The following is a 56,252-nucleotide window of genomic DNA, read 5'->3' as shown; positions in this document are numbered from 1 at the left end:
CACTCGTTCGTCGCGCTCGCCTGGTCGACCTGGAGACCGTGAGGGAATCGGTGCGGGACGTGGTGGGGGAGAGCGGTCCGGAGTTCTGGTGGCCGCAGGACCGCGGCTGGCTGGTCGCCACCGACTACGACCTGGTGTCGACCTACGTCGGCTGCTCGGCGGAGACCGCTGAGGTACTCCTCGGCGACGACGAACTCGAAACCCTGCCGGTCACCTTGCGAACCCGCGTCGACGTCTGACGGCGACTCCTGCGCCTTGCCTGCCCGGTCCGGACGGGAAGCAGTCCGGTCCGGACCGTTGACGGGGTGTCATGTCTCCCACAAGCATGTCCTGCGACCGCTTTTGGGAGCGCTCCCATAAAAGTGAGCGCCGCCTCCCCCGAGGAGTCCGCACGTGACAAGACGTCTGACGCAACGCCTGACACGACGCAGAACCGCCCTCGTCTCCCTGACGGCCCTGCTGGCGGCGGCCGTCACCGCGCTGCCCGCCGCACCGGCCGGAGCCGAGGAGACCGAGCAGGTCAAGAACGGCACCTTCGACAACGGCACCGACTCCTGGTGGACGAGCAGCAACGTCACCGCGGGCGTGGCCGACGGCCGGCTGTGCGCCGACGCCCCCGGCGGCACCACCAACCGCTGGGACGCGGCCGTCGGCCAGAACGACATCACCCTGGTCGCGGGGGAGTCGTACAAGTTCTCCTTCACCGCGACTGGCACGCCCGCCGACCATGTGGTCCGGGCGATCGTGGGCCTGTCGGTGTCCCCGTACGACACCTACCACGAGGTCAGCCCGCAGCTGAGCGTCTCCGGCAACACCTACTCCTACACCTTCACCTCACCCGTCGACACCACTCAGGGCCAGGTCGGCTTCCAGCTCGGCGGCACCCCCGACGCCTGGCGGTTCTGCGTGGACGACGTGTCCCTGCTGGGCGGTGTGGCGCCCGAGCCGCACGTGCCCGACACGGGGCCGCGGGTCCGCGTCAACCAGGTCGGCTATCTGCCGTCCGGCCCGAAGAACGCCACGTTGGTCACCGAGGCGACCTCGCGTCTGCGCTGGCAGCTGAAGAACGACGGAGGCCGGGTCGTCGCGCACGGCTGGAGCAAGCCGCGCGGCGTCGACGCCTCCTCCGGGCAGAACGTCCACTCGATCGACTTCGGCCGCCACAAGAAGCGCGGCGAGGGCTACACACTGGTCGCCGACGGGGAGACCAGCCGCCCGTTCGACATCGGCACGGCCGCCTACGAGCGGTTGCGCACCGACTCCGCGAAGTACTACTACACCCAGCGCAGCGGCACCCCGATCAGCGGCGACCTGCGCCCGGGCTACGCCCGCCCCGCCGGACACGTGGGCGTGGCACCCAACCAGGGCGACACCGAGGTGCCCTGCCAGCCCGGCGTGTGCGACTACACCCTCGACGTCTCCGGCGGCTGGTACGACGCCGGCGACCACGGCAAGTACGTCGTCAACGGCGGCATCTCGACCTGGGAGCTGCTCAGCACCTACGAGCGCTCGCTGCACGCCCGCACCGGGGAGCCGGCCGAGCTCGGCGACGGCACGCTCGACATCCCCGAGAGCGGGAACAAGGTGCCGGACATCCTCGACGAGGTGCGCTGGGAGCTGGACTTCCTGCTGAAGATGCAGGTGCCGGCCGGACAGCCACTGGCCGGCATGGCCCACCACAAGATCCACGACGAGGCGTGGACCGGGCTGCCGCTGCTGCCCAGCGACGACCCGCAGAAGCGCGAACTGCACCCGCCGACCACCGCGGCCACCCTCAACCTGGCGGCGACGGCAGCCCAGGCGGCCCGCCTCTACCGCCCCTACGACCGTGAGTTCGCCGCGAAGGCGCTCGACGCGGCCCGCCAGGCCTGGACGGCGGCCCTGGCCCACCCGGACGTGCTCGCCGACGAGAGCGACGGCATCGGCGGCGGGGCCTACCCGGACAGCAAGGTCGACGACGAGTTCTACTGGGCGGCGGCCGAGCTGTACCTGACGACGGGGGAGCGGGACTTCAAGGAGTACGTGCTGAACTCCCCGGTCCACACCGCCGACATCTTCGGCCCGCTCGGCTTCGACTGGGCCCGCACCGCGGCGGCGGCCCGGCTGGACCTCGCGACGGTGCCGAACCGGCTCCCCGGCCGGGACAAGGTACGCCGCTCCGTCGTCCAGGGCGCCGACCGCTACCTGGCCACGCTCAAGGCGCACCCGTACGGCATGCCCTACGCCCCCGAGGGCAACGTCTACGACTGGGGCTCCAGTCACCAGGTACTGAACAACGCCGTCGTCCTCGCCACCGCCTACGACATCACCGGCGGCTCGAAGTACCGTGACGGCGCCCTCCAGAGCATGGACTACATCCTGGGCCGCAACGCGCTGAACATGTCGTACGTCACCGGCTACGGCGAGGTCAACGCCCACAACCAGCACAGCCGCTGGTACGCCAAGCAACTCGACCCGGCGCTGCCCGCCCCGCCCGACGGCACCCTGTCCGGCGGACCCAACTCGAACATCCAGGACCCCTACGCACAGAGCAAACTCCAGGGCTGCGTCGCCCAGTTCTGCTTCATCGACGACATCCAGTCCTGGTCGACCAACGAGCACACCATCAACTGGAACGCCGCACTGGCCCGGATGGCCTCCTTCGTGGCGGACCAGAGCTGACCGCACCACCGCCCCGCCCGCCTCCTGCGGTACCGCTGCATGAGGGCTCTGACCTGCGGATATTTACGGGTCAGTACCCGCGCGGTACCGTGGGAGGCATGCCAGCTCTGAACGTGGAGTTCAGCGACCGCGAGCTCGAGGACCTGCGGCAGATCGCCAAGGAACGCGGTACGTCGATGAAGGCGCTCGTGCGGGAGGCCGCCGCCGCCGACATAGCCCGGCACCGGGCGCTGCAGGAGGGCGCGGAGGCATTCCGCCGGTTCTTCTCGGCCCACGCCGACGAGTTCGCGGCCGCCTTTCCCGACGACGAACCACCGTCCGTCAGGGGCGAGGGGCGGGCCGCCTGACCCATGGCGCCGGTCCTGCACATCGACGTGCCCTGGCTGCTCCAGCGCCATGAGGAAGTGCTGCCGGAGCAGCCCACCATCAACGACTTCTCCGCGCTGGTCGCCGCCGTCGCCCGGCACCGCGTCGACCCGCCCCGCCTCGGGGTGGACTCCGACCCGGCCTGGCGGGCCGCCGCCCTGCTGCACACGCTCGCCGTGCTCAAGCCCCTGCCCTCGGCCAACGCCCGCTTCGCCTGCGCGACGGCCGTCGCCTACATGTTCGCCAGTGGCGTCGGCATCGACCCGCCCTACGGCGCCCTGGTCGACCTCGCGCGTGACCTGATGTCCGGCGGGGCCGACGTCTACGGCGCGGCCGACCGGTTGCGTTCCTGGCAGATCTGAAGCCCGGCCGCTCGGGGCGCTGGAGAAAGCCGAAAGCAGGTGCCGACCGCATGAGTTGCCGCGAAATCTGACCTTCTTTCAAAGGGGGCCTCATGTTGCCCGGTCGCCTTGTTGACCATGAGTGGTTTGTGCGAGAGTGAAGCACCCGTGCGGGGGGTAAAGGCCGGGTCTCGCACGCGTCTTGATGAGCCGGGTCCGTTTTCGCCGTGGCGAATTCACGCTCCCCACACCGTGCCCAAAAGGTATACACCAATCCGGTGTTCCTTTTCGGCGATCAGAACTTCTGAGTCACCTGCGCGTGGGAAGGAAACATCTCAGTGCCCACCCCCCACCCCCCTCGACCCGCGTACCCGCCCCCCGGCGGGGACTCCGGGGAGTCCGACGAGTCCCTGGCCGCGCGGCTCAGGGACGGCCCGGAGAGCGCGGCGGCCCAGACCGCCGCGCTGCTGATGGCACGCCACTGGCAGCCCGCCCACGACTACGCGACCATCTGCCTCGCCACGTCGTCCCAGGTAACCGCCATGGTCACCGCCGCCGCCTGGCACCGGGTCCTGGACCGGCTCGCCGAGGGCGAGCCCGCCACGGCCCTGCGTCCGCGACTGCTGGTGGCCGTACGGGACACGGTCCGGCAGTGGTCCGCCGACGACGGGATATCCGGCGTTCTTCCGCACCTGCTCAAACCCGCCGGCGGACGTGGTATGCGGGCGGCGAAGTCCCTGACTCCGGAAAACCGAACGCTTGCCGCACAGGCATTCGCTTCCCTTCCCGGGCCGGCCCGTTGTTTGCTGTGGCACACGGAGGTCGAGGGTGAGCCCATAAGCGTCCCGGCCGGTCTGCTCGGCATGGATACCGACACCGCGTCGGCCACACTCGAACAAGCGCGTGAGAAATTCCGCGAGGGTTGTCTGCACGCACATCGGCAACTCGCGCCGACCCAGGACTGCCGCTTCCACAGCCGTCTCCTCGACGTCCCGATTCGCCGGGGCGGCGCCCTGCTGCCGGACGTCCGGAAACATCTGGCGGACTGCCGTCACTGCCGGCACGCCGCCGAACAACTCAGCCACTTCGGGCGCGAGTTGGGCACGCTGATCGCCGAAGCGGTGCTCGGCTGGGGTGCCCGGCGCTATCTCGACTCCCGTCCGGGGCGCGCGACGCTGGGCGCGCTCGCCAAGGGCGCCGCCCGGCACCGCGGCGGACGCCCCGGGCTGCTGGCCCGGATGCCCGTTCCCGGGCGCGGGGTGCCCGGCCGGCCGCGTTCCGGCCGGTCGGTGCTCAGGCAGTTCGGCGCCGCCTCGGCCGGGGTGCTGGCGATCGTGCTCGTGGTGAGTGTGTGGTCGTACGACGGCGGTGGCGCCGATCCGGCCGCCTCCACCAGTGCCGTCGGCAGCGACGGCAACACGTCCGGGACCAGCCGCCCGAAACCGCCCGGCGCGGCCGGGCTGCCCACGGCGGCGGACCGGGCGCGGCTGCGCAACGTCGCCGCGGACCTGTGCCTCGACGTCCGGGGCGAGCCGAGGGCCGGCGCGGGCGCCCGGCTGGCGAGGTGCTCCGAGGCGTGGACCCAGCAGTGGACCTATGAGGACGACGGGCTGCTGCGCAGCGCCGCCGACCCGGGGCTGTGTCTGGACTCGCAGGCGGACGCCGGAGTCGTCGTTCTCGGTACCTGCGCCGACGAGGGCACCGAGCGGGGCGACGACGTGCGCTACGACGTCACCGGACGGGGGGAACTGGTGCCGCGCCGGCAAAAGCAGCTCGCCCTCGCCGCCACCACGGGTGCCCCGGACGCCGACATAGTCGTCAAGGTGCATGACGGCTCCGACGGCCAGCGCTGGCGGACCGACCCGGTACCGACGGCGGAGGGTTCCCTGTCGATCGCCGGTACCGGCGCCCCGGACGCCCGGCGCGTCGAGCTGCCGGGCAGCTGAGGCGGGCCGGGCGACGTCCGGTGCGTCGGACGGCGCTCCGAAGGGGTGACGGGGCGGATCGGATGTGCGCCTGGCGCCGCCTGGGCGCGACCGGCCACGACGGTCCCGCCGTCAACGCACCGGCCGTCACGGGTCACCGGCGCCGCGACCGGAACCCGCGCCGCGATGACGGCGGCGAGCCCCGTGCCGGCGGCACGGCCGCCCGCGGGGCGAGTCGTCGGTCGCGAGGACGTCACCCCAAGGGTCCCGCAGGATCCTCGACGAGGTCGGCGGGGCCGGGCGTGACCGGGGAAGCGTGCCCGGACAGAGCCAGGGTGAGGTCGAGTTCGGCGAGCAGGCAGCGGATCACGTGCTCGACGCCCGGCTGTCCGTCGAGGCCCAGGCCGTAGACGTAGGGGCGGCCGAGGAGTACCGCTCGCGCGCCGAGCGCGAGCGCCTTGAAGACGTCGTCACCGGTGCGGACGCCGCTGTCGAACAGCACGGTGAGCCGGTCGCCGACCGCCTCCACCACGCGCGGCAGGGCATCGGCCGCCGCGACGGAGCCCGCCACCTGACGGCCGCCGTGATTGGAGACCACCACGCCGTCCATCCCCGCGTCGGCGGCGAGCCGGGCGTCGTCCGGGTGCAGGACGCCCTTGAGGACGATCGGGCCGTCCCAGTTCTCCCGGAGGAACGCCAGATCGGGCCAGGACTTGGCGGGATCGGAGAACATGCCGACGAAGTGCATCACCGCGGCGTTCGGATCCTCGTGCACCGGCTTCGCCAGGCCCGCCCGGAACGCCGGGTCGGAGAAGTAGTTGGCGGTGCCCACCCCGTGCAGGAACGGCAGATACGCCTGGTCGAGATCGCGCGGGCGCCAGGACAGCAGAGGCGTGTCCAGCGTGACGAACAGCGCGCTGTATCCGGCCGCCTTCGCCCGGTCCAGGAAGCTGCGGGCCACCTCGCGGTCCTTCGGCCAGTACAGCTGGAACCAGCGCTCGGCGTCGCCCATCGCCTCGGCGACCTGCTCCATGGGCGTGCTCGACGCCGAGGACAGGATGTACGGCACGCCCTGCGCGGCGGCGGCCCGGGCGGCGGCCGGCTCCGCTTCCGGATGCATGATCGACAGGACACCGACCGGAGCCAGCGCCAGCGGAGCGGGCAGCGGGCGGCCCAGCACCTCCACCGAGAGATCGCGTTCGTGCACGTCCCGCAGCATGCGCGGAACGATCCGGCGCCGGTCCAGAGCCGCCCGGTTGGCGCGCGCGGTGCTGCCGTCACCCGCGCTGCCCGCGACGTACCCGACGGGACCGGGGCCGAGGCGTCGCTCGGCGAGTTCCTCCAGCCGGGTCAGGTCGGTGGGCAGCCGCGGCACGGCACCCGTCATCCCGTTGAGATAGATCTCGTACTGGAAGTCCGCCCAGTGCTTCGCCATCCCCAGCTACCGCCTCTCGTCGTCGAGCTCGCGCCGTCAGCACCATACCGGTGAGTATGCGGAGGTCGGTCGTCAGGGGGAACGGGCCTGTTTCAGGGGTGTTTCAGGCCTATTGGCGAAGGTGCGGATCACGCCATTCGGCCAGTTCATGCCTCAAGAACCGATCAAGAACCGCCCCGTTCCGGACTTGGAACGTTCGAATTCCGTGACTTCGCGCCACTGATTCAATACGCAAGGTTACCGAAACCCGTGGGGTCGAGATGAGTTTCGGCGACGGACTCGGCAGACTCGCGCTCGCCGTTCCGGCACCGACCGAGCCGGTCCGGCGACACCCTCATATCGAGCGGAAGGATGCACACAATGCGGAACACCGCGCGCTGGGCAGCGACTCTGGGCCTGACGGCCACCGCCGTCTGCGGGCCACTCGCCGGGGCCTCCCTCGCCTCCCCGGCCACCGCCCCCGCGTCGCTCTACGCCCCCTCGGCCCTCGTGCTGACCGTGGGGCACGGAGAGAGCGCTGCCACCGCCGCACCGGTACGCGCGGTCACCCTGACCTGCGCCCCGGAGGCCTCCGGAACCCACCCCGCCGCCGCATCGGCCTGCGCGGAACTGCGCGGCGCGGGCGGCGACTTCGACGCCCTGGCCGCGGACGACGGCGTGCTGTGCACCCGGGAGTACGCGCCCGTGGTCGTCACCGTCGACGGGGTCTGGCAGGGCCGGCACGTCTCCTACGAGCGCACCTTCGCCAACGAGTGCGTGAAGAACGCGGGCAGCGCGAGCGTCTTCACGTTCTGAGGACCGGGACCGCCCGGCCCGTGCGGCGTGACCGGCGGCTCGCTACTGGGGAGTGCGAGCGCCTCCGTACGGATCCAGCGGTCCCGCACCGGGAGCGGCGGACGGAGTGGGGCCGTCCGCCGTTCTCCCCGGAATCAGGGACAGGACAGACAGGACAAGACAGGGCAGGACTGGACAGGACGGGAACCGTCAGCCCGCCGGCGCCGGCCCGTCACCCGTGCCGGACGACCTGGCGCGGTGGCTGGTGTCGCACCAGGGGAAGCGCCGGCTACGGCGACAGGTGCACAGCGCGACCCGGAAGCGGTCGGACGACACCGTCGTCCCGTCCTCCAGCTCCACCTCCACCGGACCTTCCACCAGCAGCGGCCCCCGGCGCTGGACCTTGACCCGGCGCGGGGCGCCGGACGGGCGGGGGGCCTCAGACGGGGAGTTCGGCACGGACGACCACCAGCTCCTCCTCGTGATCGGCCAGGGACAGCAGCCCGCGCTGCCGCAGCCAGCGCTCCCGCCCGCGCACCACGGGACCGAACGCGATCCGCTGCCGCCGGGTCACCGCGGCCTTCAGACCCGCCTCGCGCAGCAGCCCGACGGTCCGCCCGGGCTCGCTGAGCGCCGACTGCACCAGCAGCAGCACCCCGCCCGGACGCAGCAGGGCAGGCACCTCCCGGCAGATCCGGTCCAGGACCAGCCGCCCGTCGTGGCCCGCGTCCCAGGCCCGCGCCGCACCCCGCGGCCGGCGCCCGCCGCCCGGCGCCGGCACGTACGGCGGATTGGCCAGCACGAGGTCGAACGGCTCACCGCGTACGGGCGTGAAGAGGTTGCCGTGCCGGACGCGGATCCGCAGCCCGGCCCGTGCGGCGTTCACCCGGGCCGCGCACACCGCGCGCCACGACACGTCCACCGCGGTCACCCGCGCACCCCGCCGGGCCGCCGCCAGCGCCAGGGCGCCCGTGCCAGTACCCACGTCGAGTACGGCCGCGCCCGGCGGGAGCGACTCGTCGGACAGTGCCCCGGCCAGCAGGGCGGTGTCCTCCTGAGGGGCGTAGACGCCCGGTAGCACCATGAAATTCACGGAACCCACGTACCCCGGCCGTCACGAAATATGGGAGATTCCGGAAGTTTCGCGGGTCAGGTCGGGCAGCGCTGTGAGCAGGGACGACCGGCCGGCCCGCCAGTCGGCGAGCAGCCGGGCGCCGAAGCGTTCCTCGACGTGGCCGGTGGCGTCGATGCCGAAGGCGACGTCCGCCGCGAGGTGCGGCTCCTGTTCCAACAGGCCGTCGATCACCTCGTGCCGCACGATCTGCTCGTGCACCGCGTCGGCCTCGACGTGCTCGTCGTAGAAGTGCTCGGCGGCGGGCCCGGCGCCGGTACGGCGCATCGCCTCGGCGAGCCGCCGGGAACCGGGCGACGAGGTGATCTCGACCGCCGCGAAATGGCCCACCAGGGCGCCGCGCAGAGCCCGGTGCAGGCCGAACAGGGACATCATGTTCACCGTGGCCAGGCACTCGGCGGAGGCCGCGTCGAGATGGCGCCCGTACGTGGTGTCCAGGCCCAGGTCCGTCATCAGGTCGGCGAACAGGCGGGCGTGCACCCGGTCGGGCCGGCCGCCGCCGTACTCGTCGAACTCCACCGCAGCCATCGCCGCCTTCGCGCGCCCCCACAGCCGCGGCAGCACCCAGGCGTGCGGGTCGGCCTCCTTCAGGTGGTACAGGGAGCGTTGGGCCGCGTACTCGCGCAGGTGCCACAACTCGCCCTCGTCCCGCAGGAAGTGGCTGACGCCCTTCCCGTCGACCGGTTCGACGAGCAGCGCCCCGACCGCGTCCTCCACGCTGTCGTGGACCCGGGTGTCGGCACGCAGCGCGGACAGGAAGCGGTGCTCCAGCGCGGCCCGGGTACGCAGCAGGTCGGGGTCCCACTCGAGGCCGGGGGAGACACCGGCGAAACCCCGGTAGTGCAGCTCGTAGCACTGGTACAGGGCGAGCTGCAGATCGTCGCCGTACGCCGGCGCGGCGGCGACGGACTCCGTGCCGGGCAGCGGGCCCGCCTCGAGCAGATACGCGCCGACGGCCGCGGAGAGCGGGCCCCGGGCCGTCGGCAGCTGTGGTCCTTCGCGGTCGTACTCCATGGCGCCGCGAGTACCCGGACGCCGCCGTGGCACCCCCGTTCGCGCGCGGTCCCGCCTCACTCTCCCTCGGAGTCCTGCTGGGCCCCGGTGTTCGGCGAGGTGGCGTCGCCCGCCTCGCCCCGGTGCGGGCCCTCGTCGGACTCCGCGTCGCGGGGCCTGGACTCCTTGATCTCGCGCAGCACCTCCTCGATGGCGGTCTCGGGCTGCTTGTCGCTGCGGTCGCCGTCCTGGGACACGAATGCCTCCTCTTCCTCGTACCGTTCGGTGCCGTTCGGTCGTGTGTTCTCGGCCCGGGCGTGGCCCGTTCCGCGTGGTCAGCTGGACGTGGTCGCGATGCGCAGGGGCATCGGAGCGGGGACGGCCGCCTCGTCGTTGCGGCGGACGACCTCCGCCCACCAGGAGGGGCCGTCCTCGATGTGGCGCAGCAGGATGCCCTCGCGGATCGCCCAGGGGCAGAGCGTGACCGTTTCCAGTCCGGTCAGCTTCATGGCGGTGTGCCCGACCACCGCCCCGGCCAGACTCTGTGTCGCCCGCGGGGCGGAGATGCCGGGCAGTCGGGCCCGCTCGGCGGCGGTCAGGGCGGCCAGCCGGCCGATCGCCTCTCCCAGGTCCGAGCAGCGCATCTGCCGCTCCACGAAGGGGCCGTGCCGCCCCGGCAGCGCCCCGCACAGCCGTCCGAGCTGCTGGAAGGTCCGCGAGGTGGCCACCGCGGTACGCGGCCCCTCCCAGCGGATCCGCGCCGCGACGTCCCGCAGCTGATGGCGGACCTTGCGGCGCAGCGCCCGGACCTGCTCCGGCTCCGGCGCGTCCTCGCCGCCCTCGAGGAACTCGTGGGTCAGCCGTGCCGCGCCCAGCGGCAGCGAGGCCACGAAGTCGGGCAACCGGCCGCGGCCGAAGGCGATCTCCAGTGAGCCGCCGCCTATGTCGAGCAGGGCGAGCGGTCCGGCCCGCCAGCCCATCCAGCGCCGAGCGCCGAGGAACGTCAGCTCCGCCTCCACCTCGCCCGGCAGGGTGCACAGGGCGATGCCCGTACGGGCCCGGACGGTGCGCAGTACCTCGTGGCGGTTGGGCGCGGCGCGCACTACGGCGGTCGCGAAGGCCAGCGGGTCGGCCGCCCCCCAGCGGGCCGCGGTCCGGTTCGCGTCGGCGACCGCCTCCACGAGCCGCTCCACAGCCTCGTCGGGGACCGGGCCCCCCGGCTTGACCTGCTCGGACAGCCGTAGCCGCCACTTCGCGGTGTGGACCGGCAGCGGCACCCCGCCCTCCGCGTCCGACACCATGAGCCGGACCGTGTTCGACCCCACATCCACCACGCTGATACGCATGAAGGCGCAGGTACCCATTTTGGCGCCGGTCCAACGGCCACCGGGGCGGTACGGCCGGAAACCGGACGGTCCGGAGCACGGGCTTCCGTCCGTCCGGGCCCTGTCAGGCCAGCTGCCGCCGCACCAGCTCGTGCAGCCGGCCGCCGGTGTCCGCGAGCAGCGCGGCGGGCGGCCCCTGCTGGGCGACCTTGCCGTCCTCCATCACGATCACGCGGTCGGCGTCCAGCACCGTCGACAGACGGTGGGCGATGACGACCCGGGTGGCGTTGAGGGCCTTGGTGGACTCGATCACGGTGCGCTGCGTCTCGTTGTCCAGGGCGCTGGTCGCCTCGTCGAAGAAGAGGACGCGCGGTCGGCGGATCAGCGCCTGCGCGATCATCAGCCGCTGCCGCTGGCCCCCGGAGACCGCCCCGCTGCCCGAGACGATCGTGTGCAGGCCCATCGGCATCCGCTTGATGTCCTCCGCGAGCCCCGCCATCTCGGCCGCCGCCATCACCTCCTCCGGCGTGTACGGCTCGGTGCCGCAGATGACGTCCAGGATCGAGCCGGTGAACGGCTGCGCGTGCTGGAGCACCACCCCGCACTGCCGGCGCACCGCCGACTGGTCGAGGGCGGCGAGGTCCTGGCCGTCGTACAGGACGCTGCCCGACAGCGGCCGGTCGAAGCCGATCAGCAGCCGCAGCAGGGTCGACTTGCCGCAGCCGCTGGGACCGACGACCGCCACGAACTCGCCCGGCCGGATCCCGAAGGACACGTCGTCGAGGACCAGCGGCCCGTCGTCGGTGTACCGGAACGACAGCCGCCGTGCCTCGATCGCCCCGGACAGCGGCCCCGGCCGGGTGCTCCCCGTGCGCACCTCGGGCGTGGCGTCCAGGACCGGCCTGATCTCCTCGAACAGCGGCAGCGCGGCCACCGCCGACACGAACGCGCCGGTCAGCTGGGTGACCGAGGTCAGCAGCATCGTCACCGCCGCGTTGAAGGTGAGGAACTCGGCCGCCGACATCGAACCGCGTGCCGGACCGGCCAGCAGCATGAACATCAGCAGCGTGCACAGCGGCAGGTACACCGCGCCCAGCACCGCGTTCAGGTTCTTGACGCGTCCCGCCTGCTGCTGGAGCTCACGACTGCGCGCGAACTGCTCCGCCCACGCCGCGTACGCGTAGTTCTCGGCCGCCGCGACGCGCAGTTTGGGCAGTCCGCGCAGGGTCTGGAACGCCTGGTTGTTCAGTTTGTTGGTGAGCTTGACCAGCCGCCGCTGATAACGCACCTGCCACAGCCCGAGCCCCAGGAACACGGCGGCCACGACCACCAGCATGCCGATCGCCGCGAGCGCCATCGGCACGCTGTACCAGAGCAGCAGCCCCAGGTTCATCGCCCCGACGGTCACCGACTGGGCGACCGTCGGACCGACGCCCGCCAGCAGTCTGCGGATCGCGCTGATGCCCATGGCCGCGCTGGCCAGCTCACCGGTGGAGCGCTCGGTGAAGAACTTCGTCGGCAGCCGCAGCAGCCGGTCCCACACCGCGGGCTGGAGGGTCGCCTCCACCCGTCCTTCCAGCCGCAGGATGGTGAGGTTCTGCATCAGCATGAAGGCCGCCGCGACGACGCTGCTCAGCATCACCGCGAGACAGACCTGCACGATCAACCCGGTCTGCGCCTTCGGCACGAACTCGCCGAGCACCTTGCCGGTCGCGATCGGCACCAGCGCGCCGAGCCCCACCGTCACCAGTCCGGCGAGCAGCAGACCGGTCAGATCGCCGCGCGTGCCCCGCATGCAGAACCGCAGCAGCCGCAACGGACTGAGCCGGTGCTCGGGCAGCGGCCGGTAGAACATCACCGCACGCGGTTCGAACTCCTCGGCGTTCGCCTTCTCGACCGGCGTCTCGCGGCCGGTCGCGGGATGGACGGCCACGTAGCCGCCGCGCCGCCACAGCAGCGCCACCGGCGCCCCCGACAGGGCGCGGTGACCGATCAGCGGCCCGACGTCGTCCCGCCACCAGCGGTCGTCCAGCCGCACGGTGCGGGTGCGCACGCGGGAGGCGACGGCGATCCGCTCCACCGGGTCGAGCCGGTCGCTCTCCGTGCCGTTCTGCGCGGGCTCGGCGAGCGGGATTCCGGCGGCGCGGGCGACCAGCTTGCACGCCGCGTACGTCGCGTCCGCGTCGGCGGCCGTGGTGCGCTGCCCGGACCGCTTGCCGATGGAGGCCAGCAGCGTCCGGTCGGCCTGGGCGCGTACCGCCTCACCGGCCTTGATGCCGGCCGCGGTACGGGTCTCGTGGGTGCGCTCCAGCTGCTCGATCCAGCGGTCCAGCGTGGTCAGCAGCCGGTACTGCTGGTCGACCATGCTCTGCCACAGCGCGGGGTCCATCAGCAGGTCGGCGGCCGCCTCGTCGCCGTACAGCGCCCCGTACTGCACGCTGCCGGGCGGCACCTGCATCCAGAAGACGTCGTCGTCGGTGGGCGCCGCGGCCCGTTCGGTCGCCATCGGCGCCTGGAAGAGGACGGTCAGACTGCGGCCCACGCCGAGGGCGAGGGCGTACTCCAGCGGGCTCGTCGTCGGCGGTACGTACTGGGGGTTGCCGTACTCGTCGTAGGACCACGTCTGCGTGCTGGCCGGCTGGTACAGCTCGCGCAGCCCGATGCGGTGCACCACGCAGTCCCGCAGCGGACGCGCGACCAGTGTGTGCTGGGGCCCGGCGACCGGCCCGAGCAGCACCGAGCCCGCCTCCAGACGGCCCAGGTGGTGCCAGTGGCCCTGCTCCCCGGCGTCCACCGCGAACAGGTCGACCGCGCCGGACGCCACCAGCCACAGCACCTGCGGACCCTCCAGGTCCAGGCGGTTGAAGCCGGCGCAGTCGACGCGGGTACCCAGCGAGCCGAGCGCCCCGAGGACGAGGTCGCCCTGTCCTTCGTGCAGGGTCGTCATCTCACCGCTCCCTGACCAGCGCCGCGTACGCGCCACCGTGCGCGACCAGTTCCTCGTGCCGTCCGCGCTCCACGACGGTGCCGTGCTGGAGTACGACGATCTCGTCGCTGTCCCGGACGGTGCTGAGCCGGTGCGCGATCACCACGCAGGCACAGCCGCGCCGGCGCAGGTTGTCCATGACCACCAGCTCGGTCTCCGCGTCCAGGGCGCTGGTCACCTCGTCGAGGACGAGGATGCTGGGCCGGCGCACCAGGGCCCGCGCGATCTCCAGGCGCTGGCGCTGCCCGCCGGAGAAGTTCCGGCCGTCCTGCTCGACCCGGCTGTGGATGCCGCCCGGGCGGCGCATCACCACGTCGTACAGCGCGGCGTCGCGCAGGGCGTCCACCACCGCGTCGTCCGGGACCGACGGGTCCCACAGCGCCACGTTGTCGCGGACGGAGCCCTCGAAGAGGAACACGTCCTGGTCGACGAAGGAGACGGAGGACGCGAGCGCCCCGCGCGGGATGTCATCGAGCCGCTGGCCGTCGATGCGGATCACGCCGTCCCACGGGGCGTACAGCCCCGAGATCAGCCGGGACACGGTGGACTTGCCGCTGCCCGAGCCGCCGACCAGGGCCACCTGCTGCCCCGGCCCGACGGTCAGGTCGAAGCCGGTGAGCAGGGGCTTGTCGAGCGGGTTGTAGCCGAAGGAGACGTTCTGCAGCTCGACATGGCCGTGCAGCCGGCGGGTGGAGTCGATCCCGCCGGGACGGTCGTAGAGCGGGTCGGCGCGGAAGTTCTCCACGTCCTTCAGCCGGGCCACGTCGGCCGCGAAGTCCTGGATGCGGCTCGCGACACCGTTCAGCCGGGTCAGCGGGGCCGTGAAGCGGACCACCAGCGCCTGGAAGGCGACCAGCAGGCCGACCGAGATGTGTCCCTCGACCGCCCGCATGCCGCCGATCCACAGGATCAGCCCGCTGTTGAGTGTCGCGAGCGTCGGCGCGACCACGCCCAGCCAGGCGCTCGGCACCCCGAGCCGCTGCTGCTCCTCCAAGGTGGTGGCGTGCTGCCCCGCCCACTTGCGGAAGTAGCCGTCCTCACCGCCGGTCGCCTTCATCGTCTCGATCAGCTGGAGGCCGGTGTACGCGGTGTTGGTCAGCCGCGCCGTGTCCGCGCGCAGCTTCGCCGTACGGGTCGCGCGCAGCCGGATGACGACGCGCATCGCGAGGATGTTGAGCAGCGCCACACCGATGCCGACGAAGGTGAGCTGGGGGTCGTACGTGTACAGCAGCACGGCGTACAGGACGACGACGATCGCGTCGACGCCCGCCGCGGCGAGGTCGCGGGCCAGCGTCTCGGCGACGGCGTCGTTGGACTGGAGGCGCTGCACCAGGTCGGCCGGGCTGCGCTGGGAGAAGAAGGTCACCGGCAGCCGCAGCAGGTGGCGCAGGAAGCGGGCGCTGGAGAGGGTGGAGGAGATGATGCGGCCGTGCAGCAGGTTCGCCTGCTGGAGCCACGTCAGCACCACCGTGAGCAGTACGCAGGCCCCCATCGACGCGAACAGCACGCCGAGCAGCGAGGTCTGCCCCCCGATCAGGAACATGTCGATGTAGGTGCGGCTGAGTGCCGGCACCGCCGCGCCGACCGCCACCAGCAGCAGGCTCGCCAGCAGGGCGGCGGGCAGCGTGCCCGCGGTGCCGCGCAGCCGGGCCGGCATCGCGCCCAGCACGCCGGGCTTCCGGCCGCCCCGGGTGAAGTCGTCGCCGGGCTCCATGGTCAGTACGACCCCGGTGAAGGACCCGTCGAAGTCCTCCAGGGACACGAAGCGGCGGCCCTTGCCGGGGTCGTTGATGAACACCCCGCGGCGGCCGAAACGGCGCCCCACGCCGTCGTAGACGACGTAGTGGTTGAACTCCCAGAACAGGATGGCCGGCGCCGTCACCTCGGCGAGGGCGGCCAGGTCCATCTGCATGCCCTTGGCGGTGAAGCCGTAGCCGCGCGCGGCCTTGAGCAGGTTGCTGGCGCGCGAGCCGTCCCGGGAGACACCGCAGGCGATGCGCAGCTCCTCCAGCGGGACGTGCCGGCCGTAGTGGCCGAGCACCATGGCGAGCGAGGCGGCGCCGCACTCCACGGCCTCCATCTGGAGGACGGTGGGGGTACGGACGGTCTTCGCCCGGCTCCTGGGCACCCTGCGCTTCGGCGGGGCGGCGCGGCGTCTGCCCCGGGTCTCCTGTGCGGTGCTCACGGCAGCAGCCAATCGACGGGACGCTCGTCGGCCAGCCGGATGGAACCCGTGGCCATGGTCATGGAGGTCAGGTCGAACGGCGGCCCGTCCGCGGACGACCACTCGTAGCCGCTCTTCGTGGACTTCGAGGTGTCCAGGCGGACCGTCACGGCCACCGGCCTGCCCTCATTGGTGAACTGCTCGCCGAGCTGGCTGTCGCCGAGGAACGCGCCGATCGTCTGCGCCGACTGCACCGAGCGGTCGACCGACTTCACCTCCCCGTGCAGTACGCCGTACTGCTGCGCCGGCACCGACTGGACGGTCAGGTCGACGGAGGCGTGGGCGGGGATGGCGGCGGCCTTCTCGGCGGGGACGTAGACGGTGGCGTAGAGCGGGTCGTCGGCGCGCGCGACCTTCTCCACGGAGGCGACGTTCGCGCCGGTCTGGATGATCTGCCCGACGGTGGCGGCGAGCGCGCTGACCCGGCCGGCGTCGACCGTGCGGACCACGGTCTCGCCCTCGCTGGTACGCACCTTCAGCACGGGGGAGTCGGCGGCGAGCCGCTCACCCTGGCGCGCGAGGACGGCGGTGACCTGGCCGGAGACCGGGCTCTGCAGGAGGTAACTGCCCTGTCCGTGCGTGAGGATGGCCGGCGCGCCGACCGTGGAGGTCACCGAGCCGCTCACCGCCCACACGGAGGCGGCGGCCATCGCGACCACGGTCACGGACAGCACCAGCCAGCCCTGCGGGCGGGCGAAACGCACCGGAAGGTCGAGTTCCTCCGGTGACTGGAGTTTTGCGAGGGCCTGTTGGCGGAACTGCACGTCGGACGTATCCCAGGGTCTTCCGGCGAAGCCGCGGAGGGCGAACCGCGGCACAACGGCCGAAAAGTCCCGGAGCCTGGACGGCTCCGGGACTCAGCGGCACATGGGCGCGATCAGAGACCGGCGACCAGGCCCGTGACCGGGGCCGTGTTCAGGCCGGTGACACCCTCGACGGTGCCGACGGCGGTGTTGAGCAGGCCGGAGACCGGGGCGATGCCGTCCACCAGGCCGGTGACGGTGCCGACGGCGTTGACGTTCAGGCCGCCGGAGACGTTGTCGAGGTCGGCGTCGGAGATCTCGACGGTCTCAACCTGGGGGGTGGAGTTCATGATGGAACTTCCCTTCGTATAGCCATTTCACAAGGGGGGAGCGGCCCCCTCTGGGGACAGATGACGGCCGCGACCGCAGGCGCCGGGCGCCCTTTTCCGGAGCCCTCCGCGGCCCCCGCGGTGCGATGGATCAAAGCACGCTGCCGGTCCGCGCTTCCAATCAAGCACCCCGTCCCACCAGGGCACTTGCAACGCCTGGGCGTCCAACCGTGCAGGAGTGGGCACGCCTTCGCGGCGACTTCTTCACACGAGGCGCGACATCGTCCCGTGCGGCCCCTTGCCCGTACGGAGGCGAATCCGGCACACCCGCCCCAAAGGCGTGCCGAGCGCTTCGGGTTTGTGCAGATCCCCCACCGAGGATGACCGGGTTGGGCATTCGATGTGCAGATTCGCTGAAGCATGGATTCCGCTCCGTGATCGGAACAGAGCGTTACCGGACGAATGCGGAGTGTGTCAATCCGGTGCGATTGAACGGCCTGTCCGGCCCGTGCGTACCAACAGCCATCCAGGCGCCCCCCCAACAGCTGCCGGACCGGCGGCACGGACCCCGTCCCAGGAGGTCGAGAAGGTTGAGTCACAAGCGAATTCCGAAGCGCAAGGCCGCGATGGCGGCAGGCGGTGTGGTGGCGCTCGGCGCGGCCGCGATCCTGCTGCCGAACGCCAACGCCTCGCAGGACGGCGGGTCCTCGGACGACGCCGCGGCGGCGCCGAGGACCCTGAAGGCGGGGGACGCGTCGGATCTCGCCTCGCAGCTCGCCGGCCTGCTCGGCGACGCCTTCGCCGGGTCGTACTACGACGCAGGCGAGCAGCAGCTCGTCGTCAACGTCGTACCCGGCGACAACAACCAGGTCATCGTGCAGGCGAAGAAGGCGGGCGCGGACGTCCGCGAGGTCGACAACAGCATGGGCGAGCTGCGGACCGGCGCGCGGACGCTGAAGTCGGAGGCGACCATCCCGGGCACCTCGTGGGCGATCGACCCGCGCACCAACAAGCTTCTGGTGACCGCCGACAGCACCGTCACCGGCGCCGACTGGGACCGGCTGGAGTCCACCGTCGAGAACCTCGGCTCCGGCATGGCGACCATCAAGAAGTCCGCGGGCACCTTCAAGACCTTCGTGTCGGGCGGCGACGCCATCTTCGGCGGCGGCGCGCGCTGCTCCCTCGGCTTCAACGTCACCGCGGGCGACGGCTCGCCCGCCTTCCTGACGGCCGGTCACTGCGGCGTCGCGGACGACCAGTGGTCCGACGCACAGGACGGACAGCCGATCGCCACCGTCGACCAGGCGGTCTTCCCCGGCGAGGGCGACTTCGCGCTCGTCAAGTACGACGGCCCCGCCACCGAGGCGCCGAGCGAGGTCAACCTCGGGGACCAGACCGTCCAGATCAGCCAGGCATCGGAGGCGACGGTCGGGCAGCAGGTCTTCCGCATGGGCAGCACCACCGGTCTGGCCGACGGCCAGGTCCTCGGCCTGGACGCCACCGTCAACTACCCCGAGGGGACGGTCACCGGCCTCATCCAGACCGACGTGTGCGCCGAACCGGGCGACAGCGGTGGCTCCCTCTTCACCCAGGACGGCCTCGCGATAGGCCTGACCTCAGGCGGCAGCGGGGACTGCGCGGTCGGCGGCGAGACCTTCTTCCAGCCGGTCACCACGGCCCTGGAAGCCGTCGGCGCCACCCTCGGCGGCGACGCGGCGGGCGGCGCGGGCGAGGAGGCCGGCGGCGCGGGTGACCAGGCGGGCGGCGAGGAGGCCGGCGCGGGTGACCAGGCCGGCGGCGAAGAGGCCGGGGGCGGCGACGCCGTCGGCGGCGGTGACGAGGTGGGCGGCGCGGGTGCCGGTGACGCCGGTGACGGTGCCGGGGATGCCGGTGCCGGTGCCGGCAGCGGGGATGCCGGTGCCGGTGCCGGGAACGCCGGTGACGGCACGGGCACCGGCAGTGGGGACGGCTCCGGCCTGACCGGCTGATTCGTAGGCCCCGCACTCCGGCACAGGCTCGGTGACCACCGGGCTCGGTGACCACCGACCGGCTCCCCAGGGATCCGGTCGGCGGTGAGCGGTCCGGCCCTCCGGCGGGAGGACCGGACCGCCGCGCTGTCAGCCCCGCGGCCCCGCCCCCGCGCCGCACATGCCGGCCCCATGCCCACCCCCTCACCCCCACGCCCAGCCCTCCTCCCAGCTCCGCTCCAGGCTGGGGCTCCGCCCCCACGCGTCACCCGCAGCCCAGCCCCGCTCCACGCCAGGGCTCCGCCCCGCGCGCCGCCCTCGTCCCAGCTCCGCTCCAGGCCAGGGCCTCGCCCCCGCGCCCCGCCTTCCTCCCAGCCCCGCCCCCGCCCGGGTCCCCCCCCCACCCCAACCCCCCCCCCCCCCCCCCGGAAGCCGCGCTCGGGTGGTCAGAGGATGTCGCTGCCCGGATCGAGTCCGAGCAGGACCCGGCCCTGCACCTCGAGGTTGGTGTGCACCTGGGCCAGGGCGTGCAGTGAGAAGCCGAGGAGGTCGCGGTGATAGCGCTGGAAGGGCACGCTCCGCTTGATCACGGAGGCGCCGCTCATCGAGTACAGCAACTCCACGGCCTCCTTCGCCAGCTCCGCCGCGAACGCCGCGCGGCCGCGGACCTGCGCCTTCTCCTCGTCCGTGGGCGGTACGCCGGCGTCCGCGCGCTCCTGGAGCAGCGCGGTCACCCGGCCGACGAGCGCGGAGCCCGCCTCGATCCGGTTGGCGGCGGCGGCCACCTGCTGCTGTGTCAGCGGGTGCTGCCGCTGGTCCTCCCAGGAGGTGTAGGTGATGCCGCGCCCGGGGAGCCGTTCCAGGAACAGCTCGTACGCGCCGCGCGCGATGCCCGAGGCCATCGTCGCGTACAGCGTCATGATGAACGCGACTGCACCGTAGCCCCTTCCCGGCACTTGGGCGTTCCACCGCTCGCCAGTCTCGCCGGTCACGGCACCCTCGTACGAGATCAGCCGATGGGCGGGGACGAAGACCCGCTCGGCGACGGCGGTGGCACTGCCGGTGCCGCGTCCCGCCGACACGTCCCAGTCGTCGACGATGGACAGCTCCGTCAGCGGTACGAGCGCGAAGAACTCCTCCTCATCACCCTCCTCGCCGTCCGGACGCTCCAGCACCGCGGCCACGCAGTCCCAGTCGGCCGCGTGACAGCCGGAGTTGTAGTTCCAGCGGCCCGTCAGCAGATAGCCGCCGTCCACCGGAGTGAGGCGTCCGGTGGGCGCGAAACCGAGCGACACCCGTACGGCGCCCCCGTCGAACACCTCCTTCTGCGCCTGGTCCGGGAAGAGTCCGGCCATCACCGCGCCGGTGAGCCACACCGTCATGTTCCAGCCGGTGGACGGACAGGCGCGGGCCACCTCGCCCACCACCTCCGCCTGCCGGGCCAGGGGCAGGTCCAGACCTCCGAACCGCTCGGGCACCGCCATGCGGAACACCCCTGCCCGGTTCAGGAGTCTGAGGGTCTCCCGAGGTACTTGCCCCCGTTCCTCCGCCTCGGCGCCGTGCTCCCGGATCACGGGAGCGGCGGCGCGAACGGAATCCAGCAGGACGGCTGATTCCTGACGTTCAGTCACGCATTCCTCCGAAGTGGCCGTGCCCGAGGGAACTCGGGCATCCCGCCCGGAAGGTAGGCCGCCCGGAGCATCAGCAGGCCACCATGCGGTCACCGGCGAGTCATTCCACCGCACATTCGGACGCCTATTCGGTCCGCATTCAGGGCCCATTCGCTGCTCACTCGCTGGCCATTCGGAGGTCATTCAGGGGGCAGTTTCCGGTAATCGGCGAGTAATCGCCGAGTAATCGGCCAGGCATGCGTTCGGCGCGCCGAGAACGCATGGCACATCGGCGCGCCGGATCAGCGAAGGCGAATCGGGAAACGGTGGGCGGCTCAGGACGCCTCGGCCTGTGCCGACGCCCGCTGGTCATACTCGGTGCGGGCGTCCGAGATCTCGCTCTGGTGTGCCTCCGTCCAGGTCACCAAGGTGCGGATGGTGTTGTGCAGGGTCCCTCCCAGTGGCGTCAGCTCATACTCGACGCGCGGGGGAACCACCGGGTGAACAGTGCGTTTGATCAGGCCGTCCCGCTCCAGCTGACGCAGCGTGACGGTCAGCATGCGCTGACTGATGCCCTCGATCTGCCGGCGCAGTTCGCTGAAACGCAGAGTGCGGCGGTCCAGGAGCGCGATCACCAGCAGGGACCACTTGTCCGCCACACGGTCCAGGATCTGGCGTACCTCGCAGCCCTGCCGCGTGTCCCACTGCATCACCTCGTAATCGTCGTCGGTACCCGTGCAGTGAGTGGGTGACTTCAAAGTGCCTTCTTCCATAGCCATTCAGACTGCCGGATGATGCCTGTGGTTACAAGTGGGAACCGCATTTCCAAGCGGTCGCCCGGGTTCCGTTTCCTCCCCCCTTTTCTCTCCAGCAAGGAGTCATTTCCGTGTCCGCACTGCAATCCTCTCCGGACAGCGGCACTGATCGCATGAGCGGGCGCGCTTGGGGCGTGCTGTTCGTGCTGTGTGGTGCGATCTTCCTCGAGGGCGTCGACGTCGCCATGCTCAACGTGGCGCTGCCGTCGATCCGGGCCGACCTGGGCCTGTCCACCGGCACGCTCCAGTGGGTGATGAGCGCCTACGTCCTCGGTTACGGCGGCTTCATGCTGCTCGGTGGCCGCGCCGCCGACCTCTTCGGGCGCCGGCAGATGTTCCTGTTCTGGCTGACCGTGTTCCTGCTCTTCTCCGGGCTCGGCGGACTCGCGACCGAGGGCTGGATGCTGCTCGTCGCCCGGTTCGTCACCGGTGTGGCGGCGGCCTTCATGACCCCGGCCGGCCTGTCGATCATCACCACCAGCTTCGCGGAGGGCCCGCAGCGCAACAAGGCCCTGCTCGTCTACTCCGGCACCGCGGCGGGCGGCTTCTCCATCGGCCTGGTGGTCGGCGGCCTGCTGGCCTCGGCCGACTGGCGCTGGGTGTTCTTCGCCCCGGTGATCCTCTCGTTCATCGTCCTGGTCGCCGGCGCGGCCCTCATCCCCAAGTCGCCCAAGCCCGACCGCGCCGGACAGCGTATGGACGTCGGCGGTGCGATCAGCGTCACGGCGGCCATCCTGCTGCTGGTCGTCGCCGTCGAGCGCGCCAGTCACGAGCCGGTCGGCGAGACCGCGCTGATCGTCGCCGCCAGCCTGGCGCTGTTCCTGGTGTTCGTACTGATCGAGCGCAAGTCGTCCACGCCGCTGGTCCGGCTCGGCATCTTCCGCAACGGCAGCCTGGTCCGGGCAAACCTCGCGGGACTGCTCTTCGCGGCCGGGTTCTTCGGCTTCCAGTTCATCATCGTGCTGTACCTGCAGGAACTGCGCGGCTGGTCCACGCTGGAGACCAGCTTCGCCATGATCGTGATCGGCATCGACGCGATCCTGTCGCCGACCCTCACCCCGAAGCTGGTGGAGAAGTTCGGCAACGGCCGGGTCATCTTCGGCGGTCTGCTGCTCGCCACGCTCTCGTACGCCCTGATGCTGCCCGTCGGCCTCGACTGGACGTACATGATGATGTTCCCGAGCCTCATCATCCTGGGCCTCGCCTTCTCGCTCGCCTACGGCCCGCTGACCATCGTCGCCACCGACGGCATCGCGGAGGAGGAGCAGGGCGTCGCCGGCGGACTGCTGTACACCTCCTTCCAGTTCGGCGCCGCGCTCGGTCTGTCCTCCGCCACCACGGCGATCACCGCCGCTACGGACGGCACCAGCCCCCAGGAGATGCTCGACGGTCACCGCGCGGCCCTGCTCGTCCCGCTGATCGCCGCCGTCGTCGCCGTCGTGATCAGCATGTTCGGGCTGCGCGGCAAGAGCGGCGCGGCCACGGCCGAGCCGGCCGCCGAGGCCGGCCCCGTCCTGGAGTCGGCGGAGACCGCGCGCTGACCCCAGACCCGTTTCACGGGCCCCCTGCGTTCGCCCCAGGCAATCCCCCGCGCCTGGGGCGAACTCCTTTTCCCGCTCATCCCGTTTCTTCCCGCCCTTCCCGCTCATCCCGTTCTTCCCGGCCAATTCCGATGCTTACCGGCCGCTGACCGTCCGCACACCCGGCCCGCCGCCCTGAGATTCCGCGATTACCGGCCCAAGAGCCCTCCTCGGCACACTGAATTCCGTAAACCGGACAGGAGCCGAGGAGGCAGAATGACCACGAACGAAGGCGCGACCGCTGCGGTGTTCGACAAGGTGGCCGACCTGGCCGGCCGTTTCCGGGAATCCGGGGCACCGGCCGAGGAACGTCGCTGGATTCCGGAAGAGAACATCGATCTCCTCGAAAAGGCCGGTGTCTTCCGTCTCAACGTTCCGGCTCGCTTCGGCGGCCTCGAGGCCCCCGTCGCCGACCAGGTGCGCATTATCAGCGAGATCTCCCGCGCCGACACCGCCACCGGCTGGGTCGCGATGATCTACGTGTCCAGCTCCTGGGTCCCGAGCCTGTTCCCGGACGAGGCGCAGAAGGAGGTCTACGCCGACGGCTCGGCACGGGTGTCCACCGGCTTCACGCCGACCGGCACACTCACCGCCGAGGACGGCGGCTACTCCCTCAGCGGCAGCTGGAAGTGGATCTCCGGTGCCCGCGGCGCCGGCTGGGGCCTGCTCGCGGCACTGCTGAACGGGCCCGACGGCACCCCCGTGCCGCACGCGGCGCTGGTGCCGTTCTCCGAGCTGACGATCGCCGACGACTGGCACACCTCCGCCGCGGCCGGCACCGGCAGTTCCACGGTCGGCGCGACAGACGTCAAGGTTCCGGCCCACCGGGTGGTCAGCCTGCTCGACGTGCTCGCCGGCACCACCGGGGACCGCGCCGACACCGGTGCCGCCGGCCGCAACTACGCCTTCATCCCGTTCTTCATGGCGCAGGGCAGCGCGGCCTACCTGGGCATCGCGCGGGGCGCGTACGAGCTGTTCCTTGAGCGGCTGCCCGGCCGAGGCATCACCTACACGTCGTGGACCGACCAGAGCCAGTCCCCGCTGACCCAGATCCAGGTCGCCACCGCCGCCAACCGGATCGCCGCCGCCGAGGCACTGCAGGAGACCTGGCTGCGGCGGCTGCAACGGCACGCCGACGCCGGCACCCTGCCGTCCGTCGCGGAGCGGGCCGAGGCGCGCGGCCAGGCCGCGTTCGCGATCCAGCTGGCCAAGGAGGCCGTCGACGGACTCTTCGAGGCGGCCGGCGCGTCGGTGATCATGCGGGACGTTCCGTTGCAGCGCTTCCACCGGGACATGCGCGGCCTCGCCCTGCACGCGTTGTTCGCCTTCAACACCAACCAGGAGGTGCACGGCCGTTCCCTCCTCGGCCTGGAGCCGGACACGCCGTTCCTCTGAGCGGCCACGCCCGGTCGTGCCGGGCCGCACTCCCGCAGGGGCCGCCGGACCGTCCCCCGTCCGGCGGCCCCCGCGTCCGGGGAGCGTGCGCCGGCGCGGTCCCACATCCCACAGCACGGCCGGAATTCAGCACGGCCCATCCAGTACGGGAGACGAAGCCATGACGCAGACAGACATCCTGGTGCTGGGCAGCACCGGGAAGACGGGACGCAGGGTCGCCGCGAGCCTGCGCGCGCGAGGCGCGTCGGTGCGCGCCGCCGGCCGGTCCGCGCAGGTCCGGTTCGACTGGAACGACGATCGCACCTGGGAGCCCGCCCTCACCGGCGTTCGCGCCGCCTACCTCGTCGACCGGCAGGACCAGCCCGGCGCATGGGACGCCGAGGCCGAGATCGGCGCCCTGGCCAAGCTCGCGGTCGAGTGCGGCGTACGCCGCCTCGTCCTGCTCCAGGCCCGCACCACGGGCCTGGTGGGCGGCAAGGACCTCGGCGCCGGCGAGCGCGGTGTGCGCGACTCCGGTGCGGAGTGGACCGTGCTGCGGCCCAACTGGTTCTTCCAGAACTTCGACGAGGGCGTGCTGCTGGACGCCGTACGCGCGGGCGAGATCCGGCTGCCCACCGGGGACGGCCGCGAGCCGTTCGTGGACGCGGGCGACGTCGCCGAGGTGGCCGCGGCGGCACTGCTCGACGACGGGCACGCCGGGCAGGTCTACGACCTCAGCGGGGCCCGCGCGCTCACCCTGGCGGAGGCGGCCGAGGAGATCTCCGGGGCCCGCGGGCGAGCGGTCACCTACCTCCCCGTCGCACCCGACGACTACGTCGCCGAGCTGCTCTCCTACGACGTCCCCGCCGACTACGCGGGCTTCGTGGCCGACCTCGCCGGGCAGATCCGCCGGAACCTGAACGCCACTCCGACCGACACCGTGGAGCGTGTCCTGGGGCGGGCCCCGCGGGACTTCGCGGATTTCGCGCGGGAAGCCGCGGGGCGCGGTGCGTGGGACGCCTGAAAGGCCGTGAACCGGGTTCTCCCGCGGTGAGTCGGTGACTTCAAAGTGCCTTCTTCTCCCGGAGCGGAGTGTGCGGCACGCTGAGGTCGACTGGGGGCACATCGCCCGCATTCTGCTTTTCGACGAATTTTCGAGGTGCCGCACATGGGTGCTGTGAAGGTTGCTTCGTTCTCGGAAATCGAGGACGCCTTCGTGAACTACATCCAGGACATCGTGTACTGCACGATGATCACTGTCGACAAGAAGGGAAGACCGCGGGCGCGTGTTCTGCTGCCCATCTGGGAAACGGTGGACGGTAAGCCGGTCGGCTGGCTGGCCGCCTACAAGACCCCGGTCAAGGTGGCCCACCTGGCGAACAATCCACACACCACGTATTCGTACTGGAATCCCCGGCAGAACGCGGTCTTCGTCGACAGCGTCTCCCACTGGGCGGAGGACCTGGAGACCAAGACCTACGCCTGGGAGCTGTACGCCAAGGGCAGCCCGCGCGGCGTCGGCTACAACCCGGGCAACTTCTGGCGGGGCCCGGCCGACCCGAAGTACGGCCTGATCCGGATCGATCCCTGGCGCGTTCAGGTACTGCGCGGCGCGGACCTGAGCAGCCGCCTCTGGACGGACGAGTCCCACCGCTGACCGCGTCCACCACGACGGCACACCCGCCCACCTCGCCCCGGTCCGGCCGGCGGCGGGGTGGGCGTCGTCGGGAGGCACACGGGGACGGTCAGGCCGGGATCTCCCGGCCCGGGCCGCTCTCGCCGTCCTCGCCGCCGAAGGCGGTGGGCGAGGTCTGGCTGAACAAATGGGGCGGTCGCGGCCCACGGCGTCGTCGGCTCCGGCCGGGCGACTCCGCCCGGAGGACGGCCGTGGGAGGTTCGTGCGGCTCCTGGCCGTGGGCGGCCCGGTCGTCCCCGGCGGCCGGCAGTTCCTCTTCCGCTGCCCTGCGGTGGTCCACGAGCCAGCCGGCGGCGAACTCGACGGCGAACGCCTCCGTCCCGGACGTCGCACGCAACTGGGCGGAGATGCGGTCCACATCGGCGCGCTCGGCGGGCGGCAGGGGCGCCCCGGAGCGGTTCCGGGTCGCCTCCGCGACGCCGAGCAGGCGTGCTGCCCTGGCCGGCCGTCCGGCCAGGCCGTAGCCTCCGGCCAGCCCCTCCAGCGAGAGGGCGACGGCCCGCGGATCCTCGGACGCCAGCGCGGACGCCAGTCCGTCCCGGTGCAGGGCGAGGCAGTTCTCGGCGTCCCCCCGCAGCTCCGCGCAGAAACCCAGCTCGGCGAGGATCAGGGCGAGGCCGTTGCTCGCCCCCCGGCTGCGGTTCCAGTCGAGCCACGGAAGCAGATGCGCCTCCGCGGTCTCCAGGTCGCCCTGGCGCCGGGCGCCGAGGGCGAGCCCGAGCTCGGCCATCTGCTCCGCCGGCTGGTTGCCCTGCTCGGCCGCCAGCCGCAGCGACCGCCGGTGCAGCTCCTCCGCCTCGTCGTACCGCCCGGACAGCAGCGCGATCCGGCCCAGGCCCGACAACTGGCGCGACACCTCGGACCACAGCTCCAGCGGCTCGGCCATCCGCAGCCCCTCGCGGTGCAGCTGGGCGGCCTCGTCGTACGCCGCGGTGATCTCCGCGTGCACGGCCAGTGCCTGCGCCGCCTTCAGCTGGCCCCAGGCGTCACCCTGATCGGTGAACCGTGCCCGCGCCTCCAAGGCGTCGTCGTGCAGCGCCTCCAGGTTGCCCGTGGTCATCGCCAGCGCGGCCCGGCTGCTGAGGGCGGCCGCCACCCCCCAGGCGTCGCGCAGCGCACGGAACTCGGTCAGCGCCGCGTTGACCCAGCGCTCGGCCGCGGCCAGCGCGCCCACCTCCCACAGCGCGTGCCCCACGAACCAGGTGGCGCGTGCGATGCCCACCGAACGCTGCTCCCCCCGGATCCGGTCCTGCGGCGCCAGACACTGCTCCTCCGGTTCGATCTCGCCCAGCAGCAGCCCGATCCCCTCGCACCAGGTGGCCGCCTCGACGGCCGGTGCCGACTCCTCGGGAGCGACGGCCAGGGCGCAGGACAGCGCGCCCCGCGCCTCGGTGAGCCGGCCCATCAGAAGCCAGAACCAGACCAGTGAGTCGACGAGCCGCAGGGCCAGGTCGGCGGCCCCCTCGGTCACCGCCTCCTCCACGGCCCGCCGGAAGTTGGCGGACTCCGCGGACAGCCGCCGCAGCCAGATGTGCTGTTCGGGCCCGTGCAGGTGCGGCCGTGCCCGCTCGGCCAGCTCGGTGTAGTGGACGGCGTGCCGCCGTGCCACCTCCGCGGCCTCACCGGACTCCGCCAGCCGGGACTTGACGTAGGCGCACACCGATTCCAGCATCCGGTAGCGGGGGCCGGCCGGGCTGTCGGAGCGCGTGACCAGCGACCGGTCCACCAGCCGGGCGAGGATGTCCATGACCTCGTCGGCGGCCACCTCGCCCCCGCCGCACACCTCCTCCGCCGCGGCCAGCGTGCACCCGCCGGAGTGCACGGACAACCGCCGCAGCACGACCTGCTCCTGAGGGCTGAGCAGACTCCAGCTCCACTCGATGGTGGCGTGCAGGGTCTGCTGGCGGCGCGGGGCGCCGCGGTAGCCGGAGTTCAGGACCCGGAACCGGTCGTCGAGCCGGTCGAGCAACTCGTGCACGCCCAGCGCCCGCACCCGGGTCGCGGCCAGCTCCAGTGCCAGCGGGATGCCGTCCAGGCGGTGGCACATGGCGGCGACCGCGGGGGCCGTCTCGGCGTCCAGGACGAAGGACGGGTCGGCGGACCGCGCCCGTTCGACGAACAGCTGGACGGCACTGGACTCCTCCAGCTCGGCGGGGTCCGCCGACTCCGGCAGCCGCAGCGGCGGCAGGGGCAGCACCGCCTCACCCGCCAGCCGCAGCGGCTCGCGGCTCGTGGCCAGCACCTTCACGCCCGGCGCCTGCTCCAGTAATCGCCGCACCAGTTCAGCGGCGTCGTCCAGCACATGCTCGCAGTTGTCGAGTACGAGGAGCATCCGGCGGGCCGCCGCGAAATCCACGAGCTGCCGCTGCGCCCGCGACCCGTCCGCGCTCGGCACATCGCTGTGGCCCGCCGCTTCCCGGACACCGAGCGTCTCCAGCACGTGCTGGGCGAGGTGCCAGCGTTCGGTGGCCGGTCCGGGCGCGCCCAGACCTCCGCACTCCACCAGCCAGGCACCGTCCGGGAACTCACCGGACAGCCCCTGCGCCGTCGCCAGCGCCAGCCGGGTCTTGCCGACGCCTCCGGGACCGGTGATCGTCACCAGCCGGTGTGCCGTCACCCGACGCGTCCCCTGGAGCAACGCGTCGTCCCGCCCCAGCAACGCGCCCGGGGTGTCCGGCAGATTGCCGCACGACCGCCCCACGGACCGCTGGGCCGCGACCGGCCGGCTCGGCTCCAGCAGCGGCGGATCCTGCCGCAGGATGGCCTGTTGCAGCGCGTCGATGGCCTGGCCGGGCACAAGGCCGAGTTCCTCGCGCAGATGACGGCGCAGATCCGTGTAACTCTCCAGCGCCTCCGACGACCGGCCGACCTGATAGAGCGCCCGCATGTGCGCCATCCGCAGCCGTTCACGCAGCGGATGGGCCGTCGTCAGCGCGCTCAACTCGCCCACCAGCAGGCTGTGCTCACCCAGTTCGAGCCGTGCCTCGGAGTGCTCCTCGACCGCTGTCAGCCGCTCCTCCTCCAGCTGGTCGATCGCCGCCCGTACGAAGGGCTCGTCGGCGAAGTCGGTGAAGTCTGTGAAGGCCGGACCGCGCCACAGCGCCAGCGCGTCCGCGAGAACGTCCGCCCGCGCCCGTGGCTCGGCCAGTGTGCGGGAGTGTGCCACGAGGGCGCGGAAGCGCTGTACGTCGAGGGCGTCCTTCTCCGCGCGCAGCGTGTAGCCCGGCGGCCGGTGCACCACCAGGTCGCGGGAGCCCTCCTCGGCGTCCTCCAGGGCCCGCCGCAGTTGCGAGACCTTGGCCTGCAGCGACGCCATGGGATTGGCGGGCGGCGCGCCGCCCCACAACGCCTCGATGAGACGAGCGGTGGGGACCACCTGACCATGGTGGGCGAGCAGGGTCGCGAGCAGCATGCGGACCTTGACTTCGGGGACCCGAACCGGTCGTCCCGTCACGGTCCGTACCTCAAGTGGGCCGAGCACCCCGAATCGCATGAGCGGCAGCCTAACCTCAGCGAACGCTTCCGACCGGCAAGAGTCGCGTATGTCACTCCGTGGCTGCCCGGTCGCGGTCCGCGACCGCGCGGAATCGGCCATTCTCCGCGGACACCGCGTGACTGCCCGGATCCTGCCCCGGATCCGCGAATTACCGGGGCATGGGCCGGTGGGGGAGCGGCAGGCATACGGTCCGATCGGGAACGGCCGAACAGCGGCACCGCACAACGGACTTCGGCCGTACGGGGATGTCGGCCGGACCGCGTCCCATCGCCGAGCGCGACGAGGAGACAGGATGAAGAGGACCGCCGGACCGAGGGCAACACGGTCTACGGCACCGCGGACGTCTCGTGAGCACGTGCCGGAGACGGTACGGCAGGCCGTGGCGCAGCCGGTCCCGCGGGCCGGGGCCCACCGAGCCGCGGACCGTCCCCCGCGCGGCGACCCTCAAGCCGCTCCGCCCATGGCGTTCGAGGGCGCCGCGGAACTGGTGGGCCGCACCTTCGCGACCGCGCTCCAAGAGGGGCTCGGCCGGGTCTCACCGCCGTGGGCGACCGCCGCCGCACCCGGCGGGCCTGCTCGCAGTCCCAGGCCGCCGGCCCCGGGCGCCGTGCTGTTGCGCGACCACCGGGAGGAGATCCTGACCCGCCTGGCCGGGGCGCTGCCGACCGCGCTGCACGCGGCCGGGCAGGAGGACGCGGAACACCTGACTCCCGCCCTCCTCGCCTGGGCCCGCGCCCGCCTGGCCGCAGCCACGGCCACGGCGGCCGACCTGCCGCTCCCCCGCACCCGGGGCGTCCCGCTCCCGGTTCCCCGCCTGGAACTGACGGTCGCCACCCTGCTGCTGGAGTCCGCCGCGAACGTCCTCCCCGGCCTCCCGGCCCGTGACCGAGCTCTGCGGGCCCTGGGGCACGCGGTACGGGAGTAGCGCGCGGGGAACGGAGAGTCCCGTTCCGCGGGGAAGGGGAGAGTCCCGTTCCCTTCCCTCAGCACTCGATGATGTTCACCGCGAGCCCGCCCCGGGCCGTCTCCTTGTACTTCACCGACATGTCCGCGCCGGTGTCCTTCATGGTCTTGATGACCTTGTCGAGGGACACCTTGTGGGACCCGTCGCCGCGCATCGCCATCCGCGCCGCCGTGACCGCCTTGACCGCGGCCATGCCGTTGCGCTCGATGCACGGGATCTGGACCAGGCCGCCGACCGGGTCGCAGGTCAGGCCCAGGTTGTGCTCCATACCGATCTCGGCGGCGTTCTCCACCTGCTCCGGGGAGCCGCCCAGCACCTCGGCGAGCGCGCCGGCCGCCATGGAGCAGGCGGAGCCGACCTCGCCCTGGCAGCCGACCTCGGCGCCGGAGATGGAGGCGTTCTCCTTGAAGAGCATGCCGATGGCGCCCGCGGCCAGGAGGAAGCGGACGACGCCCTCCTCGTCGGCGCCGGGCACGAAGTTCATGTAGTAGTGCAGGACCGCCGGGATGATGCCCGCCGCACCGTTCGTCGGGGCCGTGACGACCCGGCCGCCGGCCGCGTTCTCCTCGTTCACGGCCATGGCGTAGAGGGTGATCCACTCCATGGACAGGGCCTGCGGGTCGCCCTCCGAGCGCAGCTTGCGCGCGGTGTTGGCGGCGCGGCGGCGGACCTTGAGGCCGCCCGGCAGGATGCCCTCGCGGGACATGCCGCGGTCGACGCACGCCCGCATCACGCGCCAGATCTCCAGCAGGCCCTCGCGGATCTCGTCCTCGTCGCGCCAGGACCGCTCGTTCTCCAGCATCAGGGCGGAGATGGACAGGCCCGTCTCCCGGGACAGGCGCAGCAGCTCGTCGCCGGTGCGGAAGGGGTACTTCAGCACCGTGTCGTCGAGCACGATGCGGTCGGCGCCCACCGCGTCCTCGTCGACGACGAAGCCGCCGCCGACCGAGTAGTACGTCTTGGAGAGCACTTCCGCGCCGGCCGCGTCGTGCGCCCACAGGGTCATGCCGTTGGCGTGGTAGGGGAGGGCCTTGCGGCGGTGCAGGACCATGTCGTCGTCGTAGGAGAAGGCGATCTCGTGCTCGCCGAGGAGGCGGAGACGGCCCGAGGACCTGATCGTCTCGACGCGTTCGTCGGCCGTCTCCACGTCCACCGTGCGGGGCGAGTCGCCCTCCAGGCCGAGCAGCACCGCCTTGGGCGTGCCGTGGCCGTGGCCGGTGGCGCCGAGCGAGCCGTACAGCTCGGCCCGGACCGAGGCGACGGAGCCCAGCAGCTCCTCGTTGCGCAGGCGGCGGGCGAACATGCGAGCCGCGCGCATCGGGCCGACCGTGTGGGAGCTCGACGGGCCGATGCCGATCGAGAACAGGTCGAAGACCGAGATGGCCACGGGGGACTCCTCAGAACGGGGGTGGTGCAGAGGTGGTGCTTCGGGGGCGGGGCGCCGGGCTCGCTTGTGGCGGGCACGGCGCCCCGAACACGCGCGGTGTCTACTTGTTGTTCAGACCCGGGTACAGCGGGTGCTTGTCGGCCAGGGTCTTCACCCGGGCCTTGAGGGCCTCCGCCTCGTAGGACGGCTTCAGCGCCTCGGCGATCACGTCCGCGACCTCGGCGAAGTCCTCGGCCGTGAAGCCGCGGGTCGCCAGGGCCGGCGTACCGATGCGCAGACCGGAGGTCACCATCGGCGGACGCGGGTCGTTCGGGACGGCGTTGCGGTTGACCGTGATGCCGACCTCGTGGAGGCGGTCCTCGGCCTGCTGCCCGTCCAGCTCGGAGTCGCGCAGGTCCACCAGGACCAGGTGGACGTCCGTGCCGCCGGTCAGGACGGACACGCCCGCCGCCTTCGCGTCGTCCCGCACCAGGCGCTCGGCCAGGATGCGGGCACCCTCCAGCGTACGGCCCTGGCGCTCCTTGAAGTCCTCGCTCGCGGCGACCTTGAAGGCGACGGCCTTGGCGGCCACCACGTGCTCCAGCGGGCCACCCTGCTGACCGGGGAAAACGGCGGAGTTGATCTTCTTGGCCAGCTCGGCCGTGGAGAGGATCACACCGCCGCGCGGGCCGCCCAGCGTCTTGTGCGTGGTGGTGGTCACCACGTGCGCGTGCGGCACCGGGTTCGGGTGCAGGCCCGCCGCGACCAGACCGGCGAAGTGCGCCATGTCGACCATGAGGTACGCGCCGACCTCGTCCGCGACCTTGCGGAACGCGGCGAAGTCCAGCTGACGCGGGTACGCGGACCAGCCGGCCACGATCAGCTTCGGCTGGGTCTCCTTGGCGAGGCGCTCCACCTCGGCCATGTCGACCTGGCCGTCTTCGCCGACGTGGTACGGGACCACGTTGTAGAGCTTGCCGGAGAAGTTGATCTTCATGCCGTGGGTCAGGTGCCCGCCGTGGGCGAGGTTCAGACCCATGATCGTGTCGCCGGGCTTGAGCAGCGCGAACATCGCGGCCGCGTTGGCCTGGGCGCCCGAGTGCGGCTGCACGTTGGCGTGCTCGGCGCCGAACAGCGCCTTGACCCGGTCGATGGCGATCTGCTCGACCACGTCGACGTGCTCGCAGCCGCCGTAGTAGCGGCGGCCGGGGTAGCCCTCGGCGTACTTGTTGGTGAGGACCGAGCCCTGGGCCTCCATGACCGCGACCGGGGCGAAGTTCTCCGAGGCGATCATCTCGAGGGTGGACTGCTGGCGGTCCAGCTCGGCGTCGACGGCGGCGGCGACGTCGGGGTCGAGCTCGTGCAGGGGTGTGTTCAGAAGCGACATGTGGTCGTGACTCCTCAGCCGGCGGTGAAGGCGGTGTACTCGTCGGCGGAGAGCAGGTCGGCCGGCTCGTCCGTGACGCGCACCTTGAACAGCCAGCCGCCCTCGAAGGGCGCGGAGTTCACCAGCGACGGGTCGTTGACGACGTCCTCGTTGACCTCGGTGATCTCGCCGGAGACGGGGGAGTACAGGTCGGAGACCGACTTGGTGGACTCCAGTTCGCCGCAGGTCTCGCCCGCGAACACCGAGTCGCCGACCTCGGGGAGCTGGACGAAGACCACGTCACCGAGCGCGTTGGCCGCGTGCTCCGTGATGCCGACCGTCGAGGCGCCGTCCTCGGCGCCCGACAGCCACTCGTGCTCCTTGCTGTAGCGCAGCTGCTGGGGGTTGCTCATGGCCTGGATTCTCCTGTACGCGGGGGAGTGCTGGTGAATGGGGGACTGCTGGGACTGCTGGTGAGCACAGATCATGTGCGCAGCGTTACGATGCTGCTACAGACCGCGCCCATCGTCTGATATGCTCTGCGCATGTCGGGGGCGACAGCCAAGTCCCCAACAACCCGAGCGAGTCCTGTACTTGCTCCGGCGGCCGGGAGGGTCGTCGCCGGACAGGCATGACCTGTCAAACTCCCCGGAGCGATCCAGGGGAGAGTCTCCCGGCTCAGCCCGGGAGAGAACTTCAATTCTGGCGCTTGTAGAACGGCAGCGCCACGACGCGGTACGGCTCGTGGCTACCCCGAATGTCCACACCGACACCCGGGGTGCCCACGGCCGCGTGCGCCGCGTCGACGTACGCCATGGCGATCGGCTTGCCCAGCGTCGGGGACGGCGCGCCGGAGGTGACCTCGCCGACCACCTCGCCGTTGGCGACGACCTGGTACCCGGCGCGCGGGACCCGGCGGCCCTCGGCGACCAGGCCGACCAGGACGCGGGGAGGCTCCGAAACGGCGCGCTCGGCGGCCTCGGTCAGCGCGGCGCGCCCGACGAAGTCACCCTCCTTCTCGAACTTCACCACCCGGCCGAGCCCGGCGTCGAAGGGCGTCAGCTCGGTCGTCAGCTCGTGCCCGTACAGCGGCATGCCCGCCTCCAGGCGGAGCGTGTCCCGGCAGGAGAGGCCGCACGGGGCCAGCCCGGCGCCCTCGCCCGCCTTGGTCAGCGCCTGCCACAGCTCCACGGCGTGCTCCGGCTTCACGAACAGCTCGAAGCCGTCCTCGCCGGTGTAGCCGGTGCGCGCGATGAGCGCCGGGACGCCGGCCACGGTGCCGGGCAGACCGGCGTAGTACTTCAGGCCGTCCAGGTCGGCGTCGGTGAGCGACGCGAGGATGCCCGGGGACTCCGGGCCCTGCACGGCGAGCAGCGCGTAGGCGTCGCGGTCGTCGCGCACCTCGGCGTCGAAGCCGGCGGCCCGCTCGGTGAGGGCGTCCAGCACGACCTGGGCGTTGGAGGCGTTGGCGACGACCATGTACTCGGTCTCGCCCAGCCGGTAGACGATCAGGTCGTCCAGGATGCCGCCGTCCTCGCGGCAGATCATGGTGTAGCGGGCGCGGCCCGGCTTCACACTGCCGATGTTGCCGACCAGCGCGAAGTTCAGCAGCTCGGCGGCGCCCGCACCGGTGACCGTGATCTCACCCATGTGCGAGAGGTCGAAGAGCCCGGCCCGGGTGCGCACCGCGACGTGCTCGTCGCGCTCGGAGCCGTAGCGCAGGGGCATGTCCCAGCCGGCGAAGTCGGTCATCGTCGCGCCCAGCGCGCGATGCGTGGCATCGAGCGCGGTACGGCGGAGTTCTGTACTGCTCATCGGTCGGTCGTCTCCCAGGACAGGACGTGGCGAGGTCGATCCTCCCCATCTGTCATCGAAACCTGAGAGGTTCGCCACGACCACCGGAGTACGGCGACCAGGACTTGCACCTTGGGTGGGGCAGCCCGTCGAGGGGCGGCCCGCTTTTCAGATGTGCCTCGCCCACGCGGTAACGGTGCCTGAGAGATTCAAGGGAGGGACTTGCTCCTTCGGCGCCCCGGCGCGGCCGGGGACTCTCCCGCGCGGATTCAAACGGCCGGTATGCAGTTGGCGCCGCCATCATTGCACGCCCGGCCGATCCATGGCAGACCGTGATCTGTAACCGGCCTGTGGCAGTAAGCGCACGAAAACGCGAGACCTGCGCATTACCTTCTCTTTACACTCGACGGGGATGGTGACTCGTGAACCGCCCCAGGGGAGGACGATCACGGTGAACAGGACCACGGTGTACGCCACGACCTCGGGTCTCGCGCTGCCCAAGCAGCCCGTCGCCCCGGCACCGGAGGCGTGCGCCGAACTGCCCGCACCCGTCGTCCGCGACCTGCGGGACCGGGACGGCCGCAGCCCGCACGCCCTGCTCTTCGGACCCCGGGACCTGGTGGTGATCACCGGCCTGCCCGGCAGCGGCAAGTCCACGCTGATGGAGCGCACCGTACGCGGACCGCGCATCGACTCCCAGGACACCCGCGACCGCTGGGACCGCCGCATGCCGCGCTTCCTGCCGTACGGGCTCTACCGCCCCTTCGTCCGCCTCGCCCACTACGCCGGACTGCGCGGGGCGCTGCGCTCCGGCGAGGGCGTCGTCGTGCACGACTGCGGCACCCAGGCCTGGGTGCGCGGCTGGCTGGCCCGCGAGGCCCGCCGCCGTGACGGCACCCTGCACCTGCTGCTCCTCGACGTCGACGCCGACGAGGCCCTGGCCGGCCAGCGCGAGCGCGGCCGGGGCGTGTCGCGGTACGCGTTCCTGCGCCACCGCACGGCCAACACCCGCCTGCTGCGCGCGGTGACCGAGGGCACCCTGCCCGCCGGCTGCACCTCGGCGATCCTCCTGGACCGGGCGGCGGCGGACACGCTGCGCCGCATCGCCTTCACGGGGTGACGCACCGTAGGGCGGCGGGGCCGAACGGGTTAGCCTTTTCAGCCACAGCAGCGGTACCAGGCAGGCGGTAGGTAGGCAGATGGACTTCCCGGCACAGGCGCACCCCCACCCGCACGGCGGGTGGCCCGGCAACGAGCTGGAGGAGGTGCTGTCCGCCTCCCTCGGCGTGCCGGGCGCCGGCGGCCGGATCGTGGAGGTGCTCGGCCGCAGCTTCGTGTGGATACCCCTGCCGAACGGCGGCGGCCCGAACAGCGGCCCCCTCGACCTGCCCTCGCTGGAGATCGAGGGCCAGGCCTACGTGCCGGTGTTCAGCTCCGAGGAGCAGCTCCGCCAGGTCGCCGGCGCGCAGATGGCGTACACCATCGCCCCCGCCGCCGAGTTCGCCCGCGGCCTGCCCCCGCAGGTCGGCATCGCCGTGAACCCGGACGGCGTGGTCGGCGTCCCGCTGCCGCCGCCGGCCGTGGCCGAGCTGTGCCGGGCCGGCCGCACCCCGCTGGACGGGCCCGCGTCCGGCGGCCGGGTCCGCCTCTTCGAGCCGGACTGGCAGGACGACCCGGTGGACTTCCTGGCCGCGGCCTCCGCCGAGTTCGCCGCCGTCGGCGTCGTCCGCACCGCCCGCCGCTGCCTGGCCGCCGTCGAGACCGCCGACCCCGTCATGTTCGTCGGCGTCGAACTCACCCACTGGGAGGACGACGCCCGTGCCCTCCCCCTGGACGCCCTGGGCCGCGCCCTGGCCAAGGCCCCCCTGAAGACCCAGGTCAACCTGGTCCTCCTGGAGGCAGCCCAGGACCCGGTCTGCGACTGGATGCGGGCGAACGTCCGCCCCTTCTACGGCCAGGACATGTGAACGCCGGGCGGAGGGGCGCCCCGAAGGGGCGCGGGGAACGGCGCGATCAGCCACAACGCACCCGCAGACGCAAGACAACCGCACCCCCCGAGCTCATAGGCGCCCCCCACCCGGCGGAGCCTTAAGCTGGTTCCACAACCGGGAACTTCTCGAAGGGGCGATACACGTGAGCGCCAGCGGCACCACGACCGGACAGGTCGAGCACATGCTGCGCCAGGTGACGCCCGGGCGCTACGACGCCTACGAGGCCCTGCTGCGCGCCCTCGCCACCCCCACCTCCGGCCAGGTCTGGATGCTGCTCTGGCACGGCCAGGCCGGCTCCCCGGACGCCCAGTACGGGAACATGGAGGTCGAAGGCTACGGCTACGCGCCCTGCGTCACCTCCGCCCAGGAGCTGTCGGCCAGCGGCTGGAACCGGTCGTACGAGGTGGTCGACGGCCTTGAGGTGGCCCGCGCCCTCTACCCCGACCACTACGGCCTCTGGCTCAACCCGCACGCCCCCGGCGGCGGCGTCGGCATCCCCTGGCTGGACCTGCGCCGCATCGCCTCCGGCCTGGACCGCCAGCCCGCCGGACCTCTGCGCCTGTCCGAACCGGCCATCGAGGTCCCGCAGTTCTACGCCCTGCTCGCGCAGAACGCCCACCGCACCCCGGCGGTCCGCGCGCTCCGCCGCGCCTGGGTGCAGCCTGCGCTGGGCGCGCCCTATCTCGCCATCGGCCTCGACGTGTACGACACCTCGCCGCCGGCCGTCGACGCGGTGCGCGGGATGATGCAGCAGTCCGTCGGCGCGGTGCCGGACGGGCTGCCGGTGTCGACGGTGGCGATGACCGACACCCACGACCCGGTCGCCATGTGGCTGCGCGCCCACGTCCGCCCCTTCTACGACCGCGAGGCCCACGTGGCCGCCCCCGCCCAGGCACCCGCGGGCGGGTACGGATACCCTCCGGCCGGGGGCCGGTACTGACCGTCGCAGGGCCCGTCCCGCCACCGGTGGGCGGACATCTTCGCGCGTAGACGAGGGCGTAAGGACCCACCCTGTCCTCGATGTCCCAACTCGTCCGCGTCCGGCCCCCGTTACCCAGTGTCCGGATAACGGAACACCTCAAACAGCATCACGGTTGCGCATCCATTCCCCGTCAAGTCTGGCTACAGATCGCCAAAGCGTTGAAGACTCCCGCAACAAGGGGTGGCTGTCCGCCCCTGTGTACGACGGACTGATCACGCCGCTACAGCGGCAAGTGCGGGCCGGCTACCGCCGGTTGAGAGGGGTCCCTGCCAGATGACGGCACCATTGCACGAGCCGACCGCGGAAGCGGCCCCGAGTGCGGCCGAGGAAGCGGCGGTTGCCGGCGCCGACGCCAAGGCGGTACAGGGGCGTTCCCTGGGCCGGATCGCCTGGGAGCGACTGAAACGGGACAAGCTGGCCCTCACGGGCGGCATCGTGGTGCTCGTTCTCATCGTGATCGCGGTGCTCGCGCCCGCGATCACCTCCCTCTACGGGCAAGATCCCAACTCGTTCAACGAGGATGCGATCGACCCGCTGTTCGGCACCCCCACGGGGTCCCTGGGCGGCATCAGCGGCGAGCACTGGCTCGGTGTCGAACCGGTCAACGGCCGCGACGTCTTCGCCCGCATCGTCCACGGCGCCCGGATCTCGCTGCTCGTCGGCTTCCTGTCCGCGCTCGTCGCCGTGGTCATCGGCACCGTCCTGGGTGTGCTGGCCGGCTTCTTCGGCGGCTGGGTCGACGCCCTCATCAGCCGGGTCATGGACGGCCTGCTGGCCTTCCCGCAGCTGCTGTTCATCATCGCGCTGGTCTCCGTCATGCCCGACAACATGCTGGGACTGAGCGGCACGGGCGTGCGTCTGCTCATGATGATCCTGGTCATCGGCTTCTTCGGCTGGCCCTACATCGGTCGCGTGGTCCGCGGCCAGACGCTCTCGATGCGTGAACGCGAGTACGTCGAGGCGGCCCGGTCCCTGGGAGCCGGACGGTTCTACATCCTGTTCAAGGAACTGCTGCCCAACCTGGTGGCGCCGATCATCGTCTACACCACGATGATGATCCCCACCAACATCCTGACCGAGGCGGCACTCAGCTTCCTGGGCGTGGGCGTCAAGCCGCCCACCTCGTCCTGGGGACAGATGCTCTCGAGCGCGATCGACTACTACAAGTCGGATCCCATGTACATGGTGATCCCGGGTGTGGCGATCTTCATCACCGTTCTTGCCTTCAACCTCTTCGGGGACGGCGTACGCGACGCGCTGGACCCGAAGGGCTCCCGCTGACCTGCCGTACCGGCAAGCGACCCGTGGCACCAGCACGGGGTCTCTCATCTAATCCGGAGGATCCGAGATCGTGACTACCCAACGCACCTCAGGGCGGCGCAAGCAGGCTTTGGCCGCTGCCGCAGTGGTCGCCGCGCTGCTGACCACCGCGGCGTGCGGCGGCGGCGGCGACGACAGCGGCAACGGCGGCTCGAAGAACGGCGCGCCCGGCTTCGACGCGGCCAACAACAAGGTCGCCCAGGCCGCCCAGGCCAAGAAGGGCGGGACGCTGAAGTTCGCCAGCACGCAGGACGCCGACTCGTGGGACACCACGCGCGGCTACTACGGCTTCATGTGGAACTTCTCCCGCTACTACAGCCGCCAGCTCGTCACGAACAAGACCGAGCCGGGCGCCGCGGGCGCCGAGGTCACGCCGGACCTCGCCACCGGGCTCGCCAAGGTCTCGGACGACGGCAAGACCTACACCTACACCCTGCGTGACGGCATCACCTGGGAGGACGGCAAGCCGATCACCTCCAAGGACGTCAAGTACGGCATCGAGCGCGTCTGGGCGCAGGACGTGCTGTCCGGCGGTCCGACGTACCTCAAGGAGGTGCTAGACCCGAAGGACGAGTACCAGGGTCCGTACAAGGACAAGTCCAAGGACAAGCTGGGCCTGAAGGCGATCGAGACGCCGGACGACAAGACCATCGTCTTCAAGCTGCCGCAGGCCAACTCCGACTTCGAGGAGATGCTCGCGCTGACCTCGGCGTCCCCGGTCCGCCAGGACAAGGACACCAAGGCCAAGTACACGCTGCGCCCGTTCTCCTCGGGCCCGTACAAGTTCGAGTCCTACAACCCGGGCAAGGACCTCACCCTGGTCCGCAACACCGAGTGGAACCAGGCGTCGGACCCGGTCCGCAAGGCGTACCCGGACAAGATCACGATCAAGTTCTTCTCCAACGCCAACGACCTGGACGCCCGCCTGATCGCCGGCGACTACGACCTCGACCTGGCCCAGACCGGTCTGTCCCCGCAGGGCCGCACCACCGCCCTGAAGGAGCACAAGGGCAACCTGGACAACCCGGTCTCGGGTTACATCCGGTACGCCTCGTTCCCGCAGAACGTGAAGCCGTTCGACAACATCCACTGCCGCAAGGCCGTGCTCTACGGGGCCGACCACGTCTCGCTGCAGACCGCGCGCGGCGGCCCGGTCGCCGGTGGCGACATCGGCACCAACATGCTGCCGCCGTCCGTCCCGGGCTCCGAGGGCCAGAAGTACGACCCGTACGGCATGGCCGGTGAGAACAAGAAGGGCAACGTCGAGAAGGCCAAGGAAGAGCTGAAGGCCTGCGGCAAGCCCAACGGGTTCAAGACCACCATCGCCGTCCGCAACAACAAGCCGGTCGAGGTGGCCACCGCCGAGTCCCTCCAGGCGTCGCTGAAGAAGGTCGGCATCGACGTCGAGATCGACCAGTACGACGGCGCCCAGTACGCCAGCACCGTCGGCAGCCCTTCGAACGTGAAGAAGAAGGGCTACGGCATCATCATCATGGGCTGGGGCCCGGACTTCCCGTCCGTGCAGGGCTACGGTCTGCCGCTGTGGCACAGCGACTACATCCTCGACAGCGCGAACAACAACTTCGCGATGATCAACGACAAGGAGATCGACGGTCTCTTCGCGGACTACCTGACCCAGCTGGACGACGCGGGCAAGGCCAAGATCGCGACGCAGATCAACCACAAGGTGATGGAGGGCGCGTACTACCTGCCCTTCGTCTTCGAGAAGTTCATCAACTGGCGTTCCAGCCGACTGGCGAACGTGTACACCACCGACGGCTACAGCGGTATGTACGACTTCGTCAACCTCGGCCTGAAGAACCCCAAGAAGTAACCGGTACACCCGCCGTACGGCACGAAAGGCAGGTGAAGGCCGGCGCGGCGTGACCGTGGGCCGCCGGAAGACCTCCGGCGGCCCGCGATCCGCAGCGGGCCGCAACCCGTGCTCGCTTATCTCATCAGGCGGCTGTTCGCCGCCGCAGTGATGCTGGTGGTCATCATTCTGGTGGTCTTCGGCATCTTCTTCCTCGTCCCCAAGTGGGCCGGCGTCGACGTCGCCCTGAGCTTCGTGGGCAAGCAGGCCGACCCTGCCGCCGTCGAGGGTGTGCGACAGAAGCTGGGTCTGGGCGACCCGGTCTTCGTCCAGGCCTGGGAGTTCTTCAAGGGCATCTTCGCGGGCCGCACCTACGCGGCCGGCGGCGACGTCACCAACTGCTCCGCGCCGTGCTTCGGCTACTCCTTCCGCACCGAGCAGGCCGTGTGGCCGGTACTGACCGAGCGTTTCCCGGTGACCCTGGCTCTCGCGCTCGGTGCGGCCGTCCTGTGGCTGATCTTCGGTCTCGCCGCCGGTGTGCTCTCCGCGCTCAAGCGGGGCACCCTGTGGGACCGCGGTGCGATGGTCGTCGCCCTGGCGGGCGTCTCCCTCCCCATCTACTTCACCGGTCTGCTCAGCCTGGCGATCTTCTCCTACGGACTGGGGTGGATCAGCGGTGAGTTCGTGCCACTGGAGGACAGCCTCACCGGCTGGCTCGGCGGCATGATCCTGCCCTGGGTCACCCTGGCCTTCCTGTACGCCGCGATGTACGCCCGGATCACCCGGGCCACCATGATGGAGATCCTCGGCGAGGACTACATCCGCACCGCGCGCGCCAAGGGCCTCAAGGAGCAGGTCGTCATCCGCAAGCACGCCATGCGGTCGACCCTGACCCCGCTGCTCACCATGCTCGGCATGGACCTCGGCGCCCTCATGGGCGGCGCGATCCTGACCGAGACCACGTTCAGTCTCCCCGGCCTCGGCCAGAAGGTGCTGGACGCGATCCAGAACCAGGACCTGCCCTTTATCCTGGGCGTCGTCCTGATCACTTCTCTCGCGGTGCTGATCGCCAACCTCGTGGTGGACATCCTGTACGCCGTGATCGACCCCCGAGTGAGGCTCGCATGACCGAACTCAGCAAGAGCGGAGCAGCCGTGGGCGAGCCCACCGGTACCTCGCCCACACCGAAGGCCTTCCTGGAAGTACGCGACCTGAAGGTGCACTTCCCGACCGACGACGGCCTGGTCAAGTCCGTCGACGGGCTCAGCTTCCAGTTGGAGAAGGGCAAGACCCTCGGCATCGTCGGCGAGTCCGGCTCCGGCAAGTCGGTGACCTCGCTCGGCATCATGGGCCTGCACACCGCCGGCCAGTACGGCAGGCGCAAGGCGCAGATCACGGGCGAGATCTGGCTGGACGGCACCGAGCTGCTGTCCGCCGACCCCGACGAGGTGCGCAAGCTGCGCGGCCGGCAGATGTCGATGATCTTCCAGGACCCGCTGTCCGCGCTGCACCCGTACTACACGATCGGCCAGCAGATCGTGGAGGCGTACCGCGTCCACCACGACGTGGACAAGAAGACCGCCAAGCGCCGCGCCGTGGAGATGCTCGACCGTGTCGGCATCCCGCAGCCGGACAAGCGGGTGGACAGCTACCCGCACGAGTTCTCCGGCGGTATGCGCCAGCGCGCGATGATCGCGATGTCGCTGGTCAACAACCCCGAGCTGCTCATCGCGGACGAGCCGACGACCGCCCTGGACGTGACCGTCCAGGCGCAGATCCTCGACCTGATCCGCGATCTGCAGACGGAGTTCGGCTCCGCGGTCATCATCATCACCCACGACCTGGGCGTCGTCGCCGAGCTGGCCGACGACCTCCTGGTGATGTACGGCGGCCGGTGCGTCGAGCGAGGCCCGGCGGAGAAGGTGTTCTACGAGCCCCGGCACCCCTACACCTGGGGCCTGCTCGGCTCGATGCCGCGGCTCGACCGCGACCAGCAGGAACGCCTCATCCCGGTCAAGGGCTCCCCGCCCTCTCTCATCAACCTGCCGTCCGGCTGCGCCTTCAACCCGCGCTGCCCGTACGCCGACGTGCCCAAGGACGACATCACCCGCACGGTCCGCCCCGAGCTGGCCGAGGTCGGCAGCAAGCACTGGGCCGCCTGCCACATGTCGCAGGAGCAGCGGGAGCGTATCTGGACCGAAGAGATTGCGCCGAAGCTGTGAGCGAGAACGCCAAGGACGAAGCAGTGGCCATCCCTGCGCAGAGCGACGGCACACAGAGCGAGGCCGCCGGCACCGCCACCCTCACCAAGGACGCCGCCCCCGGCGAGACCCTGCTGAAGGTGACCGGGCTGCAGAAGCACTTCCCGATCAAGAAGGGCCTGCTGCAGCGCCAGGTCGGCGCCGTGCGCGCCGTCGACGGCATCGACTTCGAGGTGAAGTCCGGCGAGACCCTCGGTGTCGTGGGCGAGTCGGGCTGCGGCAAGTCGACCATGGGCCGGCTCATCACCCGGCTCCTGGAGCCGACCGCCGGCAAGGTCGAGTTCGAGGGCAAGGACATCACCCACCTCGGGGTCGGCGGGATGCGTCCGCTGCGCCGCGACGTGCAGATGATCTTCCAGGACCCGTACTCCTCGCTGAACCCGCGCCACACCATCGGCACGATCATCAGCGCCCCCTTCAAGCTCCAGGGCGTCGAGCCCGAGGGCGGCGTCAAGAAGGAGGTGCAGCGGCTGCTGTCGGTGGTCGGTCTCAACCCCGAGCACTACAACCGCTACCCGCACGAGTTCTCCGGCGGTCAGCGCCAGCGCATCGGCATCGCCCGCGCGCTCGCGCTGAACCCGAAGCTGGTCGTGGCCGACGAGCCGGTCTCCGCGCTCGACGTGTCGATCCAGGCCCAGGTGGTCAACCTGCTCGACGACCTCCAGACCGAGCTGGGCCTGACGTACGTGATCATCGCGCACGACCTGTCCGTCGTCCGGCACGTCTCGGACCGGATCGCGGTGATGTACCTCGGCAAGATCATGGAGCTGGCCGACCGCGACCTGCTCTACAAGTCGCCGATGCACCCGTACACCAAGGCGCTGATGTCGGCGGTCCCGATCCCGGACCCCGCGCGCAAGTCGACCAAGAGCGAGCGCATCCTGCTCAAGGGCGACGTGCCCTCGCCGATCTCCCCGCCGAGCGGGTGCCGCTTCCACACCCGGTGCTGGAAGGCGACGGAGATCTGCAAGACGACCGAGCCGCCGCTGAAGGAGCTGCGCCCCGGTCAGCAGGTGGCCTGCCACCACCCGGAGAACTTCGAGGACCAGGCCCCGCAGGACGTCGTCCTGCTCTCCGACGCCAAGGAGGCGGCGGAGCTGGTGTCCGAGAAGGCGCTGGCGGAGTCGGCGGCGACTTCGGCGGCGGTGGCCGCGGAGGTCGGGGCGACGGAGGCCGGGGCGGCGACGGAGGCCGAGGCGACGGAGGCCGAGGCCGGCGTCGAGCCTGCCGAGCGTTCCGAGTCTGCCGGGTCGGCCGACGAGGAGCCTCCCGCCAAGGAGAAGTGACCCAGGGGGTCCCGCCGGTGCGCCCCCGCCTTCGTTCGTAAGGCGGGGGCTCACCGGCAGGTGAGAATGTCGGGGTGTACGAGCAACTCTTCAGCCCCACCGTCCAGCACACGCTCGACCTGATCGGCATCTTCGTCTTCGCCATCTCGGGCGCGCTGCTGGCCGTACGCAAGAACTTCGACGTCTTCGGCATCGCCGTCCTCGCCGAGGTCACCGCGCTGGGCGGCGGGCTCTTCCGGGACCTGGTCATCGGCGCCGTACCGCCCGCGGCCTTCACGGACCTGGGGTACTTCATCACCCCGCTCTTCGCCACCCTGCTGGTCTTCTTCCTCCACCCCCATGTGGAGCGCCTCCAGGCCGGCGTGAACATCTTCGACGCGGCCGGTCTCGGCCTGTTCTGCGTCGCGGGCACGACCAAGGCGTACGACTACGGGCTCGGCCTGACCGCCTCCGCCTGCCTGGGCCTGGCCACCGCCGTGGGCGGCGGCGTACTGCGGGACGTGCTGGCCAACGAGGTGCCGTCGCTGCTGCGCTGGGACCGCGACCTGTACGCCGTCCCCGCCATCGTCGGCGCCACCATGGTCGCCCTGTGCATCCGCTACGACGCCCTCACCTCGTTCACCACGGGGCTCGCGGTGGTCACGGCCTTCGTCCTGCGCCTGCTCGCCCTGCGGTTCCACTGGCGGGCGCCGCGCGCCTGGAACCGGCGGTCGACGGTGACGGAGGGGGATTGAGACACCCCTTAGCTGGGCGCTACGTCCTTGACGAACACCAGACCGTCGATCGCGGCCAGGTGGCCGGGGTCGAGCGAGGCGTAGCCGAACCAGGGGGACACGCGGGGCGCGGGCAGCGGGTCGCCGAGGGCGGTGGCCAGCCGGGAGGGGGCGACGACGCACCGGTCCTCCGGGAGTCCGTACAGGAGTCCTTCGACGGTGTCCGGCGGCGGGGTGCCCACTCCCTGGTGCCGGATCGTGCCGAGAGCCGTGGCGACGAAGGCGTACGCGTCGCCGAGCCGGGCGCTCACCAGCGCACCGGCGCTCCACCACTCCACCGGCCCCTGCCACATCCGCATCGAGCTCTTCCCCCGCTGGAGATGGGAGTTCTGGGCGTGGACGAGTGCCGGGCCCCGGTCGGCGAGCGCGAGGAGATTCTCGGCCATCATCCGGTCCCGCACGCCCAGCAGCCGGTTCATGCGGGCCGGTGAGGTGTCGGCCATCCAGTGGTGGTACGTCAGCAGGCCGGTCGCGGTGCGCCCGTACAGGCACGCCCGGTCCCACTCGTCCCGTGAGGTCGCCGCGAGCAGGTGCGGCGTCTGCTCGTCGAGCAGCGACACCAGGTCGTCGGCGAGCAGCCGCAGCTCCCGGGCCTCGGCCGACCGCCCCACGGACCGGGCCGGCTCCGTCATCGCGGCGGGCTCGGTCCACCGGTCGTCGGCGCCGAGCAGGTGGTCGAGCGTTTCCGCGGTGCACGGGAGCAGGTCCGCGTCCACCCGGGCCGCGAGGTAGCCGTGGAGCGCGGTGAGGGCCTGGCGGGGGCTCGCGGCGCCGGTGATCTCCAGCGGTCCGTCGAAACCGGCGAAGCGGATCCGCTCGGAGGCGGGCCGGCCGTCTCGGCGGACGCGCTCGTTGTGGGCGCGCATCCAGTGCACGAGCTCGCGGTTGCCCGGGTACGCGCCCCATCCGTGGCTGAACCCGCGCTCCATGACCTCGTCGAGGGTGCCCGTACCCGAGGTGACGTAGTCGTCCACGACCAGGCCCATCAGGCAGTCGCTCTCGATCGCGATCGTCCGGTAGCCCTCCTCCTCGACGAGCTGCCGGAAGAGGTCGTTGCGCACCGCGAGCAGAGTGTCCTCGCCATGGGTGGGCTCGCCCAGGGCGAGCAGCCGGGGCCGGGCGGGGAGCAGCCTCATGACGGCGGCGGCCTCGACGGGGTGGGCGGTGTCCTTGATGCCAGTGTTCATCATGCCTTCAACCGTATCGTTGAACTTTCGGTTGAAGCTTTGCGGCGATACTGTCCGGGTCATGGCTCAGAAGCTTCAAAGCGGTGGCAAGCTCAGACCGATCGACCTGGCGCGCGGGCACGGTCTGTCCACGCAGGCCGTCCGGAACTACGAGGAGGCCGGCATCCTCCCGGACGCCGGCCGCACGGCGCACGGATACCGCACCTACACCCCGCTGCACGCGCGGGCGCTGGGCGCGTTCCTCGCCCTGGTGTCCGGCCACGGTCACCGGGTGGCGGCGTCGATCATGCGGGCCGTGAACCGGGGTGCCGTGGACGAGGCGTACCGGCTCATCGACGAGAGCCACGCCCAACTGCTCGACGACCGGCGCACACTCCGGGCCGTGGAGGACGCGCTGCGCGACCTGGCGCCCACCACGGTGCCCGTCCCGAGGGCGGCCGCGTCCGGTTCAGGCGGCACATTCGTCGGGCCGCTGGCGGCGGAGCTCGGCATCCGGCCCGCGACGCTGCGCAAGTGGGAGCGGGCCGGCCTGGTCCGCCCCCGCCGTGACCCGCTCACCGGGTACCGCGTCTACGACGAGGCCGACGTACGGGACGCCCGGCTGGCCCACCAACTCAGGCGGGGTGGCTACCTGCTGGAGCAGATCGCCCCCGTGCTCGCGCAGGTGCGGTCCGCCGGCGGGCTGGAGCCGCTGGAGGCCACCCTGCGCGACTGGCACGACCGGGTGTCCGCCCGCGGACGGGCGATGCTGACGGGTGCCGCCGAACTGGAGGCGTACCTCCGGGAGCGGGGTTGAGATCCCGGCGGGGAACGGGAAAAGCTACCGCTTAGTATTTATGTGTTGTACCGTGCACCCATGCCAGAAGCAGCCTCCGCAGCGGCCACGCGGGCCACCATCGGTGACAGCGAGTTCGACCGGGACACCGCCGTCACCCGGCGCGCCCCGGGTGTCTACGACATCGACCTCTCCGCCGGCTGGACGATCATCAACGCCGTCAACGGCGGCTATCTGCTGGCCGTCCTGGGTCGCGCCCTCGGGGACGCACTCCCGCACCCCGACCCCTTCACCATCTCGGCGCACTACCTCACCGCCTCCCGGCCGGGCCCGGCGGTCGTGCGCACGGAGGCCGTCCGTACGGGGCGCACCCTCTCCACCGGCCAGGCCTCCCTCTTCCAGTACGACGACGAGGGCAACGAGGTAGAGCGCATCCGCGTCCTCGCCTCCTACGGCGACCTCGACACGCTGCCCGACGACGTCCGTACCTCGGCGAAGCCGCCCGCGATCCCGCCGCTGGACCAGTGCTTCGGTCCGGAGGACGGCCCCGCCCCCGTCGAGGGCAGCTCGGCCATCGCCGACCGGCTGATGCTCAAGCTGGACCCCGTGACGCTGGGTTGGGCGCTCGGGCAGCCGTCCGGCCGGGGCGAGATGCGGGCCTGGTTCGGGCTCGCCGACGGCCGCGACGCCGACCCCCTGTCCATGCTCCTCGCGGTGGACGCGCTGCCCCCGACCGCCTTCGAGCTGGGGCTCAAGGGCTGGGTGCCGACGGTCGAGCTCACCGCGCACGTGCGGTGCCGCCCGGCGCCGGGCCCCCTGCGCGTCTCCATCGCCACCCGCAACCTCGCCGGCGGCTTCCTGGAGGAGGACGCCGAGGTCTGGGACAGCGCCGACCGACTGGTGGCCCAGTCCCGCCAGCTCGCCCGGGTCCGGCTCGGCTGACCGGCGGTCCCCGGGGGTGCGCCGGCGCCCCGTGAAGTCCGGCCGTACCGCCCACCGGGACGTCGAGGCCCTGTCCGCCTCCGGCGTCCCGGTCCGGTGCGTGTCCGCCTCCGGCGTCCCGGTCCGGTGCGTGCCCGCCTCCGGCGCCCCGGTCCGAGGCGTGTCCGCCTCCGGCGTCTTGGTCCGATGCGTGTCCGCCGGCGGTCGAGGGACCGTCAGTCCAGCCAGTGCCGACGGCCGATGCTGATCAGCCGCATCTGCCGGGTCGCGGTGTCGGCGGCGCGCCTGCGCACCTCGTCGGGAGCCTCCTGAGCGTCCTCGGTCTCCTGGGCTTCCAGCGCCTCCAGGAACAGGGAGCCCGTGACGAGCATCTGGTCGACGTACAGACCCGCGAGCATCAGCAGATCGGCGTCGCTCCAGCCGGCCGACACGGGGTCCTTGGCCAGCTCGGTCTTCACCTCCTGGGCGAACCGGGCCAGTTGCTCCCGTATGGCGTCCCGCACCGGCTGGACCCCGCCGTGCCGTTCGCGGGCGATGAACCGGACGTGAGCGGGGTGCGCGGCCACATGGCCGGCGATCAGCTCGACCGCGCGGGCGATGCGTTCGTCGCTGTCCTCGGCCGGCGACACCGTGGTCCGGATCATCGGATGCAGGCTGCCCAGCGCTTCCTCGACCAGTGCCACGCCGAGATCGGCGACGGAGGGGAAGTGCCGGTAGAAGGCGGTCGGGGCGACGCCCACGGCACGGGTGACCTCGCGCAGGCCCAGGCTGCTCAGGCTCTGCTCCTCCAGCAGTCCGAGGGCCGCGTCCATGAGCGCCTGCCGGGTCTTCTGCTTCTGGGCCTGCCGAACCCCGGGAGTGTGACTCATACCATGCAGTTAACAACTGTTCTCTGGAATTGCAAAGCCGTGCGGCGCGCTAGACTGGATAGTCAGTGAACAATTGTAACTACAACCGTTCACCCAAGGTTGGGGGATCCGCTCCATGCTGTTTCTCGTCGCCGCACTTCTGCTCCTCGGCGTGATGCTGGGCACCGTCGCCCACGCACCGCTCACCTTCTCCGTCGCCGTCGGCCTGGTCATCGCCGTCTGGCTCGGCATCTTCGCGCTCCGCGAGCGGCACGGCCGCCGACGGAGCACCTCCGCCCACTGACGCACGGCAGGGAGAACACCATGCAGCTCACCGCACCGGCCACCACCCGCCGGACCGGCATCCGGGACACCGACGGCATGGCCGTCGCCTCCTTCGTCCTCGGCCTGCTCGGTCTGCTCGTCCTCAACGTCTTCCTCGGTCCGATGGCCATCGCGCTCGCGAGCGTCGCCCTGTGGCGCGGCACCGCCCGGCGCGGCCGGGCCCTCCTCGGCCTCGGGCTGGGCATCGCCGACCTGTTGGTCCTGGTGGCGTTCATGGCCGCCGACAACACGATGTCGTGGAGTCTCTGAGGGCCGTGAAGAGGGGCGACCACGAAGAGGCCAACCTTGATCTGAGGCCGGGCGGCACCGCCCCGTAGAATCGGCCGCACCATGGCTTACCTCGACCACGCCGCGACCACCCCGATGCTTCCCGAGGCAGTCGAGGCACTCACCGCGCACCTGAGCGTCACCGGCAACGCCTCCTCCCTCCACGCGTCCGGCCGCCGCGCACGGCGCACCGTCGAGGAGGCCCGCGAGACCCTCGCCGAAGCTTTCGGCGCCCGCCCCAGCGAGGTGGTCCTCACCTCCGGCGGCACCGAGGCCGACAACCTCGCCGTCAAGGGCCTGTACTGGGCCCGCCGCGACGCCGACCCGGCCCGCACCCGGGTCCTGGCCAGCCCCGTCGAGCACCACGCGGTCCTCGACGCCGTGCACTGGCTCGGCGAACACGAGGGCGCGACGATCGAGTACCTGCCGGTCGACGCCCACGGCCGCGTCCACCCCGAGGCGCTGCGCGAGGCCATCGCCCGCGACCCCGCCGACGTGGCCCTCGCCACCGTCATGTGGGCCAACAACGAGATCGGTACGATCATGCCGGTCCGTGAACTCGCCGACGTGGCCGCCGAGTTCGACGTGCCGCTGCACGCCGACGCGGTCCAGGCGGTCGGCCAGCTCCCGGTCGACTTCGCCGCCTCCGGGCTCGCCGCGATGACGGTTTCCGGCCACAAGATCGGCGGCCCCTACGGCATCGGCGCGCTGCTGCTGGGCCGCGAGTACAGCCCCGTACCGGTCCTGCACGGCGGCGGCCAGGAACGCCACGTCCGCTCCGGCACCCTCGACGTCCCCGCCGTCGCCTCCTTCGCGGTCGCCGGCCGCCTCGCCGCCGGGCAGCACGACTGGTTCGCCCGCGAGATCGGCGCCCTGCGCGACGACCTGGTCGACGCGGTCCGTACGGCGGTGCCGGACGCGATCCTCGGCGGCGACCCGGCACCGGAGGGCCGTCTCCCGGCCAACGCCCACTTCACCTTCCCCGGCTGCGAGGGCGACTCCCTGCTCCTCCTGCTCGACGCCCAGGGCATCGAGTGCTCCACCGGCTCCGCCTGCACCGCGGGCGTCGCCCAGCCCAGCCACGTCCTGCTGGCCACCGGCACCGACCCCGACCTGGCCCGCGGCACGCTGCGCTTCTCCCTCGGCCACACCTCCACGGAGGCCGACGTCGAGGCGCTCGCCAAGGCCATCGGCCCCGCGGTGGAACGGGCCAGGGCGGCGGGGCTGACGTAGCCGACGCGCGGGTGGGGGTCAGGCGCTCTTCGAGGCGCCGGGGGAGGGGGCCGCGCTCGTCGCCGCCCGGCGCACCAGCTTCAGGTACCGGTCCCAGTCCCAGTGCGGCCCCGGATCGGTGTGGTCGGTGCCCGGCACCTCCACGTGGCCGATGATGTGCTCGCGGTCCAGGGGTATCTCGTACCGCGCGCAGATCCCCGCCGTCAGCCGCGCGGAGGCCGCGTACATCTCGTCGGTGAAGTCCTGCGGGCGGTCCACGAAGCCCTCGTGCTCGATGCCGACACTGCGCTCGTTGTAGTCGCGGTTGCCCGCGTGGTACGCCACGTCCAGCTCGCGGATCATCTGCGTGACGCGCCCGTCCTGCCCGACGATGTAGTGCGTGGCCGCCTTGTGCCCCGGGTCCTGGAACGCCCTGACCGCGCTCGCGAAACTGCCCTGCGTGACATGGACGATCACCATGTCGACGCCGAAGTCGTCGGGCCGGTCGGCTCGCCGCCAGTTCTCGTCCGACGCCGCCACCCACCGCGCGCCGCTGTAGTCGACCGCGCCCGCCTCGCGGGGCCGCTCCACTCCCGGCACGCGCCACCACAGGCGGGCCAGCTCGTCACGGGCCAGCGCCGCCGTGCCCACGGCCGCCGCCGTGCCGCCGACGATCAGCGCCCGACGGCCGATGCGCCGGTCCGCGTCCTTGGAACCGCCGGACCCGCCGACCGGCCCGTTGTCGGACCCGCCGGTGGATGCGCTTCTGGATTCGTGCTTCGCCCCCATGCGATCTTCAACGCATACTCGCGCGCTCCGGTTCCCGCCTCCCCTTACCCTGGAAGGGTTATGACTGAGACCCCGCAGCGCACCCGTCCCCTCCGCGTCCTCGCCGCCATGTCGGGCGGAGTCGACTCCGCCGTCGCCGCCGCCCGCGCGGCCGAGGCGGGGCACGACGTGACCGGCGTCCACCTCGCGCTCTCCGCGAACCCGCAATCCTTCCGCACGGGCGCGCGGGGCTGTTGCACCATCGAGGACTCGCGCGACGCCCGCCGCGCCGCGGACGTCATCGGCATCCCGTTCTACGTGTGGGACCTCGCCGACCGCTTCCGCGAGGACGTGGTCGAGGACTTCGTCGCCGAGTACGAGGCCGGCCGCACCCCGAACCCCTGCCTGCGCTGCAACGAGAAGATCAAGTTCGCCGCGCTGCTCGACAAGGCGCTGGCCCTCGGCTTCGACGCCGTCTGCACCGGCCACTACGCCCAGGTGGTCCGTCGGGAGGACGGCACCCGCGAGCTGCACCGCGCCTCCGACATGGCCAAGGACCAGAGCTACGTCCTCGGCGTGCTGGACGACCGCCAGCTCGCGCACGCGATGTTCCCGCTCGGCGACACGCTCACCACCAAGGACGAGATCCGCGCGGAGGCCGAGCTCCGGAATCTGGCGGTCGCCAAGAAGCCCGACTCGCACGACATCTGCTTCATCGCCGACGGCGACACCCAGGGCTTCCTGGCCGACCGGCTCGGCCGCTCCGAGGGCGACATCGTCGACGAGGCCGGCAACCGCCTCGGCACCCACGAGGGCGCGTACGGCTACACCATCGGCCAGCGCAAGGGCCTCAGGATCGGCACCCCCGCCCCCGACGGCAAGCCCCGCTACGTCCTGGACATCTCACCGGTGACCAACACGGTGACCGTCGGCCCCGCGGACGCCCTCGACGTCTACGCGCTGCGGGCGATCAAGCCCCGCTGGTGCGGCGCCGCCCCGACCGGACCCGGCACCTACACGGCCCAGCTCCGCGCCCACGGCGGCGAGACCGAGGTACGGGCCGAAGTGCTCGACGGCGCCCTGGAGGTGTCGTTCCGGGAGCCGGTGCGCGGCGTCGCCCCCGGCCAGGCGATCGTGCTGTACGACGGCACCCGCGTGGTGGGCTCGGCGACCATCGCGTCCACCACGCGCGCGACGGCCGGCGTGGTCTGAGCCGCCGCGTGGTCTGAGCCGCGGGACGATGCCGGCGTGGGCACCGGCGCGACCCCGCTCCGCTCACGCCGCGAAGAACTCCGCCAGCACCGGCGCCAGTACCCCCGGCTCCACCATGTGGGTCTGGCGCTCCACGGTGCCGTACGTGCCGCCGGGGGCCGCCTCGGCGATCGCACGGGCGGCCTCGTGCCACCACGCGTCGCTCGCGCCGCCCGCCAGGGCCAGCAGGGGAGCGGTGACCGAGGCGAGCTCGGAGCGGGGCACCCGGCTGTCGCCCATCGCCGCGTCGTCGTGCGCCAGACTCGGCGCGACCGACTCCATGCCGGCCCACATCGGGGACTGGCGGGCGCCCTGGATCATCTCCTCGGCCAGACCGGTGAACCGCAGGAACAGCTCCACCGCGTCCCCGCGCCGCCCCTGCCCGAGCGCCTCGGTCAGCCGCTCGCGGTACTCCGCGGCGGCCCGCGCGGCGGCGTCGTCCATGGCGTACGGCACCTCGTACACGGCCACCCGGCGCACCGGCAGTCCGCTCGCCGCCGCCCGGAGCGCCAGCGCGCCGCCCGACGACATTCCGTACAGCGACGCCTCGCCGCCCACCGCCTCGATCAGCGCGGCGAGGTCCTCGATCTCGCGTTCCACCGCGTAGGGCTCCGTGTCACCGCTGGCGCCGCGGCCCCGGCGGTCGTACACGGTGACGTCGAGACGCCCCGACAGCTCCGCGGCCAGGGGCGCGACCGTGGCGCCCGTCGACATGGCGCCGCTGACGAGGACCACCGCGGGCCCCTGGCCGGTGCGTTCGTAGGCGATGCGCGTGCCGTCGCGCGAAAGGGTCTTCTTCTCCATGTCTGTGCAGAGTGCCCTACGGCACGCGATTCACCGCTCAGGACACGAAGCTCAGGACACGAAGCGGTCAGGACACCTCGACTTCGTAGAAGCAGAGGTGGTCCTTGATCTCCGCCACCTCCGACTTCGGGTCCGGGTATGCCCAGACGACGTCCGCCGCGTCCGGCAGCGACCAGTAGGACGCGTCGCCCTTGAAGGGGCAGTGCGTGTGCGTGTCGGACGGGGTCAGCAGGTCGAGGCGTACGTCCTGGGGCGGGATGTAGTACCGCTCCGGAAGGCCCGTCTCCCGCAGCACCAGTGCCTTGTCGCTCTCCGCGAGCACCTGCCCGCCCTGTACGACGCGCACGTGCCGCTCGCTCGGCTCGACGGTGATGCGGTGTCCCTTGAGTCCTTCGAGTCCTTCGAGTCCCTTGGTCACGATCGTCCTCCTCGGTGGTCGGCTCTCCTGACGGTTCTCCTGATGACAGCGCGGCCGGAAGCCGGGTTCTTCCCCGTGGGGCGCCGAACGTACCGTTGCCCCATGAACATCTGCGTCTTCCTCTCCGCCGCCGACCTCGACGAGCGCTACACGCGCCCCGCGAAGGAGTTCGCCGAGCTGCTCGGAAAGGGCGGCCACACCCTTGTGTGGGGCGGCTCCGACGTCGGCCTGATGAAGGTGGTCGCCGACGGCGTGCAGGAGTCCGGCGGGCGGCTGCTCGGCGTCTCGGTCGATTTCCTGGCGGCCAAGGCGCGCGAGGGCGCCGACGAGATGGTGATCGCGCGGGACCTCGCCGAGCGCAAGCGGCTGCTGCTGGAGAAGGCCGACGCCGTGGTGATCATGGTGGGCGGTACCGGCACGCTGGACGAGGCGACCGAGATCCTGGAGCTGAAGAAGCACGGGCACACCGACAAGCCCGTCGTCCTGCTCAACTCGGCGGGCTTCTACGACGGACTCAAGGAGCAGTTCCGCCGCATGGAGGACGAGGGCTTCCTGCCCCGCCCCCTCACCGAGCTGGTGTTCTTCGCCGAGGAGCCGGTCGGTGCGCTGGCCTACCTGGAGGAGAGCAAGGGCGTCGAATGAGCCCGCGGTGATGCGAGCATGGGGGGCATGGCTACACATGTGATCACCGGAGCGGGCTCCGGCATCGGCGCGGCCGTGACCCGCCGCCTGCACGAGCGCGGCGACGAGGTCGTGCTGCACGCGCGTGACGCGGGCCGGGCGAAGGAACTGGCGGCCGCGTTCCCCGGTGCGAAGACGCTGGTCGGCGACCTGGCGGACCCGGACAAGCTCTCCTGGGCCTTCTCGCACCAGACCCTGCCCGGCCGCGTGGACTCGCTGCTGCACATCGCCGGGGTGGTCGATCTCGGCCCGGTCGGCGACCTCACCCCCAAGGCCTGGCGCAACCAGCTCAACGTCAACCTCGTCGCCCCCGCCGAGCTGACCCGCCTCTTCCTGCCCCAGCTCCGCGTCGCCCAGGGCCACGTGCTCTTCGTCAACTCCGGCTCCGGTCTCAACGCCCACGCCGACTGGTCCGCCTACGCCGCCTCCAAGCACGGTCTGAAGGCCCTGGCCGACGCCCTACGCCAGGAGGAGCACGCGAACGGCGTCCGCGTCACCTCGGTCTACCCCGGCCGCACCGCCAGCCCGATGCAGGCCAAGGTCCACCAGCAGGAGGGCAAGGAGTACGACCCCGCCAAGTGGATCGACCCCGAGTCGGTGGCCACGACGATCCTGATGGCCCTGGACCTGCCCAGGGACGCGGAGGTCAACGACCTGACGGTGCGCCCAGGACGCTGAGTTCGCTTCTGAACGCCGGGCCGATCGGCTCAGCCCGTCCGGCGTTTGAGGACGAGGCCGTCCAGGCCGAAAGCGGGGGCCGGGGGCGGCAGCCCGGGGGACGGGACGGGACGGGAAGGGGCGGCGGGGGCGAGATCCCGACCCGCCCCGACCGCCAACCACCCCCACCCCACCGTCGGAGACCTGCGTACGCTTCCCCCGTGAACGACAACCCCCGCCTCGGCACCGCCACAGGCGTCGGCTCCCTCCCGGGAACCGACGCCCGCGAGGCCGCCAAGACCAGCACCGGCACCTTCGAGGACTTCCCCTTCCTCCCCGAGCTGCCCGCCCGCGGCCCCGGCGCCGACATGATCGGCCGCACCGCCGGGATGCTCGTCGAGCTGTACGC

52 protein-coding genes and 1 riboswitch (2 of these 53 only partly in view) are annotated in these 56,252 nt (G+C 71.7%); of the genes, 30 read left to right on the top strand and 22 right to left on the bottom strand.

Annotation, left to right across the window (positions count from 1 at the left end; genetic code table 11):
• The 5 genes from ACFCZF_RS02430 to ACFCZF_RS02410 all read left to right on the top strand — a co-directional run.
• Nucleotides 1-239: the final stretch of a hypothetical protein gene (locus tag ACFCZF_RS02430; RefSeq protein ID WP_376670041.1), read on the top strand. It extends 412 nt beyond the left edge of the window; the window shows 239 of its 651 coding nt (coding positions 413-651); its start codon lies off the left edge, out of view; it ends in the stop codon at nt 237-239.
• A gap of 178 nt (nt 240-417) precedes the next feature.
• The gene (locus tag ACFCZF_RS02425; RefSeq protein WP_376670130.1) at nt 418-2,661 is read left to right on the top strand and encodes a glycoside hydrolase family 9 protein; all 2,244 of its coding nucleotides are present in this window, start codon (nt 418-420) and stop codon (nt 2,659-2,661) included.
• 98 nt (nt 2,662-2,759) lie between these two features.
• A complete protein-coding gene (locus ACFCZF_RS02420) occupies nt 2,760-3,008 on the top strand; it encodes a hypothetical protein (RefSeq protein ID WP_345638110.1) in 249 nt (82 codons plus the stop codon).
• A gap of 3 nt (nt 3,009-3,011) precedes the next feature.
• On the top strand, nt 3,012-3,389 hold the full coding sequence (locus ACFCZF_RS02415; RefSeq protein WP_375907950.1) for a toxin Doc: 378 nt from the start codon (nt 3,012-3,014) through the stop codon (nt 3,387-3,389).
• A 317-nt stretch (nt 3,390-3,706) separates the two neighbouring features.
• A complete protein-coding gene (locus tag ACFCZF_RS02410; RefSeq protein WP_376670040.1) occupies nt 3,707-5,314 on the top strand; it encodes an RICIN domain-containing protein in 1,608 nt (535 codons plus the stop codon).
• Nucleotides 5,315-5,546: 232 nt separating this feature from the next.
• Here the strand turns inward: ACFCZF_RS02410 and ACFCZF_RS02405 are convergent, their stop codons facing one another.
• Nucleotides 5,547-6,728: a lactate 2-monooxygenase gene (locus ACFCZF_RS02405; RefSeq protein WP_376670039.1), complete on the bottom strand. Its 1,182-nt coding sequence runs from the start codon at nt 6,726-6,728 to the stop codon at nt 5,547-5,549.
• Between the two features lie 360 nt (nt 6,729-7,088).
• On the opposite strand from ACFCZF_RS02405, the gene ACFCZF_RS02400 reads away from it, so the two are divergent.
• The gene (locus tag ACFCZF_RS02400; RefSeq protein WP_375907958.1) at nt 7,089-7,523 is read left to right on the top strand and encodes a protease inhibitor; all 435 of its coding nucleotides are present in this window, start codon (nt 7,089-7,091) and stop codon (nt 7,521-7,523) included.
• Between the two features lie 189 nt (nt 7,524-7,712).
• On the opposite strand, the gene ACFCZF_RS02395 is transcribed toward ACFCZF_RS02400, so the two are convergent.
• From ACFCZF_RS02395 to ACFCZF_RS02355, 9 genes are all read right to left on the bottom strand, one after another.
• Entirely contained in the window at nt 7,713-7,961 is a 249-nt protein-coding gene (locus ACFCZF_RS02395) for a CDGSH iron-sulfur domain-containing protein (RefSeq protein WP_375907961.1), read from the bottom strand.
• A complete protein-coding gene (locus ACFCZF_RS02390) occupies nt 7,942-8,586 on the bottom strand; it encodes a HemK2/MTQ2 family protein methyltransferase (RefSeq protein WP_376670038.1) in 645 nt (214 codons plus the stop codon). Before ACFCZF_RS02390 ends, ACFCZF_RS02395 begins: the two co-directional genes overlap by 20 nt.
• A 30-nt stretch (nt 8,587-8,616) precedes the next feature.
• Nucleotides 8,617-9,648, bottom strand: a complete 1,032-nt coding sequence (locus ACFCZF_RS02385; protein WP_376670037.1) for an iron-containing redox enzyme family protein — start codon at nt 9,646-9,648, stop codon at nt 8,617-8,619.
• 56 nt (nt 9,649-9,704) lie between these two features.
• Nucleotides 9,705-9,884 (bottom strand): hypothetical protein, encoded by a 180-nt coding sequence (locus ACFCZF_RS02380; RefSeq protein ID WP_375907968.1) that lies wholly within the window; start codon nt 9,882-9,884, stop codon nt 9,705-9,707.
• Nucleotides 9,885-9,962: 78 nt separating this feature from the next.
• Nucleotides 9,963-10,973 (bottom strand): Ppx/GppA family phosphatase, encoded by a 1,011-nt coding sequence (locus ACFCZF_RS02375; RefSeq protein WP_376670036.1) that lies wholly within the window; start codon nt 10,971-10,973, stop codon nt 9,963-9,965.
• A gap of 103 nt (nt 10,974-11,076) precedes the next feature.
• The gene (locus tag ACFCZF_RS02370) at nt 11,077-13,899 is read right to left on the bottom strand and encodes an NHLP bacteriocin export ABC transporter permease/ATPase subunit (RefSeq protein ID WP_376670035.1); all 2,823 of its coding nucleotides are present in this window, start codon (nt 13,897-13,899) and stop codon (nt 11,077-11,079) included.
• Between the two features lies 1 nt (nt 13,900).
• Nucleotides 13,901-16,123, bottom strand: coding sequence for an NHLP family bacteriocin export ABC transporter peptidase/permease/ATPase subunit (locus tag ACFCZF_RS02365; RefSeq protein ID WP_376670034.1), 2,223 nt, complete (start codon nt 16,121-16,123; stop codon nt 13,901-13,903).
• Nucleotides 16,120-16,926 (bottom strand): HlyD family efflux transporter periplasmic adaptor subunit, encoded by an 807-nt coding sequence (locus ACFCZF_RS02360; RefSeq protein WP_376670033.1) that lies wholly within the window; start codon nt 16,924-16,926, stop codon nt 16,120-16,122. Before ACFCZF_RS02360 ends, ACFCZF_RS02365 begins: the two co-directional genes overlap by 4 nt.
• A gap of 113 nt (nt 16,927-17,039) precedes the next feature.
• Nucleotides 17,040-17,255 carry a hypothetical protein gene (locus ACFCZF_RS02355; RefSeq protein ID WP_003978108.1) on the bottom strand — a complete coding sequence of 72 codons (216 nt, stop codon included), beginning with the start codon at nt 17,253-17,255 and terminating at the stop codon, nt 17,040-17,042.
• Between the two features lie 569 nt (nt 17,256-17,824).
• On the opposite strand from ACFCZF_RS02355, the gene ACFCZF_RS02350 reads away from it, so the two are divergent.
• Nucleotides 17,825-19,222 (top strand): S1 family peptidase, encoded by a 1,398-nt coding sequence (locus tag ACFCZF_RS02350; protein ID WP_376670032.1) that lies wholly within the window; start codon nt 17,825-17,827, stop codon nt 19,220-19,222.
• Nucleotides 19,223-19,647: 425 nt separating this feature from the next.
• On the opposite strand, the gene ACFCZF_RS02345 is transcribed toward ACFCZF_RS02350, so the two are convergent.
• Nucleotides 19,648-20,832 carry an acyl-CoA dehydrogenase family protein gene (locus ACFCZF_RS02345; RefSeq protein WP_376670031.1) on the bottom strand — a complete coding sequence of 395 codons (1,185 nt, stop codon included), beginning with the start codon at nt 20,830-20,832 and terminating at the stop codon, nt 19,648-19,650.
• 314 nt (nt 20,833-21,146) lie between these two features.
• The gene (locus ACFCZF_RS02340) at nt 21,147-21,584 is read right to left on the bottom strand and encodes a winged helix-turn-helix transcriptional regulator (RefSeq protein ID WP_376670030.1); all 438 of its coding nucleotides are present in this window, start codon (nt 21,582-21,584) and stop codon (nt 21,147-21,149) included.
• A gap of 155 nt (nt 21,585-21,739) precedes the next feature.
• On the opposite strand from ACFCZF_RS02340, the gene ACFCZF_RS02335 reads away from it, so the two are divergent.
• The 4 genes from ACFCZF_RS02335 (at nt 21,740) to ACFCZF_RS02320 (ending at nt 26,237) form a co-directional block, all read left to right on the top strand.
• Nucleotides 21,740-23,167, top strand: a complete 1,428-nt coding sequence (locus ACFCZF_RS02335; protein ID WP_376670129.1) for an MFS transporter — start codon at nt 21,740-21,742, stop codon at nt 23,165-23,167.
• A gap of 255 nt (nt 23,168-23,422) precedes the next feature.
• Complete coding sequence (locus ACFCZF_RS02330; RefSeq protein ID WP_376670029.1) at nt 23,423-24,601, top strand: acyl-CoA dehydrogenase family protein; 1,179 nt, start codon at nt 23,423-23,425, stop codon at nt 24,599-24,601.
• 160 nt (nt 24,602-24,761) lie between these two features.
• Nucleotides 24,762-25,604: an SDR family NAD(P)-dependent oxidoreductase gene (locus ACFCZF_RS02325; RefSeq protein WP_376670028.1), complete on the top strand. Its 843-nt coding sequence runs from the start codon at nt 24,762-24,764 to the stop codon at nt 25,602-25,604.
• 144 nt (nt 25,605-25,748) lie between these two features.
• On the top strand, nt 25,749-26,237 hold the full coding sequence (locus tag ACFCZF_RS02320) for a pyridoxamine 5'-phosphate oxidase family protein (protein ID WP_376670027.1): 489 nt from the start codon (nt 25,749-25,751) through the stop codon (nt 26,235-26,237).
• A gap of 88 nt (nt 26,238-26,325) precedes the next feature.
• Here the strand turns inward: ACFCZF_RS02320 and ACFCZF_RS02315 are convergent, their stop codons facing one another.
• On the bottom strand, nt 26,326-29,769 hold the full coding sequence (locus tag ACFCZF_RS02315; protein WP_376670026.1) for a BTAD domain-containing putative transcriptional regulator: 3,444 nt from the start codon (nt 29,767-29,769) through the stop codon (nt 26,326-26,328).
• 358 nt (nt 29,770-30,127) lie between these two features.
• Between ACFCZF_RS02315 and ACFCZF_RS02310 the strand changes: the two genes are divergently transcribed.
• Nucleotides 30,128-30,697 (top strand): hypothetical protein, encoded by a 570-nt coding sequence (locus ACFCZF_RS02310; protein WP_376670025.1) that lies wholly within the window; start codon nt 30,128-30,130, stop codon nt 30,695-30,697.
• 58 nt (nt 30,698-30,755) lie between these two features.
• Here the strand turns inward: ACFCZF_RS02310 and ACFCZF_RS02305 are convergent, their stop codons facing one another.
• The 4 genes from ACFCZF_RS02305 to gcvT all read right to left on the bottom strand — a co-directional run bounded on the left by ACFCZF_RS02305 (nt 30,756) and on the right by gcvT (nt 35,283).
• Nucleotides 30,756-32,123 carry an L-serine ammonia-lyase gene (locus ACFCZF_RS02305; protein ID WP_376670024.1) on the bottom strand — a complete coding sequence of 456 codons (1,368 nt, stop codon included), beginning with the start codon at nt 32,121-32,123 and terminating at the stop codon, nt 30,756-30,758.
• A 100-nt stretch (nt 32,124-32,223) separates the two neighbouring features.
• On the bottom strand, nt 32,224-33,489 hold the full coding sequence (gene glyA / locus ACFCZF_RS02300; RefSeq protein ID WP_375908615.1) for a serine hydroxymethyltransferase: 1,266 nt from the start codon (nt 33,487-33,489) through the stop codon (nt 32,224-32,226).
• A gap of 14 nt (nt 33,490-33,503) precedes the next feature.
• Nucleotides 33,504-33,881 carry a glycine cleavage system protein GcvH gene (gene gcvH / locus ACFCZF_RS02295; RefSeq protein ID WP_376670023.1) on the bottom strand — a complete coding sequence of 126 codons (378 nt, stop codon included), beginning with the start codon at nt 33,879-33,881 and terminating at the stop codon, nt 33,504-33,506.
• Nucleotides 33,882-34,164: 283 nt separating this feature from the next.
• On the bottom strand, nt 34,165-35,283 hold the full coding sequence (gene gcvT, locus ACFCZF_RS02290; protein WP_376670022.1) for a glycine cleavage system aminomethyltransferase GcvT: 1,119 nt from the start codon (nt 35,281-35,283) through the stop codon (nt 34,165-34,167).
• A gap of 157 nt (nt 35,284-35,440) precedes the next feature.
• A riboswitch (glycine riboswitch) is annotated at nt 35,441-35,534 on the bottom strand.
• A 179-nt stretch (nt 35,535-35,713) separates the two neighbouring features.
• Here gcvT and ACFCZF_RS02285 point away from each other — a divergent pair.
• From ACFCZF_RS02285 to ACFCZF_RS02245, 9 genes are all read left to right on the top strand, one after another.
• Nucleotides 35,714-36,382, top strand: a complete 669-nt coding sequence (locus ACFCZF_RS02285) for an AAA family ATPase (RefSeq protein ID WP_376670021.1) — start codon at nt 35,714-35,716, stop codon at nt 36,380-36,382.
• A gap of 79 nt (nt 36,383-36,461) precedes the next feature.
• Nucleotides 36,462-37,229, top strand: coding sequence for an enhanced serine sensitivity protein SseB (locus ACFCZF_RS02280; RefSeq protein WP_376670020.1), 768 nt, complete (start codon nt 36,462-36,464; stop codon nt 37,227-37,229).
• A 166-nt stretch (nt 37,230-37,395) separates the two neighbouring features.
• On the top strand, nt 37,396-38,193 hold the full coding sequence (locus ACFCZF_RS02275; RefSeq protein WP_376670019.1) for an enhanced serine sensitivity protein SseB C-terminal domain-containing protein: 798 nt from the start codon (nt 37,396-37,398) through the stop codon (nt 38,191-38,193).
• Nucleotides 38,194-38,508: 315 nt separating this feature from the next.
• The gene (locus ACFCZF_RS02270) at nt 38,509-39,516 is read left to right on the top strand and encodes an ABC transporter permease (RefSeq protein WP_375908632.1); all 1,008 of its coding nucleotides are present in this window, start codon (nt 38,509-38,511) and stop codon (nt 39,514-39,516) included.
• Between the two features lie 70 nt (nt 39,517-39,586).
• Nucleotides 39,587-41,389: an ABC transporter substrate-binding protein gene (locus ACFCZF_RS02265; RefSeq protein WP_376670018.1), complete on the top strand. Its 1,803-nt coding sequence runs from the start codon at nt 39,587-39,589 to the stop codon at nt 41,387-41,389.
• Between the two features lie 108 nt (nt 41,390-41,497).
• Complete coding sequence (locus ACFCZF_RS02260; RefSeq protein WP_375908638.1) at nt 41,498-42,496, top strand: ABC transporter permease; 999 nt, start codon at nt 41,498-41,500, stop codon at nt 42,494-42,496.
• Nucleotides 42,493-43,590, top strand: a complete 1,098-nt coding sequence (locus ACFCZF_RS02255; RefSeq protein WP_376670017.1) for an ABC transporter ATP-binding protein — start codon at nt 42,493-42,495, stop codon at nt 43,588-43,590. The genes ACFCZF_RS02260 and ACFCZF_RS02255 overlap by 4 nt, the downstream gene beginning before the upstream one ends.
• Nucleotides 43,587-44,915, top strand: coding sequence for an ABC transporter ATP-binding protein (locus tag ACFCZF_RS02250; RefSeq protein ID WP_376670016.1), 1,329 nt, complete (start codon nt 43,587-43,589; stop codon nt 44,913-44,915). The genes ACFCZF_RS02255 and ACFCZF_RS02250 overlap by 4 nt, the downstream gene beginning before the upstream one ends.
• Before the next feature lie 74 nt (nt 44,916-44,989).
• Entirely contained in the window at nt 44,990-45,649 is a 660-nt protein-coding gene (locus ACFCZF_RS02245) for a trimeric intracellular cation channel family protein (protein WP_376670015.1), read from the top strand.
• 8 nt (nt 45,650-45,657) lie between these two features.
• On the opposite strand, the gene ACFCZF_RS02240 is transcribed toward ACFCZF_RS02245, so the two are convergent.
• Nucleotides 45,658-46,875 (bottom strand): erythromycin esterase family protein, encoded by a 1,218-nt coding sequence (locus ACFCZF_RS02240; RefSeq protein WP_376670128.1) that lies wholly within the window; start codon nt 46,873-46,875, stop codon nt 45,658-45,660.
• Nucleotides 46,876-46,936: 61 nt separating this feature from the next.
• On the opposite strand from ACFCZF_RS02240, the gene ACFCZF_RS02235 reads away from it, so the two are divergent.
• Together ACFCZF_RS02235 and ACFCZF_RS02230 are read left to right on the top strand one after the other, a co-directional pair.
• Nucleotides 46,937-47,671: a TioE family transcriptional regulator gene (locus ACFCZF_RS02235; RefSeq protein WP_376670014.1), complete on the top strand. Its 735-nt coding sequence runs from the start codon at nt 46,937-46,939 to the stop codon at nt 47,669-47,671.
• Between the two features lie 60 nt (nt 47,672-47,731).
• Nucleotides 47,732-48,592: a thioesterase family protein gene (locus ACFCZF_RS02230; RefSeq protein ID WP_376670013.1), complete on the top strand. Its 861-nt coding sequence runs from the start codon at nt 47,732-47,734 to the stop codon at nt 48,590-48,592.
• 215 nt (nt 48,593-48,807) lie between these two features.
• Here the strand turns inward: ACFCZF_RS02230 and ACFCZF_RS02225 are convergent, their stop codons facing one another.
• Nucleotides 48,808-49,461 (bottom strand): TetR family transcriptional regulator, encoded by a 654-nt coding sequence (locus ACFCZF_RS02225; RefSeq protein ID WP_375908659.1) that lies wholly within the window; start codon nt 49,459-49,461, stop codon nt 48,808-48,810.
• A gap of 115 nt (nt 49,462-49,576) precedes the next feature.
• On the opposite strand from ACFCZF_RS02225, the gene ACFCZF_RS02220 reads away from it, so the two are divergent.
• From ACFCZF_RS02220 to ACFCZF_RS02210, 3 genes are all read left to right on the top strand, one after another.
• On the top strand, nt 49,577-49,744 hold the full coding sequence (locus tag ACFCZF_RS02220) for a hypothetical protein (RefSeq protein ID WP_121749306.1): 168 nt from the start codon (nt 49,577-49,579) through the stop codon (nt 49,742-49,744).
• Between the two features lie 20 nt (nt 49,745-49,764).
• Nucleotides 49,765-50,034, top strand: coding sequence for a DUF4190 domain-containing protein (locus ACFCZF_RS02215; protein ID WP_376670012.1), 270 nt, complete (start codon nt 49,765-49,767; stop codon nt 50,032-50,034).
• 81 nt (nt 50,035-50,115) lie between these two features.
• Nucleotides 50,116-51,285: a cysteine desulfurase family protein gene (locus tag ACFCZF_RS02210; protein ID WP_376670011.1), complete on the top strand. Its 1,170-nt coding sequence runs from the start codon at nt 50,116-50,118 to the stop codon at nt 51,283-51,285.
• Between the two features lie 18 nt (nt 51,286-51,303).
• Here ACFCZF_RS02210 and ACFCZF_RS02205 read toward each other — a convergent pair whose 3' ends face one another.
• On the bottom strand, nt 51,304-52,053 hold the full coding sequence (locus ACFCZF_RS02205; RefSeq protein ID WP_376670010.1) for an N-acetylmuramoyl-L-alanine amidase: 750 nt from the start codon (nt 52,051-52,053) through the stop codon (nt 51,304-51,306).
• A 60-nt stretch (nt 52,054-52,113) separates the two neighbouring features.
• On the opposite strand from ACFCZF_RS02205, the gene mnmA reads away from it, so the two are divergent.
• Entirely contained in the window at nt 52,114-53,244 is a 1,131-nt protein-coding gene (gene mnmA / locus ACFCZF_RS02200) for a tRNA 2-thiouridine(34) synthase MnmA (protein WP_376670009.1), read from the top strand.
• Between the two features lie 63 nt (nt 53,245-53,307).
• On the opposite strand, the gene ACFCZF_RS02195 is transcribed toward mnmA, so the two are convergent.
• A complete protein-coding gene (locus ACFCZF_RS02195; protein ID WP_376670008.1) occupies nt 53,308-54,087 on the bottom strand; it encodes an alpha/beta fold hydrolase in 780 nt (259 codons plus the stop codon).
• Nucleotides 54,088-54,154: 67 nt separating this feature from the next.
• Nucleotides 54,155-54,505 (bottom strand): DUF427 domain-containing protein, encoded by a 351-nt coding sequence (locus tag ACFCZF_RS02190; RefSeq protein WP_376670007.1) that lies wholly within the window; start codon nt 54,503-54,505, stop codon nt 54,155-54,157.
• Nucleotides 54,506-54,607: 102 nt separating this feature from the next.
• Between ACFCZF_RS02190 and ACFCZF_RS02185 the strand changes: the two genes are divergently transcribed.
• The 3 genes from ACFCZF_RS02185 to ACFCZF_RS02175 all read left to right on the top strand — a co-directional run.
• Complete coding sequence (locus ACFCZF_RS02185; RefSeq protein WP_376670006.1) at nt 54,608-55,147, top strand: TIGR00730 family Rossman fold protein; 540 nt, start codon at nt 54,608-54,610, stop codon at nt 55,145-55,147.
• An 18-nt stretch (nt 55,148-55,165) separates the two neighbouring features.
• Nucleotides 55,166-55,864: an SDR family oxidoreductase gene (locus tag ACFCZF_RS02180; RefSeq protein ID WP_376670005.1), complete on the top strand. Its 699-nt coding sequence runs from the start codon at nt 55,166-55,168 to the stop codon at nt 55,862-55,864.
• A 200-nt stretch (nt 55,865-56,064) separates the two neighbouring features.
• Nucleotides 56,065-56,252, top strand: the start of a protein-coding gene (locus ACFCZF_RS02175; RefSeq protein WP_376670004.1) for a methionine synthase. 814 nt of this gene lie beyond the right edge of the window; only the first 188 of its 1,002 coding nucleotides appear in the window; it begins with the start codon at nt 56,065-56,067; its stop codon lies beyond the right edge, outside the window.

Origin of the sequence: Streptomyces sp. NPDC056296 (assembly GCF_042268605.1) — a bacterium.
Classification (GTDB): Bacteria; Actinomycetota; Actinomycetes; order Streptomycetales; family Streptomycetaceae; genus Streptomyces.
Note: the sequence above shows the minus strand (reverse complement) of the source record. Positions and strands in the feature narration are given on the sequence as shown.

Coding starts and splice junctions, on each gene's coding strand:
- ACFCZF_RS02420 (WP_345638110.1), top strand. CDS start 2,760: ATGCCAGCTCTGAACGTGGAGTTCAGCGACCGCGAGCTCGAGGACCTG.
- ACFCZF_RS02415 (WP_375907950.1), top strand. CDS start 3,012: ATGGCGCCGGTCCTGCACATCGACGTGCCCTGGCTGCTCCAGCGCCAT.
- ACFCZF_RS02405 (WP_376670039.1), bottom strand. CDS start 6,728: ATGGCGAAGCACTGGGCGGACTTCCAGTACGAGATCTATCTCAACGGG.
- ACFCZF_RS02400 (WP_375907958.1), top strand. CDS start 7,089: ATGCGGAACACCGCGCGCTGGGCAGCGACTCTGGGCCTGACGGCCACC.
- ACFCZF_RS02390 (WP_376670038.1), bottom strand. CDS start 8,586: ATGGTGCTACCGGGCGTCTACGCCCCTCAGGAGGACACCGCCCTGCTG.
- ACFCZF_RS02385 (WP_376670037.1), bottom strand. CDS start 9,648: ATGGAGTACGACCGCGAAGGACCACAGCTGCCGACGGCCCGGGGCCCG.
- ACFCZF_RS02375 (WP_376670036.1), bottom strand. CDS start 10,973: ATGCGTATCAGCGTGGTGGATGTGGGGTCGAACACGGTCCGGCTCATG.
- ACFCZF_RS02370 (WP_376670035.1), bottom strand. CDS start 13,899: ATGACGACCCTGCACGAAGGACAGGGCGACCTCGTCCTCGGGGCGCTC.
- ACFCZF_RS02355 (WP_003978108.1), bottom strand. CDS start 17,255: ATGAACTCCACCCCCCAGGTTGAGACCGTCGAGATCTCCGACGCCGAC.
- ACFCZF_RS02340 (WP_376670030.1), bottom strand. CDS start 21,584: ATGGAAGAAGGCACTTTGAAGTCACCCACTCACTGCACGGGTACCGAC.
- ACFCZF_RS02335 (WP_376670129.1), top strand. CDS start 21,740: ATGAGCGGGCGCGCTTGGGGCGTGCTGTTCGTGCTGTGTGGTGCGATC.
- ACFCZF_RS02330 (WP_376670029.1), top strand. CDS start 23,423: ATGACCACGAACGAAGGCGCGACCGCTGCGGTGTTCGACAAGGTGGCC.
- ACFCZF_RS02325 (WP_376670028.1), top strand. CDS start 24,762: ATGACGCAGACAGACATCCTGGTGCTGGGCAGCACCGGGAAGACGGGA.
- ACFCZF_RS02320 (WP_376670027.1), top strand. CDS start 25,749: ATGGGTGCTGTGAAGGTTGCTTCGTTCTCGGAAATCGAGGACGCCTTC.
- ACFCZF_RS02315 (WP_376670026.1), bottom strand. CDS start 29,769: ATGCGATTCGGGGTGCTCGGCCCACTTGAGGTACGGACCGTGACGGGA.
- glyA (WP_375908615.1), bottom strand. CDS start 33,489: ATGTCGCTTCTGAACACACCCCTGCACGAGCTCGACCCCGACGTCGCC.
- gcvH (WP_376670023.1), bottom strand. CDS start 33,881: ATGAGCAACCCCCAGCAGCTGCGCTACAGCAAGGAGCACGAGTGGCTG.
- gcvT (WP_376670022.1), bottom strand. CDS start 35,283: ATGAGCAGTACAGAACTCCGCCGTACCGCGCTCGATGCCACGCATCGC.
- ACFCZF_RS02280 (WP_376670020.1), top strand. CDS start 36,462: ATGGACTTCCCGGCACAGGCGCACCCCCACCCGCACGGCGGGTGGCCC.
- ACFCZF_RS02270 (WP_375908632.1), top strand. CDS start 38,509: ATGACGGCACCATTGCACGAGCCGACCGCGGAAGCGGCCCCGAGTGCG.
- ACFCZF_RS02255 (WP_376670017.1), top strand. CDS start 42,493: ATGACCGAACTCAGCAAGAGCGGAGCAGCCGTGGGCGAGCCCACCGGT.
- ACFCZF_RS02240 (WP_376670128.1), bottom strand. CDS start 46,875: ATGAACACTGGCATCAAGGACACCGCCCACCCCGTCGAGGCCGCCGCC.
- ACFCZF_RS02235 (WP_376670014.1), top strand. CDS start 46,937: ATGGCTCAGAAGCTTCAAAGCGGTGGCAAGCTCAGACCGATCGACCTG.
- ACFCZF_RS02230 (WP_376670013.1), top strand. CDS start 47,732: ATGCCAGAAGCAGCCTCCGCAGCGGCCACGCGGGCCACCATCGGTGAC.
- ACFCZF_RS02225 (WP_375908659.1), bottom strand. CDS start 49,461: ATGAGTCACACTCCCGGGGTTCGGCAGGCCCAGAAGCAGAAGACCCGG.
- ACFCZF_RS02220 (WP_121749306.1), top strand. CDS start 49,577: ATGCTGTTTCTCGTCGCCGCACTTCTGCTCCTCGGCGTGATGCTGGGC.
- ACFCZF_RS02215 (WP_376670012.1), top strand. CDS start 49,765: ATGCAGCTCACCGCACCGGCCACCACCCGCCGGACCGGCATCCGGGAC.
- ACFCZF_RS02210 (WP_376670011.1), top strand. CDS start 50,116: ATGGCTTACCTCGACCACGCCGCGACCACCCCGATGCTTCCCGAGGCA.
- ACFCZF_RS02205 (WP_376670010.1), bottom strand. CDS start 52,053: ATGGGGGCGAAGCACGAATCCAGAAGCGCATCCACCGGCGGGTCCGAC.
- mnmA (WP_376670009.1), top strand. CDS start 52,114: ATGACTGAGACCCCGCAGCGCACCCGTCCCCTCCGCGTCCTCGCCGCC.
- ACFCZF_RS02195 (WP_376670008.1), bottom strand. CDS start 54,087: ATGGAGAAGAAGACCCTTTCGCGCGACGGCACGCGCATCGCCTACGAA.
- ACFCZF_RS02185 (WP_376670006.1), top strand. CDS start 54,608: ATGAACATCTGCGTCTTCCTCTCCGCCGCCGACCTCGACGAGCGCTAC.
- ACFCZF_RS02180 (WP_376670005.1), top strand. CDS start 55,166: ATGGGGGGCATGGCTACACATGTGATCACCGGAGCGGGCTCCGGCATC.